This window comes from Modestobacter sp. VKM Ac-2984 (assembly GCF_026967985.1).
Taxonomy (GTDB): Bacteria; Actinomycetota; Actinomycetes; order Mycobacteriales; family Geodermatophilaceae; genus Modestobacter.
Genome location: NZ_JAPVBJ010000009.1, coordinates 1 through 57,671, shown reverse-complemented (window position 1 = coordinate 57,671; position 57,671 = coordinate 1). Strand labels below are relative to the sequence as shown.

General features: G+C 72.1%; 46 protein-coding genes and 2 pseudogenes (1 of these 48 running past the window's edge). 23 read left to right on the top strand and 25 right to left on the bottom strand.

Features of this window, described 5'->3' with window-relative positions:
- On the top strand, positions 1-1,386 hold the 3' end of the coding sequence (locus O2W16_RS17525) for a DEAD/DEAH box helicase (RefSeq protein WP_269160103.1). Its footprint begins 1,746 nt before the window's first position; the window shows 1,386 of its 3,132 coding nt (coding positions 1,747-3,132); its start codon lies beyond the left edge, outside the window; it ends in the stop codon at positions 1,384-1,386.
- Positions 1,383-3,395, top strand: a complete 2,013-nt coding sequence (locus tag O2W16_RS17520; protein WP_269160102.1) for a UvrD-helicase domain-containing protein — start codon at positions 1,383-1,385, stop codon at positions 3,393-3,395. Before O2W16_RS17525 ends, O2W16_RS17520 begins: the two co-directional genes overlap by 4 nt.
- Before the next feature lie 149 nt (positions 3,396-3,544).
- On the opposite strand, the gene O2W16_RS17515 is transcribed toward O2W16_RS17520, so the two are convergent.
- Positions 3,545-6,685, bottom strand: a complete 3,141-nt coding sequence (locus tag O2W16_RS17515) for a DUF3427 domain-containing protein (protein ID WP_269160101.1) — start codon at positions 6,683-6,685, stop codon at positions 3,545-3,547.
- Positions 6,686-6,946: 261 nt separating this feature from the next.
- Between O2W16_RS17515 and O2W16_RS17510 the strand changes: the two genes are divergently transcribed.
- Positions 6,947-7,618: an EcsC family protein gene (locus O2W16_RS17510; RefSeq protein ID WP_269160100.1), complete on the top strand. Its 672-nt coding sequence runs from the start codon at positions 6,947-6,949 to the stop codon at positions 7,616-7,618.
- Positions 7,615-8,470: pseudogene (locus O2W16_RS17505) on the top strand (IS5 family transposase). Before O2W16_RS17510 ends, O2W16_RS17505 begins: the two are co-directional and overlap by 4 nt.
- 37 nt (positions 8,471-8,507) lie before the next feature.
- On the opposite strand, the gene O2W16_RS17500 reads toward O2W16_RS17505, so the two are convergent.
- Together O2W16_RS17500 and O2W16_RS17495 are read right to left on the bottom strand one after the other, a co-directional pair.
- Complete coding sequence (locus tag O2W16_RS17500; RefSeq protein ID WP_269160099.1) at positions 8,508-9,686, bottom strand: McrC family protein; 1,179 nt, start codon at positions 9,684-9,686, stop codon at positions 8,508-8,510.
- Positions 9,683-11,854: an McrB family protein gene (locus O2W16_RS17495; RefSeq protein WP_269160098.1), complete on the bottom strand. Its 2,172-nt coding sequence runs from the start codon at positions 11,852-11,854 to the stop codon at positions 9,683-9,685. Before O2W16_RS17495 ends, O2W16_RS17500 begins: the two co-directional genes overlap by 4 nt.
- A 624-nt stretch (positions 11,855-12,478) precedes the next feature.
- On the opposite strand from O2W16_RS17495, the gene O2W16_RS17490 reads away from it, so the two are divergent.
- On the top strand, positions 12,479-12,706 hold the full coding sequence (locus O2W16_RS17490; protein ID WP_269160097.1) for a hypothetical protein: 228 nt from the start codon (positions 12,479-12,481) through the stop codon (positions 12,704-12,706).
- A gap of 90 nt (positions 12,707-12,796) precedes the next feature.
- Here the strand turns inward: O2W16_RS17490 and O2W16_RS17485 are convergent, their stop codons facing one another.
- The 3 genes from O2W16_RS17485 to O2W16_RS17475 form a co-directional block, all read right to left on the bottom strand.
- Complete coding sequence (locus tag O2W16_RS17485) at positions 12,797-18,628, bottom strand: DUF4011 domain-containing protein (RefSeq protein ID WP_269160096.1); 5,832 nt, start codon at positions 18,626-18,628, stop codon at positions 12,797-12,799.
- Positions 18,629-18,769: 141 nt separating this feature from the next.
- A complete protein-coding gene (locus tag O2W16_RS17480) occupies positions 18,770-18,934 on the bottom strand; it encodes a hypothetical protein (RefSeq protein WP_269160095.1) in 165 nt (54 codons plus the stop codon).
- A gap of 28 nt (positions 18,935-18,962) precedes the next feature.
- The gene (locus O2W16_RS17475; protein WP_269160094.1) at positions 18,963-19,199 is read right to left on the bottom strand and encodes a hypothetical protein; all 237 of its coding nucleotides are present in this window, start codon (positions 19,197-19,199) and stop codon (positions 18,963-18,965) included.
- Positions 19,200-19,227: 28 nt separating this feature from the next.
- On the opposite strand from O2W16_RS17475, the gene O2W16_RS17470 reads away from it, so the two are divergent.
- Both O2W16_RS17470 and O2W16_RS17465 read left to right on the top strand, forming a co-directional pair.
- A complete protein-coding gene (locus O2W16_RS17470) occupies positions 19,228-19,434 on the top strand; it encodes a CopG family transcriptional regulator (RefSeq protein ID WP_036337326.1) in 207 nt (68 codons plus the stop codon).
- Positions 19,431-19,802, top strand: coding sequence for a type II toxin-antitoxin system death-on-curing family toxin (locus O2W16_RS17465; RefSeq protein WP_269160093.1), 372 nt, complete (start codon positions 19,431-19,433; stop codon positions 19,800-19,802). Before O2W16_RS17470 ends, O2W16_RS17465 begins: the two co-directional genes overlap by 4 nt.
- 92 nt (positions 19,803-19,894) lie before the next feature.
- Here O2W16_RS17465 and O2W16_RS17460 read toward each other — a convergent pair whose 3' ends face one another.
- Complete coding sequence (locus tag O2W16_RS17460) at positions 19,895-21,310, bottom strand: ADP-ribosylglycohydrolase family protein (protein ID WP_269160092.1); 1,416 nt, start codon at positions 21,308-21,310, stop codon at positions 19,895-19,897.
- 72 nt (positions 21,311-21,382) lie between these two features.
- Between O2W16_RS17460 and O2W16_RS17455 the strand changes: the two genes are divergently transcribed.
- On the top strand, positions 21,383-22,510 hold the full coding sequence (locus tag O2W16_RS17455) for an NUDIX hydrolase (RefSeq protein ID WP_269160091.1): 1,128 nt from the start codon (positions 21,383-21,385) through the stop codon (positions 22,508-22,510).
- A gap of 23 nt (positions 22,511-22,533) precedes the next feature.
- Here O2W16_RS17455 and O2W16_RS17450 read toward each other — a convergent pair whose 3' ends face one another.
- Entirely contained in the window at positions 22,534-27,099 is a 4,566-nt protein-coding gene (locus tag O2W16_RS17450) for a cation-translocating P-type ATPase (RefSeq protein ID WP_269160090.1), read from the bottom strand.
- Here O2W16_RS17450 and O2W16_RS17445 point away from each other — a divergent pair.
- On the top strand, positions 27,098-27,292 hold the full coding sequence (locus tag O2W16_RS17445) for a hypothetical protein (RefSeq protein WP_269160089.1): 195 nt from the start codon (positions 27,098-27,100) through the stop codon (positions 27,290-27,292). The two genes, O2W16_RS17450 and O2W16_RS17445, sit on opposite strands and share 2 nt — an antisense overlap.
- Before the next feature lie 50 nt (positions 27,293-27,342).
- Here the strand turns inward: O2W16_RS17445 and O2W16_RS17440 are convergent, their stop codons facing one another.
- Positions 27,343-27,891 (bottom strand): DUF6328 family protein, encoded by a 549-nt coding sequence (locus O2W16_RS17440; RefSeq protein WP_269160088.1) that lies wholly within the window; start codon positions 27,889-27,891, stop codon positions 27,343-27,345.
- A gap of 107 nt (positions 27,892-27,998) precedes the next feature.
- Between O2W16_RS17440 and O2W16_RS21615 the strand changes: the two genes are divergently transcribed.
- The 6 genes from O2W16_RS21615 to O2W16_RS17410 all read left to right on the top strand — a co-directional run bounded on the left by O2W16_RS21615 (position 27,999) and on the right by O2W16_RS17410 (position 33,290).
- Positions 27,999-28,514, top strand: a complete 516-nt coding sequence (locus O2W16_RS21615) for a type II toxin-antitoxin system Phd/YefM family antitoxin (protein WP_331253767.1) — start codon at positions 27,999-28,001, stop codon at positions 28,512-28,514.
- Entirely contained in the window at positions 28,514-28,945 is a 432-nt protein-coding gene (locus tag O2W16_RS17430) for a type II toxin-antitoxin system VapC family toxin (protein WP_269160087.1), read from the top strand. Before O2W16_RS21615 ends, O2W16_RS17430 begins: the two co-directional genes overlap by 1 nt.
- 165 nt (positions 28,946-29,110) lie before the next feature.
- Positions 29,111-29,650 (top strand): hypothetical protein, encoded by a 540-nt coding sequence (locus O2W16_RS17425; RefSeq protein ID WP_269160086.1) that lies wholly within the window; start codon positions 29,111-29,113, stop codon positions 29,648-29,650.
- Positions 29,647-30,942 carry an exonuclease domain-containing protein gene (locus tag O2W16_RS17420; protein WP_269160085.1) on the top strand — a complete coding sequence of 432 codons (1,296 nt, stop codon included), beginning with the start codon at positions 29,647-29,649 and terminating at the stop codon, positions 30,940-30,942. Before O2W16_RS17425 ends, O2W16_RS17420 begins: the two co-directional genes overlap by 4 nt.
- A gap of 13 nt (positions 30,943-30,955) precedes the next feature.
- Positions 30,956-32,602, top strand: a complete 1,647-nt coding sequence (locus O2W16_RS17415) for an NERD domain-containing protein (protein WP_269160084.1) — start codon at positions 30,956-30,958, stop codon at positions 32,600-32,602.
- A gap of 196 nt (positions 32,603-32,798) precedes the next feature.
- Positions 32,799-33,290, top strand: coding sequence for a hypothetical protein (locus O2W16_RS17410; protein WP_269160083.1), 492 nt, complete (start codon positions 32,799-32,801; stop codon positions 33,288-33,290).
- 259 nt (positions 33,291-33,549) lie between these two features.
- Here the strand turns inward: O2W16_RS17410 and O2W16_RS17405 are convergent, their stop codons facing one another.
- Positions 33,550-34,260 (bottom strand): endonuclease/exonuclease/phosphatase family protein, encoded by a 711-nt coding sequence (locus O2W16_RS17405; protein ID WP_269160082.1) that lies wholly within the window; start codon positions 34,258-34,260, stop codon positions 33,550-33,552.
- Positions 34,261-34,406: 146 nt separating this feature from the next.
- Between O2W16_RS17405 and O2W16_RS17400 the strand changes: the two genes are divergently transcribed.
- Positions 34,407-34,961: a hypothetical protein gene (locus tag O2W16_RS17400; RefSeq protein WP_269160081.1), complete on the top strand. Its 555-nt coding sequence runs from the start codon at positions 34,407-34,409 to the stop codon at positions 34,959-34,961.
- Positions 34,962-35,048: 87 nt separating this feature from the next.
- Here O2W16_RS17400 and O2W16_RS17395 read toward each other — a convergent pair whose 3' ends face one another.
- A complete protein-coding gene (locus O2W16_RS17395) occupies positions 35,049-36,143 on the bottom strand; it encodes a DUF5925 domain-containing protein (RefSeq protein ID WP_269160080.1) in 1,095 nt (364 codons plus the stop codon).
- 267 nt (positions 36,144-36,410) lie between these two features.
- On the opposite strand from O2W16_RS17395, the gene O2W16_RS17390 reads away from it, so the two are divergent.
- Complete coding sequence (locus O2W16_RS17390) at positions 36,411-36,551, top strand: hypothetical protein (RefSeq protein WP_269160079.1); 141 nt, start codon at positions 36,411-36,413, stop codon at positions 36,549-36,551.
- A 69-nt stretch (positions 36,552-36,620) separates the two neighbouring features.
- Entirely contained in the window at positions 36,621-37,166 is a 546-nt protein-coding gene (locus O2W16_RS17385; protein ID WP_269160078.1) for a DinB family protein, read from the top strand.
- Positions 37,167-37,181: 15 nt separating this feature from the next.
- Here O2W16_RS17385 and O2W16_RS17380 read toward each other — a convergent pair whose 3' ends face one another.
- The 4 genes from O2W16_RS17380 to O2W16_RS17365 all read right to left on the bottom strand — a co-directional run bounded on the left by O2W16_RS17380 (position 37,182) and on the right by O2W16_RS17365 (position 40,069).
- Positions 37,182-38,813: a DUF6398 domain-containing protein gene (locus tag O2W16_RS17380; RefSeq protein ID WP_269160077.1), complete on the bottom strand. Its 1,632-nt coding sequence runs from the start codon at positions 38,811-38,813 to the stop codon at positions 37,182-37,184.
- A gap of 184 nt (positions 38,814-38,997) precedes the next feature.
- Complete coding sequence (locus O2W16_RS17375) at positions 38,998-39,423, bottom strand: type II toxin-antitoxin system VapC family toxin (RefSeq protein WP_269160076.1); 426 nt, start codon at positions 39,421-39,423, stop codon at positions 38,998-39,000.
- Entirely contained in the window at positions 39,420-39,677 is a 258-nt protein-coding gene (locus tag O2W16_RS17370) for a type II toxin-antitoxin system Phd/YefM family antitoxin (RefSeq protein WP_269160075.1), read from the bottom strand. The genes O2W16_RS17375 and O2W16_RS17370 overlap by 4 nt, the downstream gene beginning before the upstream one ends.
- A 212-nt stretch (positions 39,678-39,889) precedes the next feature.
- Positions 39,890-40,069, bottom strand: a complete 180-nt coding sequence (locus O2W16_RS17365) for a hypothetical protein (RefSeq protein ID WP_269160074.1) — start codon at positions 40,067-40,069, stop codon at positions 39,890-39,892.
- A gap of 522 nt (positions 40,070-40,591) precedes the next feature.
- Here O2W16_RS17365 and O2W16_RS17360 point away from each other — a divergent pair.
- On the top strand, positions 40,592-41,341 hold the full coding sequence (locus O2W16_RS17360) for a matrixin family metalloprotease (protein WP_269160073.1): 750 nt from the start codon (positions 40,592-40,594) through the stop codon (positions 41,339-41,341).
- 206 nt (positions 41,342-41,547) lie between these two features.
- On the opposite strand, the gene O2W16_RS17355 is transcribed toward O2W16_RS17360, so the two are convergent.
- Genes O2W16_RS17355 through O2W16_RS17340 form a run of 4 tightly spaced genes read right to left on the bottom strand, consistent with a single transcriptional unit; the run spans position 41,548 to position 45,668 of the window.
- Positions 41,548-43,227 carry a GAP1-N2 domain-containing protein gene (locus O2W16_RS17355; RefSeq protein ID WP_269160072.1) on the bottom strand — a complete coding sequence of 560 codons (1,680 nt, stop codon included), beginning with the start codon at positions 43,225-43,227 and terminating at the stop codon, positions 41,548-41,550.
- Complete coding sequence (locus O2W16_RS17350; RefSeq protein WP_269160071.1) at positions 43,224-44,408, bottom strand: TRAFAC clade GTPase domain-containing protein; 1,185 nt, start codon at positions 44,406-44,408, stop codon at positions 43,224-43,226. The genes O2W16_RS17355 and O2W16_RS17350 overlap by 4 nt, the downstream gene beginning before the upstream one ends.
- 1 nt (position 44,409) lies before the next feature.
- Positions 44,410-44,547: a hypothetical protein gene (locus tag O2W16_RS17345; RefSeq protein ID WP_269160070.1), complete on the bottom strand. Its 138-nt coding sequence runs from the start codon at positions 44,545-44,547 to the stop codon at positions 44,410-44,412.
- 17 nt (positions 44,548-44,564) lie between these two features.
- The gene (locus O2W16_RS17340; protein ID WP_269160069.1) at positions 44,565-45,668 is read right to left on the bottom strand and encodes a serine/threonine-protein kinase; all 1,104 of its coding nucleotides are present in this window, start codon (positions 45,666-45,668) and stop codon (positions 44,565-44,567) included.
- Between the two features lie 206 nt (positions 45,669-45,874).
- On the opposite strand from O2W16_RS17340, the gene O2W16_RS17335 reads away from it, so the two are divergent.
- Together O2W16_RS17335 and O2W16_RS17330 are read left to right on the top strand one after the other, a co-directional pair.
- Positions 45,875-47,617: a putative bifunctional diguanylate cyclase/phosphodiesterase gene (locus O2W16_RS17335; RefSeq protein WP_269160068.1), complete on the top strand. Its 1,743-nt coding sequence runs from the start codon at positions 45,875-45,877 to the stop codon at positions 47,615-47,617.
- Between the two features lie 43 nt (positions 47,618-47,660).
- On the top strand, positions 47,661-49,427 hold the full coding sequence (locus O2W16_RS17330) for a putative bifunctional diguanylate cyclase/phosphodiesterase (RefSeq protein ID WP_269160067.1): 1,767 nt from the start codon (positions 47,661-47,663) through the stop codon (positions 49,425-49,427).
- Positions 49,428-49,453: 26 nt separating this feature from the next.
- On the opposite strand, the gene O2W16_RS17325 is transcribed toward O2W16_RS17330, so the two are convergent.
- Both O2W16_RS17325 and O2W16_RS21720 read right to left on the bottom strand, forming a co-directional pair.
- Positions 49,454-50,245, bottom strand: a complete 792-nt coding sequence (locus O2W16_RS17325; RefSeq protein ID WP_269160066.1) for a zinc-binding dehydrogenase — start codon at positions 50,243-50,245, stop codon at positions 49,454-49,456.
- Positions 50,246-50,318: 73 nt separating this feature from the next.
- Positions 50,319-50,489: pseudogene (locus O2W16_RS21720) on the bottom strand (NAD(P)-dependent alcohol dehydrogenase); the annotation flags it as partial.
- Positions 50,490-50,750: 261 nt separating this feature from the next.
- Here O2W16_RS21720 and O2W16_RS17320 point away from each other — a divergent pair.
- Complete coding sequence (locus O2W16_RS17320; RefSeq protein WP_269160065.1) at positions 50,751-50,897, top strand: hypothetical protein; 147 nt, start codon at positions 50,751-50,753, stop codon at positions 50,895-50,897.
- 82 nt (positions 50,898-50,979) lie between these two features.
- Here the strand turns inward: O2W16_RS17320 and O2W16_RS17315 are convergent, their stop codons facing one another.
- Complete coding sequence (locus O2W16_RS17315; protein ID WP_269160064.1) at positions 50,980-51,390, bottom strand: hypothetical protein; 411 nt, start codon at positions 51,388-51,390, stop codon at positions 50,980-50,982.
- 387 nt (positions 51,391-51,777) lie between these two features.
- Here O2W16_RS17315 and O2W16_RS17310 point away from each other — a divergent pair, with 387 nt between their 5' ends.
- Entirely contained in the window at positions 51,778-54,378 is a 2,601-nt protein-coding gene (locus O2W16_RS17310) for an MGH1-like glycoside hydrolase domain-containing protein (protein ID WP_269160063.1), read from the top strand.
- Positions 54,379-54,435: 57 nt separating this feature from the next.
- On the opposite strand, the gene O2W16_RS17305 is transcribed toward O2W16_RS17310, so the two are convergent.
- The 3 genes from O2W16_RS17305 to O2W16_RS17295 all read right to left on the bottom strand — a co-directional run bounded on the left by O2W16_RS17305 (position 54,436) and on the right by O2W16_RS17295 (position 57,369).
- Positions 54,436-55,068 carry a response regulator gene (locus O2W16_RS17305; protein ID WP_269160062.1) on the bottom strand — a complete coding sequence of 211 codons (633 nt, stop codon included), beginning with the start codon at positions 55,066-55,068 and terminating at the stop codon, positions 54,436-54,438.
- Positions 55,069-55,213: 145 nt separating this feature from the next.
- On the bottom strand, positions 55,214-56,314 hold the full coding sequence (locus tag O2W16_RS17300) for a hypothetical protein (protein ID WP_269160061.1): 1,101 nt from the start codon (positions 56,312-56,314) through the stop codon (positions 55,214-55,216).
- Between the two features lie 455 nt (positions 56,315-56,769).
- Positions 56,770-57,369, bottom strand: a complete 600-nt coding sequence (locus O2W16_RS17295) for an endonuclease/exonuclease/phosphatase family protein (RefSeq protein WP_269160060.1) — start codon at positions 57,367-57,369, stop codon at positions 56,770-56,772.
- Positions 57,370-57,671: the final 302 nt, after the last annotated feature.

The window sequence follows — 57,671 nt, the reverse complement described above, 5'->3', positions numbered from 1 at the left end:
CGCAGAAACGAGGTCATGGCCGACTTCCGGGCGGGACGGTATGAGCTCGTCCTGGCCAACAAGGTCGCAAGCGAGGGGCTGGACTTCGAGTTCTGCTCAGTGATCGTGAACTACGACCTGCCGTGGAACCCCATGGAGGTCGAGCAGCGCATCGGGCGCATCGATCGGATCGGCCAGGCAGAGGAGGTCATCTCCATCCTCAACGTCTGGTGCCCTGCGGCCCTGGACGATCGAATCAAGCAGCGGCTGCTCTCCCGGATCGGCGTCTTCGAAGGCAGCATCGGGGCGCTTGAGCCGATCGTGACGAATCACCTGCGCGCACTCCAGGACGTCGTCTTCGACTTCGATCTGAGCGATAAGCAACGAGCGACCAAAGCCGATCATGCTCTGTCTGCCATGGAGGAGCAGCGGAGCAGTCTGGAGGATCTGGCTACTGCCACGCCCTTCTTGCTCGGAGCATCGACGACCGACGTTGCTGGGCTGGAACGTGACTTGGTGGCTTCTGGTCGCTACGTCGGTGCCGCCGAGCTCCAGCACGTACTCGAAGACTGGGCGGCTCTCTGCCAGGCGCCCGCTCCCGCGTTGGCCGACGGGGGAGTGGCTCTACGTCTCAGAGGCAACCGGGACATGGCCGACCGCCTTCACCGCCTGGTCGTCGAGGAACGGTTGAGCCGTGAAGAAGCAGCCCCATACGAACGGGCGCTTCGTAATGAGGAGGAGCTGCACCTCGTCCTCGACCAGGAGACCGCCCGCACGAGCCAGACGATGGACCTGCTCTCGGCGCGGCACCCACTCGTGCTGGCTGCGGCCAATCTGCCCGAGCATCGGCGTGCTCGCTTTGCGGTGGTTCGCGTAACGGACCAGGGGCAACTGGAGCCCGGGACCTACGTCATTCAGCTGGCTGTGGCGCGGTGGGAAGCGCCGCGGGCTGGCCAGGAGATCTGGGGAACTGCAGTGGGAGCGGACGGTCGGCCTGCCGGTGACCAGTACGTGGATGTCCTCCTCGCGCGGCTGGCCACCGGTGAGCTGCAGGAGGGGAGGCGGCCTGTCCCGGCGTTGCTTGAACGGTGCGTTGACCTTCTGCAGGAGCTCATGGACGACCGGATGCTTCGCGAGAACCAGCGGCGGCGAAGCGAGATCTCCTCGCTGATCGAGTCGCGGCGTGTCCTGCTCGAGGACCAGCACGAGCGGGCGCGTGCGTCGATCCAGGCTCGACGACGCACCGCCTTCGAGCGCGGGAAGAGCCGCGGCGTCAAGCTCTTCGACAGTCAGCTTGCTCGTCGCGAGGAGGCTCACAGGCAGACATTGAGTGAGCTGGACCAGACAGGTGCACCGGACGTGTCACTCTCGCCGTTGGCTGTGTGCGTTCTGGAGGTCGGCGAGTGAGCGCGCCCGATCCGGCGGTCCTGGCCGATGAGCGGGCGCGCAACAAGCGGTACGTGCAAACGCTGGCCGACAAGGCGGCTCGAGTGGTCCCAATCGCCAAGCCTCGAGGGTCTGGACGAGCGAACGGCAGGAAGCGGGACAGTGAGCTCGAGCGCCCCATACCCCAACCGTTCGTCGGGCGGATCGGGTTGGCTGCACCGCACGAGCTTCTTCAGACGAACAGCGTCTACATCGGGCAGTGGTACGCCCGCGAGCGCGACTTTGTGGTCATCAGTTGGGCTGCGCCCGCGGCAGACGCCTTCTACGGACATGGCCCCGGTGCGGATCTCCTCGGCGACGTGCAGATCACGCGCGTGTTCACGCCCCGCGGTGACGAGATCGTGGGCTACGACGATGAGCGGCGGGACTCGGGAAGTGGCGCAACGGCCTTCGATCACAGGGCCGCGCTGCAGGTGCCACGGCCGCCAGCGATTCGGCAGGCTCCAAGGAATTCGGCTGGCACTGCGCGTCCGCCGGCGCCCTCCCCGGCGCCGGCCGCGGAGAAGTCGACTCAACCAAGAGTCCCAGCCGCGAGCGTGGCCGAATTGGTCCCACAGGCGAATGGGCGCACCAGCGGAGCTCCGGTCCCAGACGCGACGGCTTTGCGCCACAAGGATGCGCTGTTGCGGGCTTTGACGCGGCCTCGGCAAGCAGGGCTCCAGCAGGTGTTGGCGACGCTGCAACCGCAGCAGCATGCCCTGGTCAAGTGGGAGGCAACGGTTCCGCTTGTAGTTCAAGGTCACCCCGGCGCCGGAAAGACGATTGTTGCGGTCCACCGTGCGGCCTTCCTGGTGCATCCCGCCCGGGAGGGCACTGCTGTCGAGGGCGTAGTGCTGCTGGTCGGACCGACCGAGAACTATGTCAAGCACACGACCACGGCCGTCCGGGACCTGACACAAGGTGCCCGCGTTGTCGTGCGGAGTCTGGACGCACTCTTTCGGAAGCTGATTCCCACCCTCGACGCGGGAGCTGGCTCGGATGATGGACATGTTGAGACGTACCGGGACTTCGATCGGGGTCTCTGCACACTCGTCGATGACGCGGTACGGATGCTGGAGCGTCGGGGTCACCTTGCTGATACCGAGTCGAGGACTGAGGCCGCTCAGGTGATCTACGAAGAGCTGAGGTTGAAAGCGGGGGCCGCCCCTGATGAGTGGATGAGTTACCTGCGCAAACTGCCCGACTGGGACTCGGCTCTCCGAATAAGGCGTTTAGCACCCCTTCTGGCGTATTGTGCTCTCGCGTCCGGACGGCACCGGATCGAGCCGCCTGGGCACGTCATCGTGGACGAAGCGCAGGACGTACGGCCGATTGAGTGGCGCATCCTCCGGTTGTTGGCGCGTCCGGATGCCGGTTGGACTCTTGTCGGCGACATGAACCAGCGCCGCTCGGATCACAGCAGCATGTCGTGGCAACAGAGCCTCGAGCTCCTGGACCTGAGTGTGGACACGCAGATCGAGGACTATCGGAGTGTCTTCCGATCGACGACTGCAATCCTCAAATTCGCCGGGTATCTGCTCCCAAGAGAGCAGCGGCACGGCCTGGCGGTGCAGACGGAAGGCGCTCGCCCGACCACTCTCAAGGTGCGTCCTGCTGAACTGGCCTTGGCCATCGTCACCGCTACACGAAAGCTAGGGGCTGAGTGCCGAGGCGGCACCGTGGCCGTTATCGGAGCGGAGGCGGCTTCGCCCCGTACCGCGTTGGCCATGCACGGTTGGGCGGCTCGCGCGGCTGGCAGCGATGAATACTTCGACGGACAGGTGACCGCACGGGTGCTCTCAGCGGACGATGCTCGAGGTTTGGAATTTGATGCTGTCGTCGTGGTAGAGCCAGCCGACTTTCCGCAGAACCTAGGTCGGCATGGGCTCTTGTACACGAGTTTGACAAGGGCCAATCGCTCGCTTGTGGTGGTCCACTCGAAGCCCCTACCGGATGAGTTGAGGAAGGCCCCTGCCGACCGACTGGAGTGATTTTGCAGTCGCTGACCTGCGCCCCTGCGGTTGCTGAGCATGGCGTCCTGCGTGCGCTCGTCTCAGGTCCTCGATCTTGACCACCGGCAGGTAGCCGCACTCGCCCCTATGCGGCATGTGGGCAGGATCAGCTGATCAGTCAGGCAGCTTCATGCGACCCTGGCGGCGTGGAAGATGTCGCCGGGCAACGCGTGATCCAACTCCCAGAGGATGCGCATCGGCCGGTTCCCGGTGTGCGACTGGTAGGTCATCGGCCCGGCATACAGGTACGGCGGCACCCCGAGCGCGCCGTCCGCTGTCTTCGTCTCCCGCACGAACAGGTGCACCGAGCTGCCCCACTCCCGGTGGTGCACGTACCGCTGGCCGACGGGTGACGCCTCGGTCGTCGTGTTCTGCGACTCCCACTGGAACAGCGTTGGGGTGATGGCGGAGTCGGCGTACATGGTGGTGGGGGAGAAGTGCCCCGCGGCCTTGGTCAGCGTCACGAAGAACAGATCCGCCCGCTCGTCAGGTACCCAGCGCACCCCAGAGCCGAAAGTGCCGGCCAGATCGGTCATCCCGAACGCCGCCAGCGCCTCCTCGCGGCTGTACCGCGCGTGTACGTGCAGCGGCCGCGGCCCGTCATCCAGCGCCGGTGCCACTCGGTGAATGCCCTCCCGCAATACACCGATCAGTTGAGCCAGCTCCTTTGATCGGGCGCGGTCGGCGAGCAGTCGCGCTAGTGACTCCTCGACGGATGAGAAGGGTGTCCGCGAAGTCCAGAGTGAGAAGTGCAGCATCGCGGCCAGTCGCCGGTCTCGGTCGCTCGACCCGAAGGCCGAGCCGTTGAGCACCTCGTCCAGCCGGTCGAGTCGCTCGATGTCGTCCAGGTGCAGCATCCGCGCGAAGGCGCCGCGCAGCCGGGCGTCGTCCGGCCCCGGTTCGGCGGTGACCACGCCGGCCGCGCGCTGCAGATCCAGCCAGCTCCGGCTGGTGCCGCGGTAGAGATCCTCGACGTCCAGCCCTGTCTCGTCCAGGAAATTGGGCAGGTCGGCCTCGGGGGAGGCAGCGAGCTCGTTGGCCAACTGAGGCCAGGGCAGCCGCAGCGACTGGCGGACGTTGTCCAGGACCACTCGCTGTGCAACCCGGTCCAACTGGATCGAGCAGCCCGCTGGGAGCGTCGGGAAGCCCAAGTCGATCTCCCGTTCCAGCCCACGTCGGGACGTCCCGGTGAGCGCCCGAAAGCGCAGGTCGAAGCGGAAGCTCCGGTGCTGGGAGCCGATGAAGTCCAACACCGTCAGACACGGCTTGTCCTCAGCCAGCCGCAGTCCGCGGCCGAGCTGCTGCAGGAACACGGTTGCGCTCTCCGTCGGGCGGAGGAAGAGCACAGTGTCGATCTCCGGCAGGTCGAACCCCTCGTTGAACAGGTCGACGGTGAACAGCACGTTCACCTCGCCATTCCGCAGTGCCGTCAGCGCTGCCGCACGGGCGTCTGCGCCGTCCCGCGACGTCACTGCGCGGCTCGGGATGCCGGCGGCGTCAAAACGAGCTGCCATGAAGACGGCGTGGTCGATGCTCACGCAGAAGCCCAGCGCCCGCATGCGCGTCGGCTCGGCCACCGTGTCGACCACGGCTTGCAGGATCAGTCGCACCCGGGCGTCGCTGCCGGTGTAGAGGTTGGTCAGCTCGGCGACGTCGTAGCCTGAGCCCCGCCGCCAGCGGACCGTGTCCAGCGGGACGTCGTCGTGCTTGCCGAAGTACTGGAACGGCGCCAGCAGCCGCTGCTCCAGTGCCTCCCACAGCCGCAGCTCGACCGCGAAGCGCCCACCAAATCGGGCGATCACGTCACGACCGTCGGCCCGCTCGGGCGTTGCCGTCAGCCCAACGAGCACCTTCGGACGTAGGTAGTCCAGCAGCCGCCGGTAGGTGTCTGCCTCGGCGTGGTGGAACTCGTCGACCACCACCAGGTCGAACAGATTCGGCCGCAGCGTGGCGAGGTCGAGCTGGGCCAACGACTGGACCGAGGCGAACACGTGCTGCCACTGCGTGGGCTTGGCGCCGTCGACCAGGAGTTCACCGAAGTCTCCGCGGCGGAGCACCTGGCGGAATGTCGACCGGCTCTGGGTCAGGATCTCCTTGCGGTGGGCGACGAACAGCACCGTCTCGACGTGCCCCTGGGCGCGCAGCCGCCGATAGTCCAGCGCGGAGACCACTGTCTTGCCGGTGCCGGTCGCCATCACCACGAGGTTCTGCCACCGGTCGTGCACCAGTCGCTCGGCGTCCAACGCCTCGAGGATCTCTTGCTGGTAGCCGAACGGACGGACGTCCAGCGAGGTGATCTCGGTGGTCGCATCCCCCCGACCGCCTCGCTCGACAGCGATCGCGGCCGTGAAGCGCTCGGCGTCGTAGGGCTCGAACGCCGGGTCGTGCCAGTAAGAGTCGAACGTCTCGGCGAACGTGTGCAGCAGGTGAGACTGCTCGACGGACGACAGTCGGACGTTCCACTCCAGCCCGTCGATCATCGCCGCTCGGGAGAGGTTCGACGATCCGACGTAGCCGGTGGAGAAGCCGGAGCTGCGGTGGAAGAGCCAGGCCTTGGCGTGTAGCCGCGTCGTCCGGGTCTCGTAGGAGATGCGGACGTCTGCGCCCGCAGCGATCAGCCGTTCGACGGCACGTGGTTCGGTCGCGCCGAGGTAGGTGGTGGTGATGACCCGCAGACGCACGCCGCGCTGCTGAAGGTCCTGCAGGGCCTGCTCCAGCACCCGGACGCCGTGCCAGGTGATGAAGGCGCACAGCAGGTCCACGCTGTCCGCGGACGCCAGCTCGCGCTCCACCTCATAGCCGATCCGCGGCTGGCCGCGGCCGTTGACCAGCAGCGCGCTAGTGCTGAGCGGCACCTCCGGCCGCGCTGGGAAGGTCACCGGTGCCGGGGTGGGGGAGGGCGTCGCCACGGCCAGCAGCTGTCGAGCGACGTCAGCCACCCGATCGCCGGTGAGCACGGCATCCGGCGTACTGAGCTCGCCGACGGCGGTTGCGATCCGGTTGGTCAGTTCGACCTGCGCAGCGACCTTGCTCTCGTCGCTGCCGGAGACGGACTGCAGAGAACGGCTGATCAACTCCGCCAGGTGCCGGGTGAGGAGAAGATGTGAATCGGCAGGGTCAAGAGACTCGAACCGCACCAGCTCGGCGGGTGTTCGAGACAGTGATCCGGCCAACTCGTCGGTGACCAGGGCCTCGTATATCCCCGGCTTGAGCGAGCGCACGGCCGTGCGTCGATCAACGGGGCCGGCGCTCGCTTCGGCGTGGTCCATGCAGGCTGTCTACCTGTTGCCGGCGAGCTACCGGGTACGCCGGGTGGCCGCTGTGGCAGGTGAGACGTAAGCGGACGACTTTCAGTCGAATGTGCTCCGGTGGTCGACCTCATGTGGCAGCGTGCCGCTTCACTGTTAGCGGGGGAGCGGTATGCGCGGCCTTCGCTGACAGCAGCTTTGACCGGACACCCGGTACGCACTGTATGGGCGAGTTTGACCGTGATGCGCATACCGATTTGCTATGCACGATCGACTGAAGAGGTGGACAACGTAGTGGCGAATGATGGTGACGGGGCCTCGGAGCACGGCGACACCAAGGTCGAGAAGTTCGTGGACACTGTTCTCTCGGTGGGGTTGGAAGGGAAGGGCCCGTTCAAGAGTGCGCGGGAGATTGCAGATGAGCACCTGACCAGACCTGGCGATGCGGAGAAGGCGATCCAGCGGCTCATCGCTACGCACGCTCGTGTAGTTGGTGCGTCCGGGTTTGCGACCGGGCTAGGGGGCTTCGTGACGTTGCCCGTGACTGTTCCCACCGATGTGGGGGTCTTCTACGTGCAGGCATCACGGTGCGCCGGCTCTGTAGCGCACCTGCGGGGCTACGAGCTGGAGTCTGATGAGGTGCGCAGCGTCGTTCTCATGTCGCTGCTCGGGGCCGGTGGCGTCGCCATGGCTGCCGAGTTCGGCGTCAACCTCGGCACAAGAGCGGCACTCGCTGCGCTCAAGAAGGTCCCCGGCCGAGTGCTCATGGACATCAACAAGAAGGTCGGCTTCCGGTTGGTCACCAAGGCTGGCACCACCGGGGTCGTCAACTTGAGCAAGCTCGTGCCGTTCGTGGGCGGCGGCGTCGGCGCGTCTGTCAACGTGGTGGGGATGCGGTCGATCGGTGGCTACGCAAAAGGCAACTTCCCGGCGGACGATGACGTTTCGGCCTGAGAACTGGTCTATCCCCAGCGGGTGACGCCGAGTCGGTGCTGGTCGAGCCGTTGCAGCCGGTCCATGACCCGCATGCCGGTGGCTGGCCGCTCCAGCACGACCGTCGGCTGGTTCTGGATTCGATCCTTTACGTGCTGGTCAGCTGCTGTGCGTGGCGGCTGCTGCCGCATGACCTGGTCCCCTGGGACTCGGCCTACCGGTGGTTTCGCACCTGGACCGCGATGGCACCTGGGACCGGGTGCCCGACGTGCTGCGGGACCGGGTGCGTGCCGCCGAGGGCCGGAATCCCCAGCCGACGGCGGCGGTGCTGGATGCCCAGTCGATCAAGACTTCTGAGGGTGGAGAAGCGATCGGCTACGACGCCGGTAAGCGGCTCCGGGGCCGCAAACGGCACCTGCTGGTCGATACTTGTGGGCTGCTGCTGGCAGCCATGGTCACCACCGCCTCGCTGCAGGACCGGCCAGGTGGGCGGCGGCTGCTCACCCGCGCTACCCGCGACTGGGCAAGGTGCGGGCTGAGGCGGCTACGCCAACGTGGTGGACACCTCGCTGATCACCCACGCCGGAAGGAGCTCGGCTGGAGTTGGAGGTCGTGCGTCGCTGCGATGACGTGCGAGCCTTCCAGGTGCTGCCCCGCCGGTGGGGTGGTCGAACGCAGCTTCGGGTGGTTGACGAGGAGCAGGCGGTGGCACGGGACTACGAGCGCAATACCAAGCACGCCGAGGCGATGATCAAGGTCACCAGGATCCGGCTGATGGCCGCCCACCTCACCGGCCGGCACATCGAACTCCACGGACCGATCGAGACCGAGGCCGCCCGCCGGCTGGTCGAAGACCTCGACTCCAACAAGTAGCCGATCAGTTTCCCAACACTCCCAAGGCGCCCAGCCCTTACGCGCTCTCGTGCTCCAGCGCTTGCGCGATCGAGTCGACGCTGCCGAGGAGATCTGGCACGGGGCTACTCAGATCGAGTGACCAAACATTGATGGTCACGCCCGACGCACGGACGACATGGGAACTCCGGGTGGCCGTCCCTTCTGCGTACACGAGGTGGCCCGTCGGCAAAGCGAGAGCCGTGCAGTAGGCGAGCATTTGGTAAAGGTCGGTGTCCGGCTGTCCCTTCGTCGACAGGCTCTTGTACTTGGCGTCCAGGACGGCCGCCGGTCTCTCGTCGCGCTCCCAGACCATGTCGGGCCTCATGGGAATCCGGCCGGCCTGGTCTAGGTGCACGGCGTACTGCGCGCGAAGGGCGCCGCCTCGAGGAGCCAGCGCCGTCCGGACTGCCGCGGTCAACCAGTCCTCGTAGACCGTGTTGAGGTTGAACAGAAAGCCACTGGCCGAGACGGCTCCTGCCGGTTGGTCGAAGCTATGCCCAGCCAGTGCCAGTCGCGCCAGCCGGAGCGTCGGCTGGTAGCGGCGGGTGAGTCGGTTGACGCTCGTCGCCGGGAACTGGTGTCCTCGAGGGAGTCGGGTGACGTCCGCGAGCATGACGAGGAGTCGGCGCAGTCCGGCGCGGGTGGCGGCGGGGATGCCGGGCAGGCGAGCGAGGCGCTCTGCAGCGGCGACCAGGATCTGGTTCTCCGGGATGTCGATCGTGTAGTCGTCGAACCGGACCTCGAGCAGTGCCGCACTCCCCAGCCGGCGTCGCAGTTGGTCAACCTCCCGGATGCGACCGCGCAGCACCGGCCGCGCCTCTTCCCGGACCCGGTAGCCCTGCATGATCCCTTGGGCCAGGGCGCGATTCGCGGCGGCTAGGAACGAGACGGCGAGCGCGGTTTCCAGCTCTGGCGACTCGGCCAGGTCGACGGCTCCCTCATCTCGCCAGCCGGAGGGGTTTTGTGCGTGGCCGATCAGCCAGAGCAGTCGGCGGACGCCCAGCTTCGGGGTGATCCGAAGCTGGACGTCGCCGACTCGAACGGCTCCGACGAACGACGAGCTGCTGAGGACAGTGCGCCCCTGGAGGTCGACGCTCACGCGCACGGCCCCGGTTGCCTCCAGGGCGGCGGCGGTGACGGGCGGAACCCTCTCGACGGCTTTGGTCGACCATTCGGGCAGGGTTAGCGAGATCATTCGGGCGGCTGCTCAGAGGTCGTCGGGGCCGTCGCCTCCCGCAGGGCTTGGATGCCGTACCTCTTCGGGACGTCGATGCCCTCGCCGACATGCCGCTCCTCGAGGAGCGGGAGGATCTGGTGCTTCCAGATCCGGGACAGTCCGGCGTCGGTACCGACCGTCCGAGACATCAGGTACGACGGCCCGACCATGGCGTCCCGATCTCCGATCCGGTGGTTGAGGGCATCAAGCAGGTCTGCGCGATCTTCGGGCAGGCCCTCCCGCCGCAGCCACGCGCGTAGCAGCCCGGAGACGGGGGAATCGGAGGGGAACAACCCCTGCCAGGCGAACCGGCGGCGCATCGCAGCGTCCACCAGGGCGATCGACCTGTCGGCGGTGTTCATAGTGCCGATGACGAAGACGTTCGGCGGGAGGGAGAACTCTTCTTGCGGGGAGTACTGGAGGCTGATGCTCCGGTCGCGGTACTCGAGTAGGAAGTAGAGCTCACCGAATACCTTCGCGAGGTTCGCTCGGTTGATCTCGTCGATGACGAGGACGTAGCCGTGGGACAGATTGTCTCGAGCCTCGTCCACCAGGAGCTTGAACGGCCCCGGCTCCAGCTCGAACGAGATGGTGCCGGCTGTCGCGCCTGGTTGGGGGCGGAACCCCTCGAAAAAGTCCTCGTACGCGTAGGACGGGTGCAACTGCACGAGCCGAAAGCCCCCGCCGGTCTGCTCGGCGATGAACTCGGCGATCTCCTGAGCGAGGTAGGTCTTCCCGGTCCCTGGAGGGCCGTAGAGGACGATCTGGTTCTTCTCGCGCAGGAGCTCGAGGGTCTCCTCCAGCCATGCGAGGTCGACGAGCAGTTGCTCGGCGAGCTGCTTCGTCGGGCCGGGCAGTGAGACAGGTGTGGTGAGCTCCGGAGCGGTCGCCTCGCCGGATTCCTCCGTCGCTGGCTCGCTGTCGTCCAGCCCGGCCAGCCGTGCGTACTCGGCGGCGAAGGGACGCAGGTCGCTGACGGTCATCTGTCCCGACAGCTTGTCGCGTGCGGCGTCGGACAGCTGGCTTCGCTGCAGCACCGGTTCGGCGGCGACCCAGTCGACGGCGCGGCGATGGCTAGACAGCGTATCGGTGCCATTCTGCCATTCCGCCGGCCCCGTCACCGTTCCGACGTAGAGCCGGGGGCCGTCCACCGTGGCCACCACATCCCCGGGGTGCATCTGGTTGAGAAATCGGTCGAGGATGCCGACGTGAACGGCCCGCTGTCTTGCGCTCAGCTCGGGGATGGCGTCAGCCAGGGCACTGTCCAGCTGCGAGCGGGTCCGGCCGCTCGGCGGCTCGGAAAACTCGGTGTATGCGATGGAGCAGTAGCCACCTGCAAGCCAGTCGGGGACCACGTTGTGGCCGTTCACGTTCGCGCCGCGAACGAGCCAGCCCCGCACGTCGGCCCCTTCGCCCACCGGGCTTTGACCCCGCCACCGCTGAGCGATGGTAGGGGACTCGTAGAAGCTGATCGGCCCCCCGTGCTCGGCTTCGAGGATGCCGCGGAGCATGTGTAAGTCGCGGTCCTCGTTGTCGGTGCGCTCCGGAAGCTCGTCGGCGAACGCCGCAAGGATCTTGGCCTTGTGCTGACGAGAGACGATGGGTTCGAACGTGTCGGGGAAGCCCAGGTGCAGCAGCGCGTTGCGCTGGCTGTAGGCGCTGTTGATGGGCACAGAGTTGACGACCTCATGGAACGCCCAGGGATCGGCCAGGGCCTCAGTCCGCGCGTCGTCGGGCAGCTGCTTCCAGGCGCGCGCGAAGCGGACCAGGAACGACAGTTGTCGGTCCCGCTGCGTGAGGTAGGCCGTGCCGACTCGGGCGAAGCCCCGGTCGAGAGCCGTCGAGAGATCTGCCGGGATCGTCACGGATTCAGCGCCGATCGCGAGGGTGCCGGTCAGGAGATTCCGCTTGGCGACCCCGCCCATGTCTGCAGGCGCTAGCAGGTGTAGGTAGAGCAGTTCGGCAGTGAGTTGGACCGTTGCGGCGGGCGCCCCTTTGAGCTGGTCCTCGAGCTTCTCCAGGAAACGTCGGCCACCGGTGTCCGGGGCTAACACGAAGCGCTCGTAGAGGTCCTCCAGTGATTCGGCCGTCCAGATCGCTGCGCCGGGTGTGAAGGTGGAGTCGTCCGCCCCCAAGCCGGAGTCCATCACTCGTCGTGCAGCTACGTACAACGGCTCACTCGATGACATCCATGAACTCCGAATCGTTCGTGCTGGTGACCTGGTCGCGTTCTATCACCCGTCCGTCGCTGGCGCCGTTTGGCGGCGTACCGGCAGCCCGGTGTTTCGGTTCGAGGGTTCCGCCTCGGCGGTGAGCGGACCGCTCCGATGGCTGATCGAGGAGCCGTCTCACCGTGCGTGAGCTGCGCCAGCTACGCGAGGGGCGCCGTCCTCGGCTGGTCCGTTCCGCAGAGCGATGCTCGTGCCCCTGTTCGAGGCGCTGGGACATGCGTGCAACGGGACAAGCCGGAAAGCAGCGCAGCACTACCGCACGTGGCGGCGAGGGACCTCTTCGGCGCGGGTGGTCGCCGACACGCCCGCCCAGCATGACAGGGGGCTTGCGCTCGATCGGCGCATGACCACGGGGGCTCACCATGTCGTGTTCACGCTGGCCGCCGGGCGCCGACGTTCGCCGCAGCGACGGGCGGCTCGTCTTTAGCCCCACCGACCTGACCCGCTACCAGGAGTGCTACTACCCCACGGCGCTCAACGCCGTAACGCTGACCGAGCTGCTGCGGCGGGGGGGGTCATCAAAACGCGAGGTCACCGGCAGTGATCGTCCTCTTCGACGAGGCGACCTACAAGATCGTGCAGGCGGTCGAGCTGCCTGTTGCAGCGATCGAGGCGGTCGCGAAGCCGGTGCCCTGGGTGAACGGGCACCGGGTGAGCGCCACGCCGGCGCTGTTCAGTCGCCTGGACGCCAGCGATGTCACCGCGAGGCTGCGTGATGCCCTCGATGCGCTGGATGGGTCCCGGTCTCCGGAAGAGACCGATACCTGACACAGCTGGATCTGGCGGTCACTACCTGCCCCGTGATTGCCCCAGCGAGGGCAACCTGCCGGGTGACCTCGTCTTGTCCGACCACCGGGGTCATCGGGAGCCGGAGATCACCAGACCGGAAGCCGCCTCCGTCAGCTGACCGGCGTCCACCGCAGCCGACAATGCCGCCTCCAGGACGGCGACCTGGGCTGGCGTGCGGCGGCGGTAGCCGAACACCTCCAGCGTCTGCGCGAAGAGCTCGTCCTTCGTCATCCCAGCACTGGCCCGGCAAAGCGCGACCATCGCGTTGCCGGTCTCCTCCGGCGCCACCTGCTCCATCGGCCTGGTCGCCTCCGGGTCACGGCGGAAACCGATCCACGACGACCGGTCCAGCCCGGCGGGCCACACGAAGTCACCGACCCGAACCGACGCGGGGACCAGCGCCGTCAGGGCGTCCTTACGTGCCTGCGCCACCCGGCCCAGACCGAACGCGCCGGCCGCGAGCCGGGTCAGCCGGTCGAGGTGAATCGGCCCCTCGGCGTCAGCGCCGGCCTGCAGCACCCGCCCCACCCGCTCGGCCATCCGCCGGTTGCCCAGCTGGTCGAGCAGGCTGCGCTCACCTGCTGGCTCCGGCGTCCACGGCGTGAACGGCTCCTCGCCGTCCAGCACCGTCCCCGGCGACTCGACCGGCTCCGGCGCAGCCGCTGACGTGGGCGCCGGCTCGGGCGCCACTGCCTGAACGGGAAGCGGCTCTACCGGGGGCGGAGGAGCGGCGGGGGCCTGGGCAGCGGCGACCAGCCGGTCGACCACGGCGGCAGAGTCGGCGAGCCAGGCCGGGAGCCACACCCGCTCCACCGCCGGCCAGCGCAGCATGCCGCCGAGCACCTCCACCGGCAGCCCGTCGCGGTCGCCGACCGTCCGCCGCCGCGCCCACGCCGGGCCGTCGAGCAGCACCGCCAGCACCGGCACGTCGGGCGCCGAGGCCAGCGACACGGCCAGGTCCACCTTGAACTCCGACAGCCCCACGTCGGTCCGCACGACCAGTCCACGAGCACGCAGCGCGGCGGCGACGGAGTCCCGGTGCCGGTCGGGCAGCGAGGCGAACCGCGCGTCCCGCGGCAACGCGTCGGTGCCGTGCGCCGCCAGGTCCAGGTACGCACGCAGGTGCTTGATCCCCACCGACGACGTCTGCTCCGCCCGCAGGTCGGCCGGGTCGAAGGAGGAGAACACCACCACCTGCCGCCGGGCGCGGGTGATCGCCACGTTCAGCCGTCGCTCACCCCCCACCTTGTTCAGCGGCCCGAAGTTCAGCGGCAGCTGGCCCCGGTCGTTGGCGCTGAACGCGGTCGAGAACAGCACGACGTCCCGTTCGTCGCCCTGTACGTTCTCCAGGTTCTTGACGAACAGGCCCTCACCGTCGGTGCGGTCCAGCGCCTCGACCAGCCGCTCGTCACAGGCGTCCCGCAGCAGTGCATCGATCAGCGCCCGCTGCTGGGCGTTGAACGTCACCACGCCGATCGAGGGCGGCTCGTCGGCGGAGAGCGCGAACCGCCGGCGGATCTCCGCCACGATCGCCTCCGCCTCGACCGGGTTGGTGCGCAGCAGCTTGCCCGCCCCCGAGCGGTGGAACGTGCCGTCCACCCGCACCAGCGAGACACCCCGGCCGTCCGGGGCCGAGGAGGCCGGCCCGTGCACCGGCGCCGGGAACGAGGACAGCCGGTTCTCGTAGTACTGGCCGTTGCTGAAGGCGATCAGCGACTCGTCCTGGCTGCGGTAGTGCCACGACAGCCACTGCCGCGGCACCCGCGCCTGCACGCACTCCGAGAGGATCGACTCCTCGTCCTCCACCGCGGTGGCCAGGTCCTCGGGCAGCGCATCGTGGTCCATCGTCGGCTCGGCGAAGGACGTCGGCGGCATCTGCTTGCTGTCCCCGACGACGACCGCAGCGTTCGCCCGGCCCAACGCGCCGACCGCGTCGGCGACCCGGATCTGCGACGCCTCGTCGAACACCACCAGGTCGAACAGGCCGGCCCGGGCCGGGAAGAAGCGGGCCACCGAGTCGGGGCTGACCAGCACGCACGGCATGACGGCGGTGACCAGCTCGCCGTACTCGGCGATCAGCCCGCGCACGCCGAGCCCGCCGCGCTGCCGGTTCAGCTCCCGCTGCAGCGCACCCACCCGGCCACCGCGCGCGGTGACGTCGAACGACCGGGCCGCGACCACCGAGGCGGGCAGCGCCGCGGTCAGGTGCCGGCGCACCGCCCGGGACGCCGCCGTGAATCGAGTGATCGCCCGCTCGTGCACCGGCGCGTCGAAGACGGCCAGCCCGGTGGCCTCCTCCCGTTCGGTCATCGCGGCGCCGGCCAGCCCGAGCTCGAAAGAGCGGACGGCGTCGTCGGCCGGCACGTCACCGATGAGCAACGCAGCTCGGGCCTCAGCCAGCCCGGCTGAGCGCAGCGGCTCCACGGCGGCGACCAGGTCCAGCCACCGGCGCAGCGACGGCACCCCGGGCGCCGTGACCGCCCGCTCGGCGCGAGTCGCCTGCCACCGGGCGAACAACCCGTCGCTGCCCGCCCACGCCGCGAGCTGCTCGGGCGTCGACCGGCAGGCGGTCAGCAGCTGCTGCACCGCCTCCTCCGCGCGACCGACCGCCGCCGCGGCGGCCGGGTTGGTCGCCGGCCCCTGCGCCAGCAGCGCCCGCAGCGCCCCGGGAAAGCCGTCGCTGCCCTCGACCACCGCGCCGGCCAGCCGCAGCCAGTCGGCCTCCCGGTCGACCAGGCCGGGATCGGTCAATGGGTTCCACGTCGCCGGGACCTGCAGCCCGGGGATCGCCGCGGCACGGGCGGCCAGCGCCCGCGCCGTCGTCTGCGCGGCGAGCAGCGCCGCCGCCAGCGCCGGCACCGCCTTCGGGGTCACCTCGGCGGTCAGCACCGGAGCCAGCTGGTCGCGGACGGCGATCAGCCGCTTCTTGCGGCCGAAGAAGCCCGACTGCGCAGCGGCCTGCCCGGCGGCGGAGATCTCCGCCAGCGGCAGGTCCAGTGCCGCCGGCGTCGCCACGTCCAGGCCCGGGTGCTGCGCCGTGCGGAAGGCGGCGACGTCGGCCGACAATGCGGCCGTCTCGCTGCGCCAGCGTGCCGACCGGGTCTCGTCCAGCACCGCCAGGTCGACCGGCGGACCATCCAGCACCCGGGCCAGTCCGGCCAGATCAGCAGGCGTGCGCACCGCGGCCAGCACCGGCGTCAGCCGTGCGGACCCAAGCAACTCGGCGACGGCGGCATCGACCGCAGCAGCGGCGGACGCGGCGGCCGGCACGTCGACGTCGGCGACGTCCACGAAGCCCCACGGGTGGCCCGGCCGCGGCCGGGCCAGGTCGGCGACGTCCGGGAGCCCGGCCAGTGCGCGCCGCACCGCCGCCACGTCGTCGGCGATCAGCCCACCGACCGCAGCCGGCGAGACCGGCAGCGGCGGCACGGATTCACCCACGCTGAGCGCGCCGGTGTGCGCGCTGTACAGCGACAGGCCGGCGGCGTTCGGCTCGTGCAGCCGGGTGGCGTAGCGGGCCAGCGAGCGCCGGGCCGAGCGGAGGTCCTCGCCGTCGGCGGCCAGACCCTGCTCGTCGACCTGCACCGCGTGCTCCAGCGCCGCGCGGATCTGCGCTCGCACCACGGCCGGGCGGCTGCCCTTGTCGTGCAGGTCGAGCGCGAACGGGCCCATCCCGACCGCGTCCAGCCGTCGGGCGACGACGTCCAGCGCGGCGCGCTTCTCGGCGACGAACAGCACCCGCTTGCCGTCGGCGACCGCCCGGGCGAGCAGGTTGGTGATGGTCTGCGACTTGCCGGTCCCGGGCGGGCCTTCGAGCACGAACGTCCGGCCGGCGGCGGCCTCGGCGACCGCGGTCAGCTGCGAGGCGTCCGCCGGCACCGGCACGGCGGCCGCGAGCTCGTCGAGGTCGACCGAGCCGTCTTCGGCGACCGGGTCGTCGAACGGGTCGGTGGGGGAGTGCACCAGGTGGGCGACCAGCGGGTTCTCGCTCAGCGTCGCCCAGTGCTCGTCGAGGTCCTTCCACAGCCGGAACTTCGCGAACGCCAGGATCGCGAGGTCGGCGGTCGGCTCCACCCGGTACGGCAGCCCCTGCTCGACCAGCGCGACCCGCATCGCCTGCAGCGCCGCATCGAGGTCGATCCCGGCGCCGTCCTCGGTCGGCTCGGCCAGACCGGGCACGCTCAGCCCGTGCAGCTGGCGCAGCTTCTCCAGCAGGCAGTAGTTGGGCGTGCTGGTGCCGGACTCGTCCACGGTCAGCCGGTAGGCCCCCGACCGGGAATGGGCCTTCAGCACGACCGGCACCAGGATCAGCGGGGAGCGCAGCGGCCGGCCGTCCAGCTCCCAGGCCAGGCTGCCCAGCGCCAGGTACAGGTTGTTGGCGCCGGTCTCCTCCAGCACCGTCTTCGCCTTGTAGGCCAGCGCCCGCATCCGGGTCAGGTACGAGCTCTCCGGGACGTCGACGTACAGCCCCCGGCGGTCCAGCAGCAGCTCGGCCAGCAGCTCCGGGGGCAGCTCCCGGGCCGACCGCAGCCCCCGCTCGCGCTGCACGGCGGCCAGCTGGTCGCTGGGCAGCAGGGTCAGCGCCGTCCCGCCGTTGATCAGGTCCTCCAACGCACCCAGGTGCGCGTCGGGCACGGTCAGCGCGATCCCGGCGCGCGGTGTGTAGTTGATCAGCCGGTTGCGGAGGCTGAGGTCCAGCAGCGCGTTCTTCCACTGCGCGATCCGCGGCGGGGCGGTCTCCCGGGCCTCCTGCTCCGCCGCCGTCCCGGTGTCGGCCGGGCGGGCCGGGGTGCTGTGCACGGCCGGTCGGTACTCGACCACCTGCACGGTGCCGTCGGCGTCCCGGGTGCGGGCCGGCAGCGGGAGGACGCCGTCGCGCCGGGCGCGGTAGACGTCGACGACGCCGATCACCCGGTCGAGGTCGCCGGTGAGCCACGCGGCGTACGGCGGGCGGTGCAGCTCGTCGAAGCCGACCGGCTCGCTGCGGGTGGTGAGCATCGTCGTCTCCACCAGCCGGATCAGCCCCAGGTCGATCAGGTTCACCAGGCTGGCGACGTCGGTGGTCGCCGAGCTCTGCGCCGACAGCTCCTCACGCCAGTAGCCGAGGAAGGCGTGCCCCTCGACCAGCCACAGCAGCGGCCGGATGCCGGCCTGCTCCAGCGCGGCAGCCAGGACGACGACCAGGTCCAGGCAGGTGCCGACCCGCTCGTCGAGCACCTCGCCGGGCGTGCGCACCTTCTGCCCGACGTCGGCCCAGCTGGCCGGGGGTTCGCTGTACCGGACGGCGCGGGCCTGCACGGCGGTGCAGATCGCGGCGGCGATCGCGTCCACCCGTTGGGCGCCCGACTGGTAGCCCTGGATCGACGGGCTGCCGGTCTCCGTGCCCAGCACCTCGGCGGCCTCCGCGACCAGTGCCGGGATCGTGGGGTGGTTGGGCAGGACGTGGGCGGCGAGCATCTCCATCGCCAGCTCCAGGGGAGTGGCCAGCCACTGCGCGGCGGCCAGGAGCTGCACCGGCACGCGGGCCCGGCCGAGCACCTCGCCGTCCTTCTCCACCAGGACCGACAGCCAGCCGGGACGGCGCTCCTCGACCTGCAGCATCGCCGCCGGGTCCAGCCGCAGCCCCACGTCGGTGAGCACCGTGGTGTGCCCCGGGTCGATGTCGGCGAACAGCTCGACGGCCGCGCCGATCGGGCCCTCGGCGTCCCGGACGGCCACGTGCACGCTGGCGTGCCGTACCGGCTCGTCGTGCCCGGTCAGCACCAGCTGGGAGACGACGGCGATGCCGTTGTGCGCGAGCGCGTAGCTCAGGACGGGCACCGCCGTCACGTCGACGGTGACCCGCGGCCCCGGTGCCGCCCCGTCGATGGACGTCGGCTGGAGGTCCGCGGGGTCAGTCATGCGCCCTGTCTACCGGCCGGCGACGACGACTCCGGGTCAGGCTGTGGCGGCTGTGGCAGCTGGGGCGTCAGCGGACGAAGTCGATACGTCACACTGCGGCGGTGACGGCCACGGCGTGCTCACCTCGCGGCCGGCGCCGCGCTACTGCAGGACGGTGAGCACGAACGGGATGAGGAGCGCTGACAAGGCCACCATGAACAGGCTTCCGGCGACCGACAGGGCGATGTAGTTGTCGGGGGCACGCCAGGCGACCAGTCCGCCCGCGATGGAGGAGACGAGCAGCACTCCGAGCAGGAACCAGATCATCGGTACGTCTCTTCTCCAGGGTCTGCGGTCACGGGGCGTCGACGGGCGTGGCCAGCGGCGCCCGAGTGTGGGTCATCAGCTCGATGAGCTCCCGCACGGCTGCCCGCGTGCCGGCGATGTCGTCGGCGACCGGGCTGAGCCCGGCGCGCTCGCCCAGCCGCTCGGCGGCCGCGTCCAGCGCCCTCCACCGTGGTGGCCCCGGGGTCGACGTCCACGTGGACCTCGACGCCTCGTCGATTGGTCCGGCGGCGTCTCGCACGGCCATGGTGGTATCACTTCGGTACCATCGAGGGATGGCCATGACCCTGCGGACCGACGACGAACTCGAGCGCGCACTCACCGCGCTCGCGGAGGCGGAGGGCACCTCGCGCCAGGAGATCGTCCGGCGCGCCGTCCTGGAGCGGTACGAGCGAAGCGGCCACGCCGCGCGCGTTCAGGCGAGCTCGGGCCGCCTGATCGAGAAGTGGGGCGACGTGCTCGACCGGCTGGGCACGGTGTGAGCCAGGTCGAGCACCTCGAGCTCGACGACCTCCTGGCTCTCGTCCGGGCGCTGGGCACCGGCCCGGTGCGGGATGTGGGCCTGCTGGACTCCGCGGCTGCGCGGCCCCAGGCGACGGCTTTCGGAGAGCCGGCCTACCCGACGTTGTCGCTGCAGGCCGCCGCGCTCCTCCACTCACTGGTGGGCAACCATGCGCTCGTCGACGGGAACAAGCGACTGGGGTGGTTGGCCACAGTCGTCTTCCTCGACCTCAACGCCCACGAACCGGAGCTGAGCGACGACGCGGCCTTCCAGCTGGTCATGGACGTGGCGGCCGGCTCGGCCGAGGTCGAGGAGATCGCCGAGCGACTTCGGGTCAGGTCGCGCTGACCCGCCGCGGATGCCGGGCATGACGAGCGGGTCACCAGAGGGGCAGTTCCCACCTCGACCTTCGCCGCTCGTAGCCAGGCCGGTCGGCTGGCTCAGCCACTCGCTGCGCCGGTCGACCGGGGCAGGCGGTCCAGCGCGGCGGTGAAGCTGTCGTTCCAGAGGCCGAGGTGCGGCCACGCGTCCCGCACCCTGGCCGTCGCCTCCGCGGCCGACAGGCCCTCCGTCCGGCGCAGCCACGCCCGCAGCGCCAGCCCAGTGCGGGACGCCCCGCCGTGACAGTGCACGAGCAGCGGCCGCCCCTCGGCGCGCAGCGCTGCCATGTCGTCGAGGACGTCGGCCAGCACCGCGTCCACCTCGCTGTTCGCATCGTCGTCGGTCAGATACGCGAACCGCTGGACCTCGTGCCCGAACGGCTCCCCGGTGCGGCACAGCGAGACCACGGCGAAGTCAGGCGAGCTGTTCCGCGCGCCGTCCAGGTCAGCGGCCCACACACCCGGCAGCACCTCGCGCGGCTCGATCCGCGGGCTGCGAGCCGCGACGTGCCGGTTGGTCGGGCTGCCGTCCAGGGTCATGGCGAGGGCGTGCAGGTCGGCCAGGTCCCAGCGCTTGTCGGCGTGGCCCGGCACGCGGCCGTGGACGACGGAGGTCCACCGCATCGGGATGCCGGCGATGCCGAGCACAGCACCGGCCAGCCCGCCGGCGACGGCGGCCACCGTGTCGGTGTCACCACCGAGGTCGATCACCCGGCGCAGCACCGTGGCGAAGTCGCTCGCGCCACGCAGCGCCCACACCGCCGAGCCGAGCGTCGGCCACACCGCGCCGTTGCTCTCGGTCGCCTGGTCCGGAGTCCAGTCCGGTGCCAGCACGGTCGCCCAACGGCCGCGGTGCTCCGGCGTCACGAGCTCCAGCGTTGCGGGTATCGCGGCCAGCGGGTCGCCGCCGTCCAGCGCCACGCGCAGCAGCTCGTGGAAGACCGCGCAGCCCTCACCGGCCGACGGGTCGCCGTGGGTGAGGGCGGAGATCCGCCGGGCGGCGTCCATGGTGGCCCCGGTGCCGGACCCGGCGAACCAGATCGCGGCCGGCGTCGTCCGCATCAGCGAGCCGTTGCCGGCCGCGTGCCCGGAGCGGGCGACGTGCTCCGCCGCGGCGACGTCCCACGGCCGGCCGGAACCCAGGACGGCGCGGGTCTGGTTCCCGGCGTCCGGCGGGTCGGCGCGCAGCCAGGTGCGGAACCGGTCGAAGAGGTCGGCCTCGTCCAGACCGCCCCGCTCGACCAGGGACGCCGCCACGAGCAGCGCCATCTGGGTGTCGTCGGTGAACTCGCCCGGCTCCCGGTCCAGCGTTCCGCCGCCGCACATCTCGGTGGCGACCCCGCGCGCGTCGGTGGGGAAGCGGGCGGAGAACCGGCCGGCCGGGCCGAACTCGAACGGGGCACCGAGCGCATCGCCGACGGCGGAACCGATCAGCGCACCCGCGACGCGGTGGTCACGCGGCATGGGTCCGGACATCAGGCCTCCCTCCCGGTGGCACGGCGTGCAACCGCGTACGAGTCAGCCGCACACACGCCCTACGGTCAACGGGTGAGTGACCAGGGAGAGCAGGACCGTTCGTCGGCGCGCCACCGACGCCCGTCCGTCGCGGTGGACACCGCCGTCCTGACGGTGGACGTGGGGAGCGGAGCTCTCGGGGTCGTCCAGCACCGAGGCCCCGACGGCGGGGAGTGGGCGCTCCCCGGGACCTTTCTGCGCGAGGGCGAGACGCTGGCCGGCGCCGTCCTCCGCTCGCTGGCGGCGGAGGTGGGCCTCCGCGGGTCGCGCCCGCAGCAGCTGCACGTCTTCGAGGACCCCGAGCGCGACGACCGGGGCTGGGTCCTCTCCGTGGCGCACGTCGTCCTGCTGCTCGCCGAGGACGTCGATCCGGTGGTGGCCAGCCGGGACGACGTCCGGGTGGTGCCCGTGCACGACGCCGTCGGACAGCCGTTCGACCACGACGCGATCGTGCGCTTGGCCGTCGACCGGGTGCGGCAGGACTACGCGCTGCAGCCCGACCCCGCCGGCCTGCTCGGCGAGGCGTTCCCGCTCAAGAGCCTGCAGGCGCTGCACGACGCGGTGGCACCGCAGCCCGGGCCGGGGGAGAGCCGGCCGTCCATCGACACGTTCCGGCGGTACATGGTCGGCAAGGGGCTCATCCAGCCCACCGGGGAGTTCGCCCGCAAGGAACGTCCGGGCGCCATGGGCAAGCCGGCCGAGCTCTACCGCCGCGCGGGAGAGAGCCGGGACGGACTCGGCATCCGCCCGGTGCGGCAGGAACGGAACCGGGCCGAGCGGCCGGTGGACGACGCGGGTCCGGCCCGGGCCTTCGGGGAACTGGGCGCGCACAACGTGGCGCCGGCGATCCAGCGACTCGTGGAGGAGGTCGGCGCCCAGGTGCCGCTGACGCTCACGGTGATGCCGCACTACGTGGCCGTGCGGCGGGTGGGGGAGGAGCGGGTCGCTGCCTACGCCCGGCCGCAGACGCTCTCCGTCGGACTCGACCCGGACGACGCCGTGACGGTCACCGCCGACCACCCGGACTTCCGGCTCGAACGCACGTCAGCGGCGACGCATCATGTGCACGTGCCCGCTGCTGCCCTGCACGAGCCGGCGCACCGGCAGGCGGCCCGCGCGGCGCTGGAGCAGGCACTGGCCCGCATCACCGGCGCGCACTGAGCCTCGGGAAGCCGCCGGGCGACTCACGACGGGTGGCTGCGCCACCGGGCGATGACGCCCGGGACCAGTTCGGCGCCCGCGGCCCCGACGGCGGCCGACCCGAGCACCACCGACCACGAGACCGGGTCCAGCGGCGTGCAGCCGAAGAACCGGCTCACCCCAGGGGTCTGCACGATCCCCACGAGGACGCCGAGCGAGCCGGCCACGGTGACCAGGACCAGCGGGCTGCGCCGGCCCGACCACGCGGTCTGCGCCAGCTGGGTGGTGATCAGCGCGGCCAGACCCATCGTGCTGGCCCGGCCGGGCAGCGGCCAGGTCAACCGGCCGACGACCCAGGCGCCGGTGGCGCCGGCCGTCGTCGCCGCTCCACGGACCAGCACCATGTGCCGGACCGCGTCGGTGAACCCGCGGTGGGGACCGGCCCGCAGCACGGCGGCGAGCGGGTGCCCGGCGAGCGGGCCGTCGTCGTCCCCGGCCGGGACGTGCCGCGGCGCGGCGACCGCGACGGCCAGCGCCGGGAACATGTCGGTGAGCAGGTTGACGAGCAGCAGCTGGCGAGTGCCCAGCGGCGCCCGCCCCCCGACGGCGGTGCCGAGCACGGTGAACGCCACCTCGCCGGCGTTGCCGCCGACGAGGATCGACACCGCGTCGCGGACGCGGGACCACATCGCCCGGCCCTCGGCGATCGCGTCGACCAGCCGGGTGAGGTCCAGGTCGGTGAGCACCAGATCGGCAGCGGCCCGGGCGGCCGGCGACTCCGCGCCCTCGACCCCGACGCCAACGTCGGCCAGCCGGATCGCCGCGGCGTCGTTCACCCCGTCGCCGGTCATCGCGAGTGTCGCCCCGGCCCGGCGCAGCGCGGCCACCAGGGTGACCTTCTGCTCGGGCGAGAGCCGGGCGAACACGGCCGTCTCGCGGACGATCCGGGCCCGCTCGGTGTCCGACGCCCGGGCCAGCTGAGCGCCGGTGACCACTCGGTCGGCGTCGGGGACGCCGGCCTCGGCGGCGATGGCGCTGGCGGTCCCCGGGTGGTCACCGGTGGCGACCACCACCCGGACGCCGGCGGCCCGTAGCTGCTCCACGGCGCGCACCGAGGACTCGCGCAGTGTGTCGGCCAGCCCGATGAACCCGCGCAAGGTCAGCCGGTCGGCCGCCTCGTCGAGGTCCTCGGGCAGGCCGTCGACCCCGCGGTCGGCGACGGCGAGCACCCGCAGCCCGTCGCCGGCCAGCTGCCGGACGCGGTCGCGCACCTGCGGGTCGTCGGCGCAGCGGCGGAGCACCACCTCGGGGGCGCCCTTGACCACCAGCCGGCCGTCCCGGACGGCGGCGGAGAAGCCACGGCTCGCGGTGAAGGCCAGCGCCTCGTCCGGCGCGCCGTCGTGGCCCAGACCGCGCTCGGTGGCGGCCGCCACGACCGCGCGGTCGGTCTCGTGCGCCTGGTCGTCGCCGTTGCCCATGCCCGCGGCGGCCAGCCGGAGCAGCTTCGGTTCGGCGGCCTCGTCGTCGGAACCGTCGGTACCGCCGTCCGGACCGACGGGGACGAGCCGCGCGACGCGCAGGCGGTTCTCCGTCAGCGTGCCGGTCTTGTCGAAGCAGACGGTGTCGACGCGGCCGAGCGCCTCCAGCACTCGGGCGCTGCGCACCACCGCACCACGCCGGGACAGCCGCCGGGCCGCGGCCTGCTGGGCGACCGTGGCGACCAGCGGCAGCCCTTCGGGGACCGCGGCCACCGCAATGGCCACCCCTGCGGCCACCGACTCGCGGAGCGGGCGGCGCCACAGCAGGCCCAGCGCGGTGACGGCCGCGCCACCGGCGAGGGTGAGCGGCAGGACGGCGCGGGTGAGCTCGGCCAGCCTGGCCTGCACGCCGGCCGGCGGGGCCGCGCCCCCGGCGGCGCGCGCGGCCCGGCCGGCCTGCGTGGCCTGACCGACGGCGACGACGACGGCCCTGCCGCGGCCGGCCACCACCGTGGTCCCGTCGAAGAGCATGCAGCTGCGGTCGGCGACCTCGGCCCCCGGAGTCGGGGCCACCGACTTGGCGACCGACAGCGACTCGCCGGTGAGCCCGGATTCGTCGACCTCCAGGTCCTCGACCTCGAGCAGCCGGGCGTCGGCGGCGACGACGTCGCCGGGTTCGACGAGGACGACGTCGCCGACGCGCAACGCGGTCGCGGGCACCTCCTCGCTCCCGCCGTCGATCTCCCGGCGTGCGCAGTGGCCCTGGTCGAGCAGCAGCGCTTCCAGGGCGGTCTCGGCGCGCAGCCGCTGCAGGCCGCTGACGACGGCGTTGATCCCGGTGACGCTGCCGACCAGGAACGCGTCGGTGGCCTCACCGAGGACCGCGGTCGCCGCCGCGCCGGTGGCCAGCACCGGAGTCAGCGGATCGGCGAGCTCGGCGGAGACCGTGCGGGCGAACCGGGCCGGTGTCCGGACCGCGGGCACCTCGGCCACCCGGCGGGCTGCGGCGGGCACGCGGCCGGGCCGGTGCTCGGGCTCCCTGGGCAGGTCGGCCAGGCGGCGCAGGACCTCTCCGGGTTCCAGCGCGTGCCAGGGGGTGTGCGCGGTCGGTGCCGGGACGGGGCGGCCGGCGGCACGCACGGCGACCCAGCTCCCGGTGGTCATCGTCGTGACGGTCGCCCACTTGCCCGGCGTCGTGGCCCGGCGCTGGCCGTAGCGGGCGCTGCCGACAGCGGCGAGCAGGCCGCCGAGGACGTTGCCGGTCAGCGCGGTGCCGGCCGCGCGCCGGCTGACCGCCTTCGCATCGGGAACGGCGGCGACGATGCGGCAGGCGTCGGCCAGCCCGGGAGCGGTGACCAGGTCGGCGCCCCAGGCCGGGCCCCGGCCCTCGAGAACCGGGGCGACCGCGATGTCGGAGGCCAGCAGTGCCGGGCCGTCCGCCGCGGACACCAGCAGGACGCCGCGCCCGTCGGACTGCAGCCGCCGGACCGTGTCGACCAGGCCCTCCTCGGCGGAGGTCACGTCGTCGGCCAGGCCGGCGATCTCCCGCGTGCCGACGTGCCGGGAGAGGACGAGCCGGAGGCCGGCGTCGGCGGCGGTGGTGAGCAGCGACTCGGCGTGCGGGTCGAGCTCGGGGGCGACCATGGCGGTGCCGACCCGGCGGCGGCCCTTCAGGAGCGAGCGGACCTCGCCGCCCGGTGCGTCGGATGGCGTACGTGGTGGGCCGAGTCGGAGCCGGCCGGTGCCGTTCCCAGCAGCAGCGTCGGCATCGTCGTCGGCGAGCAGGCGGGCGGCGGCCGACCAGACGTCGGCGTCCTCCCATCCATCGGCCTCGGCAGTGGCCTCCACGACCGTCGGCGGTCCGGTGCACAGCGTCCGGCCGTCGACGACGACGGTGTCGATGCGGTCGAGCCGGCGGTAGGCCGAGCCGTCCATCGGAAGGATGCCGCGGCGGGACAGCAGGAGGTCCAGGACGGCGGCGAAGGACTCCCGGCCCTGGACGGCGGCCTTCGGCGTGAGGGCCTTGAGCAGGTCGGCGGAACGGCCGGGGCGGCGGGTGAGCGCGACCAGACCGAGCGCCGAAGCGAGTTCGGTGGGCGCCAGTCGTTCGCGGTAGGTCTCGATCGGGCCGGTCGGCAAGGATCCCGGTCGCGGGCCGGGCGGCTGCTCCGGCGCGGCGTCGTCGGGCTCGGGTCGGCAGAGCTCCCGCTCGCGGCGCCGCCAGACCTGGCGGCGCGCGCGCATCTCCAGGGCCCGCTGGATCGCGGCGGCGGCATTGAGCGCCGGCACGGTGGGGCTCTGGGTGAGGGCGTGCAGCAGCGCGCCGGTGCCTTCGAAGACCAGGTCGGTGCCGACCGGTCCGACGCGGTCGGAGACCGCCCGCTTGAGCCACTGCTGGGTGTCCAGCAGCGCCATGAGCAGGGTGGCGTGCCGGTGCACCGCGGGGATCGGCAGCACCTTGGCGGCGGCGGCCACGCCGACGGCAGCGGTGTCGACGGCCGCGGCGAGGACGGCGGCCAGCAGCGGCTCGAGGTCGGCCGGGTGGTCCGGGCGCTGCGGGAAGACCCCCGTGGCGCCGCGGGCCTGCTCGATCTCGGTGACCACGCCGACCACGTCGTCGACGGTGACCCGGCGGGCGTCGACGGCGACCAGCACCCGGCCGACGACGTCGTTGACCGTGGCCCACTCGACGCCCTCGAGCCGCTCCAGCTGGCGGCGCAGGGCGGTGCGGGCCTCGGGAGCCTCGTCGTCGGCGGGCGCCTCGACCTCGATCTGGAGGCGGTCGCGGTCACCCCAGACCCGTCGCGTGCGGCGGGCGAGCGGCGGCTCGACCATGCCCTTCGCCGCGTCGACCAGGTCGTGCAGGTGGCCGCCGGGGAAGGGGTCGGCCCCGGTGACCAGGGTGCCGACCGCCCGGGTGCCGGAGACGGCGGCGTCCCTCGCGAGGTGGATGGAGCCGGTGGCCACGGTGGCCCCTGCTCTGGCGACCCGGGAGGTGACCGAGGCCGTCTCGCCCAGCAGGCCGGCACCGACGACCACCGGCACGGCGGCCAGCGCCGCGGCGCCGGTGGCGAGGCGCGTGGCCTCGCGCGCGGCGCTGCCGGCCCACGCGATCGGGCGGAGCAGCGCCATGGGAACCCCCGGTGTGACGACAGTCACCAAACGGTACGTCGTCGGCCGGCCCTTCGTGTCGGTGTGGTTCGGTCGGCCGATCCCGACAGTCGCGTCAGCGGGGTCCGCTACCGCGCTGGACGAGCCGGCCGCGCAGCCTGCGGTGATCGACGCGCTTGAGCGCGCGCTGGTCCGCGCCGCCGGGGCCGGCTGAGGCCCGGCCCGGGTGCGGACCCGGTCGCTGCAGCGATCCCAACAGGCAGGTCAGGTGGCGCTGTCCTCGTTCCCGGTGGCGTTGTCCAGCGAGTTCTGCGGGTTGCGCATCCGCGTCCAGACGGGAACCACGATCCACCACAAGAGCAGCAGCGCAGCGACGACTCCAGTGATCCACCAGGCCCGCGTCCGGCCGAAGAGCAGGTCGATCACCAGGAGGATCGCGGAGGCGATCGCGACTGCGAGGACGGCCAGCCCGGCCAACGCCGACCAGTTGCTGCGCCGCAGCAAGGACTCCTTGTCCTGCTGGCGGAACAACAGCCGGTGTTGCGCGGCCGGGGCGATGAGCAGCCCGGTGGCGACCGCAGCCGCCACGAGGGTCGTGAAGTAGACCTCCTGCTGGAACTCCGACATCTGGGTCGCCCGCGCTTGGAACGGGACGATCAGCAGGAAGGCGAAGAGGAACTGGACGCCGGGAAGGGCCACCCGGAGTTCCTGGAGCAGCTCCATCAACTCGCGGTCGACCCGTTCTTTGCGGGTCTCCCCGCCGGTGGCATCGTGCCGGCGGCGCAACCGGCGCTCGGCCCCTTCCTCGGTCATCCTGCGGCTCCCTTCCGCTCGTTGTTCGCTTCTCCCGGGGTCGTGCCCGGACCGATCGGAGGGACGACTGGCCGATCGTCAGTGGATCATCATCCCGGCCGCGAACTGTGACAGCCGGGTGGCGTCACGCGCCGGTCGGACACCGCGCCGCGTCGCACAGCTGCCGAGGTCGGCTGCGTCCCTGCGGCGGGCTGCTGGGCGTCCGCCGAGGCGCTGTGCCAGTCCCCGAGCGCCGGGTCGGAGTTGGGGGCGGCCTCCAGGCGGCCCGCATCTGCAAAGGCAGGGCCCCCGCTTGCCCCGCGAACGCTCCCGACCTACCTTCTGTACATGTCAGCTGTACATCCGAGGTCGTCGTGACCGAGCCGGGCGACCCGGACCTGCGCTCCGTGAGTGTCGCCGAGGCTCGTGCGCGCTTCAGCGAACTGCTCGATGCCGCCGAGGCGGGGGAGACTGTGGTGATCACGCGGCGCGGCGAGCCGGTGGCCGAGCTCCGGGGGCGCGCCCGGTCGCCCCGGACGGGTGCGCGTGACCTCAGCTGGCTGGCCGAGGAGGCCGCGAAGATCTCCTACAGCCCCGTCGACTCCGGCGAACTGGTCCGCGGGATGCGCGACGAGCGCTACTGATGTTCTACCTGGACACCAGCGTGCTCATCGCCCTGGTCACGGCGGAGCCGCGCAGTGCGGCGCTGCGCGGCTGGGCAGAAGCCGTGGACGACGTCTTCGTGACGTCCGACTGGTCGCTGACCGAGGTGGCATCGGGCCTGTCGATCAAGCAACGCACCGGTGCGCTGACCGCGGGGGAGCGGGCGGTCGTCGAGCGGGCGCTGGCCCGTTTCCTGGCGGAGAACGTCGAGGTCGTCGGGGTGCACCGCGTCGACTACCGCACCGCCGCCCGGCTGTCGGCTCAGCCCACACCCCCGCTGCGCGCCGGGGATGCCCTGCACCTCGCCGTGGCGGCCCGGCACGGCGCCGTGCTGCACACGCTGGACGACCAGCAGGCAGCCGGGGCACGGGCGCACGACATCGGCGCGGTGGTCCCGGTGCCGCGGATCTAGCGGCCGGCGGGCCGACCGGCGGGGGTGGGATGTCGACCGCGACGCCGGTCAGCCAGTGACCGCTGGGACTGGTGAGCCCGGTGGGACGACGTCGTTCCGTGGACACCGTCTCCTGTCGTTGCGCCGTGCCATGGTCCGCCTCGTTGCACCGAGAGCGGGGGACGCATGAGCGGGATCATCGTGGTCGATCAGCCGACCGACGAGCGAGTGGCCATCTGGCAGGTGAGCGTCGGTGACGGCCTCGAGTCGACGATGGCGGGCGCCTGGGTCCTCCCGGCAGACGACGAGCGGATCGACGGGCTGGTGCGCGGACGCCTCCTGGTGACCACCGAGCCGGCCGCCGGGCGGTTCGGCGCCGGAGCCGACCCCGCGGCTCTGGCGACGGCGATCCGCCAGGAGATCGCCGACCTGGACCGGGCCTTCGCCGGGCACCTGGCGTCGCTCCCGTCGGCCCGCCGGAGCCTCGTCCGTCCGCGGTGGCCCTCCGTCCCCGATGCGGCGACCCCCGAGGCCGCCGGCGATCCGCTGGCCTCGCGGGCGCTCACCCTGGCCCGCTGGGTCTCCGACCTGCTGACCGCGTGGGACGAGGTGGAGAGCCAGCGGCTCACCCGGCCGTTCCTGCTGTCCTCCGGCGGTGAGACCGCCCGCGAGCACCCGCCCGGCTGGCCGGCCGCGCCGGGGACGACGCAGGAGGAGGCAGCGTGAGCGTCGCCGTCCTGGACCTGGAGACCACCGGCTTGCGCCCCGGCGTCGACCGGGTGGTCGAGGTGGGCGTCGTCCTGCTCGACGACCGCGGTGAGGTGGAGGGCGAGTTCTGCACCCTGGTCAACCCCGGCCGCGACGTCGGGCCCACCTCGGTGCACGGCATCTCCGCCCGCGACGTCGCCGACGCCCCGGCCTTCGCCGACATCGCCGGCTACCTCAGCCACCTGCTGGCCGGCCGGCTCCTCGTCGCGCACAACGCCCTGTTCGACCTGCGGTTCCTGGGCCGTGAGTTCGGCCGCGCCGGCCTGCCGATCGCGCTGTCGCCGTCGCTGTGCACCATGCGCCTGGCGCCGCTGTTCTTTGGCGCGGGCACCCGCTCCCTGCAGGCGCTGTGCGACTACATGTCCATCCCGTTGGAGGCACACGCCGCGCTGAACGACGCCCGCGCGACCGCCGAGCTGCTGATCCGGATGCTCGCCTCCGACCTGGGCACCGAACCGCTGATCGGCGCCGGCCTGGCCGTCCGGTTCGCCGCCGACGGCGGCTACGAGGGCTTCGAGCCGCTCGACGCCGTCTGGGCCGATCTCGTCGCCCGGGCGGTCGAACCCGGCCCGTGCGCGCCCTGCGATCCCTGCCCCTCGGTGCCCCGGGACGCGGCCACCGCGCGGTCCCGCCGACGGGACGGCTACCTCGGCGGGCTCGTCGCGGCGCTGCCCGCGCTGGACGGGGCACCGCCGAGCATGGCGCCGTACCTGACCGTGCTGGACGAGGCGCTCGAGGACCGGCTGGTCAGCATCACCGAGGCCGACCAGCTGTTCTCCCTCGCCGCCGAGCTCGGCTGCGGGGCGGACCACGTGCGGGCCGCGCACCGCCTCTACCTCGACGCGCTGGCCACCACGGCGCTGGCCGACGACATCGTCACCGACGCCGAGCTGGCCGACCTGCGGCGCGTCGCCGAGCTGCTGGGCATGGAGAGCCGGGACGTCGACGTCGCGCTGACCATGGTCCGCTCCGGCGCGAAGGTCTCCCTGCCGCGCCGGCCCGGGCTGTTCTCCCCGGGCGACAAGATCGTGTTCACCGGCGAGATGTCCCGCAGCCGCGCCGACCTCGAGCAGGCCGCCCGGGACGCCGGCCTGCAGCCGATGTCCTCGGTGTCGGGCAAGACCAGCCTGCTGGTGTGCGCCGACCCGGACTCCCAGTCGGGCAAGGCCCGGAAGGCCCGCAGCCTCGGGGTGCGGGTGATCGGGGAGGCGGTCTTCTGGGAGTCGCTGTCCCTGGCGGGCACCCGGTGAGCAGCAGGCCTGCGTGACCGCGCGCGTGTTCCCGGCGGAGCCGACCTTCGAGTCAGCCGCCGAGCAGTCGTTCGTCCAGGCGCTGCGCGACCAGTTGCCCGACGACGCCGTCCTGTTCTGCAACCTGCGCTTCACCGACCGGTCCGGGGACCGCGAGGCCGACGTCGTCGTCGCGTGGCCAGGCGTCGGCGTCGCGGTGATCGAGGTCAAGGGCGGCAGCGTCTCGCTGCGCGAGGGCCAGTGGTGGCAGACCGGCGGGAAGAGCAAGGCGATCCACCCGGTCGAGCAGGCGCTCAAGTGCAAGTACGCCTTGCGTGACTTCCTGTACCGGCACCCGCGGTGGTCCCGGGGCAACCCGCGGTCCAACCACTTCGTCGCGCTGCCGACGACCGTGCTGCCCGCCGACTTCGCGGCTCCGGACGCGCCACGCTGGCTGGTCATCGACAGCACGGAGACCGCCCACGCGGCCGGCCGGATCTCCTCGGCGCTGCGCCGCACGGAGGAGGTGCACGACGCGCCGACGCCGGACGACGTCGAGCTGCTGGTCGACTGCCTGGCCGGGACGGCGATCCCGCAGGCCGACCTGGTCGCCGACCTGGCCGAGCGGGAGGCCGCCTGCGACCTGCTCACCCACGCGCAGGCGAAGGTGCTCGACTACCTGAGCAGCAACCCGAGGGTGGAGATCCGTGGCGGCGCCGGCTCGGGCAAGACCTGGCTGGCGATCGAGAAGGCCCGGCGGCTCACCGCGGACGGCCAGCGGGTCGCGTTGATGTGCTACTCCCGCGGCCTCGCCGAGTACCTGCGGCGGCGCGTGCTGACCCTCCCGGCGCGGCAGCGACCGGCGTACGTGGGCACGTTCCACAACCTCGGGATCAGCTGGGGCGTGGCACCCGGCTCCGATGACGACAGCTCGTACTGGGAGCAGCAGCTGCCCGAGACGATGGCCTCACTGGCGGAGGGGCTGCCGGCGGAGGAACGGTTCGACGCCATCGTGATCGACGAGGCGCAGGACTTCGCCGAGTCGTGGTGGCCCGCCGTCCTGGCGGCGCTGCGGCGCCCGGACGACGGCTGCCTGTACGTGTTCTCCGACGAGGGGCAGCGGGTGTTCGCCCGGCAGGGCCGGCCGACGGTGCCGCTGGTGCCGATCGAGCTGCCGGAGAACCTGCGCAACACCAAGCAGATCGCCGGCACCTTCTCCAGCCTCGCGCCGGCGCAGATGCGGATCCGGGGCGGCAGCGGCGTCCCGGTGCGGTTCCTCCCGTGCGCGGCGGAGGACGCGATCAGCGTCGCCGACGACGCAGCCGACGCGCTGCTCGACGAGGGCTGGCCGCCGGACTCGCTGGCGCTGCTGACGACGTACAGCCGGCATCCGGTCCAGGTCGAGCGGCAGGCCGCCGGTCAGGACGCGTACTGGGCGACCTACTGGGACGACGACGACCTCTTCTACGGGCACGTGCTCGGCTTCAAGGGGCTGGAGCGGCCGGCCGTCGTCCTTGCGGTGAACGGCTTCCGGAGCGAGGAGCGGGCACGGGAGATGTTGTACGTCGGGCTCTCCCGGGCCCGTGACCTGCTCGTCGTCTGCGGTGACCTCGAGCTGATCGGTCGGGTCGGCGGTGAGGCCGTCGTCCGTCGGCTGACCGCGGGGAACGAGAGACGGTGATCCGTCGCCTTCGCGACCCAGGGGCGGTTGCCGGGACGCCGAGCCGTGGGTGCGGATCCACCGTCGGACTCCGGTGCCGGGGCCTCCGCAGGCAGGCACTTCGATCGGGTGACGCACCGCGATAGACGCCGCTGCGCGCCAGGAATGTCAGACCTCTCCGGATGATCAACCTGAATCCACGACCGGGAGTGATCGCATGAGCACGGAGAACGTCCCGCTGTACCGGACCGAGACCGGCGGACGTCGGCACATCAGGGAATGCCCGCATCTCCTCGGCAAGACGGTCGTCGAGGCGCGCGATGCCGACGGCGAGGTGTGCACGATGTCTGCCCGTGAGCTCCGTGGGGAGGGGCGGCGCTACTTCGGCTCGCTCGACGAGGCGTTGCACGAGTTCGGTGCGGCGCGGGCCAACTGGCCGTTGATCGGCCAACATCTGGCGGACGTCGTGCACGACCAGGTCTGGATCGTGGCCAGCGGCTCCTACATCGCGCTGGGTCGTTCCGGCCGAGCCGTCGCCTGGGCCGGCAAGACCTACGTGAACCCGTCGGCCGAGCAGCTCATCGAGTTGCCCGACTACCGCCCCGGAGGCGGCGGTGGTCCCGAGGTCCACGACAGCTGGGGCGACACGTGCTCGGTGCACCACGTGCTGCGGTCCCGCAGCGGAGCCTGCGGTATGTGCTACGACTGACCGAGAGCTGGATTACGCGGCCGAGGCCACCGCGGCGCGCACGAGATCGGTGGTTCCTGGGGCGAGCTGGAGATCGACGGCACGTGGGGTGGTGCTCGATGTCGGGAGCCGCGCTCGGCGGTTCCGCGACAGGAGAGCGGGGGTCCACCACATCGAGTCGCCGGGCACTGGCTCGTGTGGCTCCGCTGGCCGAGGCCAGCATCGAGACCGACGCGTCGACTCTCGTGTGCGTCGGTCGAGCGGCCACTGCCGAGCGCGGCTACGCCGAGGGTTCGAAGGTGGCCGTCACAGGGACGTGGTCACTCCGACCGCTGCCCACCCATCCCGCGAATTCGCCCACCTCGACCTTCGCCGCGTCCGCCCATGCCACGGGCAGGAAGACGTGGTCGATGTGGAACGGCTGGTCCTGACGACGCTGGTGGAAGTACGTCGCCTCGACCGGCTCCTCGCCTAGCTCGAGCCCGCGGGCAACCCGGTAGGCGTCGACCAACCCCAGCTCGTGCAGGCGCCCTTCGATCCGGTCGTACCGGGACCGCGACGACGGGATGGGAGCGTTGAAGTCACCGGCCAGCACCGTCGGCTCGTCGGCGCTGAACTGCTCGATCCAGTCGACGGTGGCGTCGATCTGGGCGACATAGCCCGGCATCGCCCCCAGTTTCACCGGCCAGACGCCGACGAGCGTGAACGACGTCGGTCCGCTGACCCGCACCGGCAGCGCCCAGGCCGGCGACGACCCCGCCTCCTCGTGAACCGCCACCGTCCATGGCTCTCGGGCGAGGACGGCCAGCTCCTTCCAGCTCTCCGCCCACACCCGCCGACCCAGCCCGGTCACCGACCGGCCATCCGCCGTCCTCGGCCAGGCCTCCGGCGTCCGCGCCTCGCAGACGACGGCCACGTCGACGTCCAGGTCGAGCAGGTGCGGCAGGTTGGCGTCGAACCGCCCGCAGCAGTTCCAGGTACCGAGCTTCACTTGGTGATGAGAGCAGCCCTTTCGCTCGAACCGAAGGGAAGTCACCCGATCTCGTCCCGCTGTGTCGCCCGTCCGCGGCCGCCCGGCGACGGCATGCTGGCCCCGTCCGCGGCGACCGGCGCCGCGATGCCGTCCAGGATCGAGGGGTGTGCGTGGGTACCGAGGCGACGTCGCTCTTCGGCAGCGAGCTCGGACGCGCACCGGTCAGCGCCCGCCCCGTCCAGCCGCGACTCGAGCGGTGGACCAGCCTGTCCGCCTGCGTGCTCGATGCCGTGTGGAGCGTGGGAGCGGACCACGACCGGGTCGTCGTCCCGCTGGTGCACCGCGTGCTCATCCCCACCGCGACCGGCCCGTTGCTCGCGGACACCCCGGCGAGCGCAGACACCCACCCGCTTCCTCGGCTGCTCACCCGCTTCCCGGACGAGCAAACACTGGAGACCGCCGCACAGAACCGGCAGCGGACGTCGACGCGCGGCGGCGTGACCAAGTCGGACGCCGCGCTCCGCTACGCGCGGATCCTGGTCGACCACGGGGTCCTGGGCGTCGAGGACCTACCGCGGTTGCTGGCTGACCCGGCATCGTGGTCACGCCTCGACCGTGCGCTGAGCCGGGTCCCCGGAGAGGGGCAGCAGGGGGCGCGGCGCAGCCACTTCTGGTCGCTCTGCGGCGTCGACGAGCGGGGCCGGATCGCCCGACCCTGAGGTGCCGGCCCGTGGGGTCCTGCGATCAGCTGCTGCCGGGCGGTCGGCGACCACCACGGTTCCGCGGAACCGCCGGCCGGTGCGCGGTCAGAGGTAGCCGCCGACCTCGCGCAGCGTGCGGCCGGCGGGCAGGGCCCGCTCCTCGCGGATGGCGAACAGCTCGGCGAGGGTCACCTGTCCGCTCGGCGCGGGGCTGTCCGGGCCGAGCCACGCCTGAGCCTCCGGCGGGCTCAGCGGCGCGAACTCCACCGCGCTCAGGCACCGGCCGGGCCGGGTGATCGCCGGGTGCAGGCCGCCGAGGTCCTCGTTGGTGGTCAGCAGCACCACCACGCGCAGCCCGTGGCCGAGGATGCCGTCGCACAGGTTGAGCAGCCGGCCCAGGGAGGCACCCGCCCGCTGCGCCGCGTCCGTGCGCAGGTACTCGTCGCAGTCCTCGGCCACGATCAGCCGCCACTTCCCGGCGGGCTCGTCGTCGTCATCGTCGCCGCCGGCCACCTCGAGCAGGTACTGCGGGTTGCTGAACAGCTGCTCCGGGTCGGTGACGTAATGGGTGTCGCACCACGGCGCCCACGCCCGGCTCAGCGCTCGTACCGCCGTCGTCTTGCCCGTGCCCGGCGCGCCGTGCCACAACACCAGCCGGCCGCTGCGGTCCGCCAGTCCGGTCATCGACGTCAGCGTGGTCACCGCGACGCCGGTGGCGCGGGCGTAGTTCGGCACCACCTCGTCCCAGGACGGCGAGGTGACCGTGCGTGCCGAGCTCTTAGGCTCCTGGAGGCCGCTGGACCAGAAACGCATCCGCACCGTCCCGTCAGGCAGTGCGACCACCGCCCGCGCTGCGACCGCGAGCTGGTTCACCAGCGCCTCGACCGGCGCCCGCTCCGCACCGACGACGGAGACGTGGGTGATGCCCCACCGCACCCGCAGGTGCACGATCGCGCCCTCGACGTCGGCCAGGACCGCGCGCCAGTTGTCCGCCCGCTGGTCCAGCCGCACTCGGGCGTCCGGCGGCAGCAGGCCGGCCGGGTCCTCCACGGTGCCCGGCACCTCGACCGCACGGTGCACGGGCATGGCGCCGCTCCACTGCGCCTGCAGCAGTACGGCGTCGCTGATGTCCTCGACGTCCTGCAGGGCGACGCCGGGTACGACAGCGCCCGGCAGCGCGCCGAGAGGGTCGGGCAGCACGTCGTCCTCCAGGGGGCGTCGGGTGTCGAGCCCGGCGGACGGTACGGGACGGATCCGACGTTCTCGACCGGTTTCCCGGTGGGGGTACGACGGCGACAGCCGGTCCCGTGACGCTCGTGCTCTGGTGCGCCAGTACAGCCAGAGCACGAGCGTGCGCCGACCAGGTGTCGCTGGCCGGCGCCGGCCGGCTGCGGTCGTCGGGCGCCGGACGCCGGACACCGGACGCGAGGTCTACCGGCGGCGCCGAGGCCAGATCCCGGTCCTGCGGTGCGCCTCGGCCACCTCTCCGGCGGTGGCCGCGCCGAGGGCGCCGGCGGCGAGCCGGGCGACCTCACCGGGCCAGCCGTGCTGCGCGCCTTGCTCGACGCGCTGGACGGCGCGGGCGCTCAGGGGAGTGCGGGGAAGTGAGTCACGGACGCCAGCGATGAGCGGGCGAGAGCACCACCCCGTCGGCGATCGACCGGCGAGGATGACGGTGTGTCAGTCGACCACCGTCCGGCGTTGCCGCCGCTCGCCGGTGAGGAGCACGTCTGCCCGTCGTGCCCGTTCTCCTACGCCGAGCACGACGTCGACCGCGCGTCAGCGGTCATCGTGGCCATCCCTACCCGAGCCCGGGCGCTGTTCGACTCGCTCGACGATGCAAGGTGCCGGCAGCCCGGCCCGGACGGCGCGTGGTCCGCGGTGGAGTACCTGTGCCACCTGCGCGACGTCTATGCCACCTCCACCATCCGGCTGCACTGGGCGCGCACCGAGGACGACCCGGCCGTCGAGCCGATGCTCAACGACCTGCGGGCCCGCCGCTTCGGCTACTGCGACTCCGCCGTCGAGCCTGCGCTGGACCAGCTGCAGGCCCACGTCAGCGGCTTCCTGGCCGAGATCGCGCGGGTCCGCCCCGAGGACTGGGGCCGACCGGTGCACCGCCTCCCGGACGAGCACCGCAGCGCGCGGTGGCTGGTCCGGCAGGCAGCGCACGAAGGCGTCCACCACCTCCGCGACATCGCCGAGGTCTCGCGGCGGCACTGACGATCGCGCACGGTGTCAGCGGTGCAGCTCGGAGAACCTGTCCCGTGCGGCGATCAGCTCCCGCCGCCGCTCGGACGTGAGGTAGCGCGGCGATCCCAGCTGCGGTCCGGCCGGGTGGTACGCCGCAGCGCCGATCGCCTTCAGGAGGGCGGTGCCGCGCTGCGACGGCGAACCGGTCAAACCGAAGTGGGCCATCAGCTCCTTCGTCATGAGGCCGCCCCCGCCGGCCTGCTGGTTCGACCGGAGCACCAGCCAGCACGCCGCTGCGGCGAGGGTGTCGGAACGACCGCGACGGCGGAACACCTCCGGGTCACCCTCGGCGGCCGCGGCCACCAGGCGACGGGTCGCGGTGCGGTGTTCGACGTCCAGCAGTGCATCGCAGCAGCGGTCGACCAGCTCCACGACCTCGGCCACCCGGCTACGCACGTCGTCCGGCACCCGCTCCCAGGCGAACGGCTCATCGGGCAGCGGTTCGGCGTCCAGTTCCTCCAGAGCTGCGGGCCCGCCGACGACACGAGCCAGCTCCTCCTGCGCCTGCTCGGCCAGGTGCTCGTCCGGGTCCAGCACGCCCAGGGCGGCAAGGAGCGCCTCGGGTCCCTGCAGTCGTGGAGAGCGGATCGCCTCCTGGTACTCCGGCTCGAACTCGTCGACCGCGGCCAGCGTCTCCGCGGTCAGTTCCGGCCGGATGCCGCGCTCGGCGTGACTGAACCGGATCAGGGCCCGCAGGACGTCCGGCGCCTTCGACAGCAGGCGAGCGTCGGCGACGATCTTCCGCGGGATCCAGTCGACCAGCAGCATCTCCACGGCCACCGGGCTCCAGCGCAGCGGATCGCCCGGCCCGTAGTCGGTGCCGAACCACACGATGTCGCCGAGCAGCTCGCGCTGGCCAGCATCGGTCAGGCCGGTCGAGAACGGTGAGCCGAGCACTCGCACGGCCAGGGCCTCCCGGTCCGCGGTGCTCCACTCGGGCCGCTGGTAACCCTGCCCACCGGCGGGCAGCAGGCCGACGGCCCACTCGACCAGCGGTCGGTTCGCCGGCCACGTGTCGGTCTCCAGGGGCGGGAACAGTCGGGCCCCGTGCTCGATCGCCTCGGTTGCTCGGGCACGCGCGTCGGCGGGGGCGAGCTCGGTGACACCCAGGTCAGGGTCGTCGGTGGTGTCCTGCATGAGCACGATCAGGTCCGGCAAGGCGCCGGGGACCACGAAGGCGTCCTTCGCCACCGTCCCGAGGTTGTGGTCGACGTAGACGGAGACCGCCAGCTCCGACCCGTCGGCGAGCGTGACGCCCAGGAGCAGGCTCTCCCCGTCGCCGAGCACGTGCCCGAACTCGGCTGCGCGATCGGACGCCCGGGCCCGGTCCAGCTCGGTCAGCCAGCGGGGGAGGACGTGTCCGCGCAGGGCGATCTCGCGGTGGACGCGGGCGCGCAGGACCCGGTCGCCGGTCAGCCCGGCGACCGCCGCCACCAGGGCCGAGGACTCCAGGCGCGGCACGTGGAGGAACGCCTGGACGAGTTCCTCCCGGGGCGGCAGGGGCTCGGCATCGTCCGACCGGAAGGGGGAGTCCCGGCGGGGGTCCGTGGCGGAGAGGAAGGCGCTGGCCACGTCGAGCAGGCCCAGTGGCTCCCCGGTGGCGAGCGCTTCCGCCACCTGGTCGAACAGGTCGGGAGTCCGCCGACCCCCGCCGGCTCGACCGCTCCGGCGGCTCGCGCTGCTTCCGTGCTTCCGTCGGCGTGAACGCTTCGGCACGGGACGACGCTAACCGGTGCGGCGGTGTCTGGCCGACGTCCCAGCAGGGACGGCGACCCGCCGGTCGTCGCACGGAGCCGCTCCTTCAGGCGTTCGTGTCCACGACGGCGAGGCCGTCGTCCCGCCAGGCGCTGAGCAGCTCCCGATCGCCGCTGGCCGCGACGAGGTCGTCATCGGCGACGGCGAGCGCGGCCGCGCAGTGGACGGCGTCGTAGCCGCGCAGCCCGTGCCGGAGTGCGGCTGCGGAAGCCGCCCGCAACCGCGGTCCGTCGGCAGGCACGACGGCTACGTCGCTCCACAGCTGGTCCAGCAGAAGCAGAGCGGCATCGCGGGCAGAGCGGTGCAGACGTCCAGTGCGTTCCGTGCGGGCGAGCGCCGCTGACGCCTCGACGTGTCCGACGGCTGAGCACAGCACCACGTCAGCGGCGTCCCACAACCGCCGGCAGCGGGGGGAAGATGCCTCGCTGACGAGCAGCGGGACGAGCGCCGACGTGTCCAGGTACAGGATCACCGCCGGTCGGCGAGCACGGTCTCCGAGAGCGAGATGTCCGCGACGATCGGGTCGGGTGCCGGCCGCTTGGGGTGAGTTGGGGGCTGCACCACGCCCTCGGCGATCAGCTGATCGAGTGCGGTGGGAGCGCCGATCGGGGTGATGCGAGCGACCGGGGTGCCGTGGTCGGTCACCGTGATCGTGGCGCCACCTCGAACGTCGGCGATGTGCTTGCTGAGCCCGTCCCTGAGGTCGCGGATGCCGATGTTCGTCATGCCCACTCCTATGTAGCCACGATTCCTCAATCGAATATAGCCACATGCGTCTGCTCCGACCAGAGCGCCCGCAACCGAGATGCGTGTCGCCAGTGGAGCGCCGGGCCGGGTCGGGCAGGCCGCTGGCCGGCGACCGGGGTCAGCAGGGGCCACGTGTCAGCAGACCGACCGCGCCACCGGTGGGTCGACGGGCGCCCGAACGAGAGCCAGGGTTACGGCTCGTTCCCCACCCCGTTGTCGTGCTCGCCGGACGGCCATCCCGGGTCGACCGGCGCAAGCAGCACCATGGTCGGTGGCGCGAGGGCCGGCTGGCCGATGGCCGCTGCGATCCTCTCGTCGTGCCGCTGGAGCTGCGTCTCGTGCAGCAGGTCGTCCAGATCGATGTAGATCACGGACTGAGGCGCTCGAGAGCTCCGGCGTAACGGGGGAGCTCGGTGTCGATCACCCGGTCGAGGAGCTCCCGCTTGCTGGTGCGCTCGATGTAGTCGCGCACCGCCTGGCGGCGACCTCCTGCATCGATCGGCCCTCGAGTTCGGCCCTGCGGCGTAGCGCGTCGGTCTCCTGGTCGTCGAGCCGCAGGGCCATGGCCATGCACCCATGATGCCGCCGGTGGCGCCGCGTCCGTGCTCACCCGTGCGGGCGACGAGGGCTCTACGCGGGGCCGTCGGTCGGCTATGAACAGCATCGGAACACGATCGGCCGACGGTGGGGGAGCAGTGCGCCAGCACGACGACCGGGCGAACGCACCCACCGAGCTGCGCACCTCACCGACGGGTCGGGTCCCGCAGTGGGTCCTCGACGAGTCCGTCGGTCGGAGCAGCCCGTCCGAGCCGTGGCGGGCTTGGACGCCCACGCAGCCACCGGCGCGCCGCACATGGAAGCGGCGCACGTGGACGGGCATCGGGGGAGCGCTGGTGGTGCTCGCCATCGTGGCGTTCGCCGCCGTCGCCGTCGAACTGCTGCCCGGCCTCGAGGCGACGGCCACCGATCGCACCGCGCCGACGGCCGGCACCGAGGCTGTCGACGGGCCGCTGGGCACGCCTCTCGCCCCTCCTGCGGACGGCGGGACCCACCAGTTCGCGCAGCTGCAGGACGACGGGATCACGCCGGTCGCCTACGACCCGTGCCGGCCGGTGCACTACGTGGTCCGGCCGGACAACGAGCCAGTCGGCGGCGACGTGCTCCTCTCCGACGCCGTCGCGCAGATCTCGGCGGTGACCGGGCTGCAGTTCGTCGACGACGGCGGCACCGACGAGACTCCGAGTGACCAGCGCGATCCCTTCCAACCCGACCGCTACGGCGACCGCTGGGCGCCCGTGCTCGTCACCTGGGACACGGTCGCCGAACAGCCCGACTTCGCCGCCGACGTGGCCGGACTGGCAGGCAGCCTCGCCGTCTCGTCCGGTGAGGGGCCGGGCGTCTACGTCACCGGCCTGGTCGAGCTCGACGCCGCCCAGTTCACCGAGATCCTCAGCCGACCGGGCGGTCAGGCGGTCGCCCGCGCGATCGTGCTGCACGAGTTCGCACACCTGGTGGGCCTGGACCACGTCGACGACCCGGCGCAGCTCATGTACCCGACGACCTCCGCCGTCCTCGACTTCGCCGCCGGCGACCTCACCGGCCTGAGCCGGCTGGGTGCGGGAGCCTGCGTCCCTGCGGTCTGACGGTCGACGGCCCGGCGCCCGGAAACGGAACGTAGTCACAAGGGGAGCGACCCCCAACGCATGACCGCACGAGTGCCCACCGACACCCTGTCCTCCGACGCTCGTGGTCTGGTGCGCCAGTACAGCCAGAGCACGAGCATGCGCCGACCTCGTGTCGCTGACCAGGGCCGGCGAGCTGCGGTGGTCGGGTGCCGGACGCGCGCGGTCTACCGGCGGCGTCGCGGCCAGATCCCGGTCTTCCGGCGCCCCTCGGCCGCCTCCCCACCGCTCCCCGCGCCGAGCGCACCAGCGGCCAGCCGGGCAACCTCACCCGGCCAGCCGTCGTCCCCGGCCAGCAGCAGGAAGTTGCGGGCCACGATCGCGGCGACCTCCTCCTCGGGCAGCCCTGATCGGAACAGCACGTCCCGCAGCGCCCAGCCCTGCCCCGCCAGCTCGCTGGCGGCGACGGTGACCGCCAGCCGTTCCACCATCGACGTCGCCAGCCGCTCCGCCGCCCAGGGCAGTGCCGCCCGCACCACGGACGACGGAGCCGAGCCGCCCAGGGTCAGGAACCACTCGGGGTCCTCCAGTAGCAGGTGCCCGAGCAGCGAGGAGGAGCTCGCCGGCCACTCGTCGACCCCCGCCCACTCCCGCACCAGCGCCTCCCGCACCACCGGCCGGCTGGTGGCCAACCGGGCCAGCCCGGCGAGGTCGTCGGTCAGCTCCAGTAGCGCCACCGGGTGGGGGAGGGCCATCGACTCCTCGACAAGCGCGGCCGCGGCCCCGCCGACCTCGGGCAGCCGGCGGCCTCGCGCCAGCTCCGCGGTGAACGCCTCGCACAGCTCCGTCCGGGTCAACCCGGTGAAACCGCTCGGCACGTCCGCCTTCCCGGCGCCGCTGAAGACGGCGGTCAGCGCGGCGTCGAGCTCCCGGTCGCGCAGCCGGTCCCAGGCGTCGGGGTGCCGTTCCAGCGCCGTCCGCAGCGCCGCCTCCACCTGCGGGGCCGACGCGGCCACCGCGCAGGCGACGTCCACGGCGTCCGGGGAGGACAGCCACCACCCGGCCTTCTCCGACTCCAGCACCCCGAGCAGCTGCGTCGGGGTCAGCGACGCGGGGTCCAGCCCGGTCCAGGTGTCGGTGAACAGCCACCGGTCGAGGGTCTCCAGCTTGCGCACGTTGTCCGAGCACAGCTCCTTCTTCGCTGCCGCCTCCAGCAGCGCCCGCGCCCGCGCGGTGTCCTGCCCGTCGGGCACGACGTCGTTGGGCGCGTCTGACCCCACGTGCACCCGAACCGGAGCAGCGTCACCCGTGGCGGACGCCGTCCCCACGTGCAGGGCGACAGCCGACGCGAGTGCCCTCGGCAGCACGTCGAAGACCGCCTCGGCGACGTCGCGCCCCGCCGCCGTCCGAGCCGGCAACCCGACCACCCCTGCACCGGCGGCCACCGCAGCGAGCACCAGAGCCACGCAGGGCACGAGGGCGTCGACGTCGTCGGCGGTCAGGGCCGACAGCGACCGGCGGGCCGCCGGCACCTCCACTACCGGCATCTCCCGCGACGGCTCGGCCTCGGCCGGGAGCCCGTCGAGGAACCCGCCGCCGCTGCGGAACGCCAGCACGTCCCGGGGCGTGAGCCGGCCGCCGCCGTCCCAGAGCAGGTGCACCAGGTGGTTGCCCGGCCGGCCGAACGCGTCGGTCCCGGCCGGTACCGCGCGGTAGGCGATCCGCCCGCCGGCGGCGTGCCGCAGGCCGAAGGACTCCCCGGTGCCGAGGGAGATCAGCGGGCCGAGCGTTGCGCGGCTGTCACCGACCTCCGCGGGCCAGTCCGGCGAGAGCTGGACGACGCCGAAGCCCGGTCCCTCCAGCGTCCGGCTCGCCGACGTGTAGACCAGCTGCGCGCAGGTGGTCATCGGCGCAGCCGATCAGCGGCGGCGACGTAGGAGCCGTCCAAGTCCAGCCCCTCGCTGGGCAGGAAGCCGTGTCGCGCCAGCAGCACCAGCAGCGGCTCCAGGCACCCCACCGGGGCGATCGAGGGGTAGGCGCCGTCGCTCGCCTCCGACCCGGTCGCCGAGACGGCGTGCACGGTGGGGTCCGGCAACCGGGTCAGCAGCGTGGTCAGCAGGTTGCTGCCGCCGTTGACCTCCAGGAAGTCGACCAGGCGGGCGCTGTTGTCGCGCACGTCCTCGAACAGGCGCGGCAGGGCGGCGACGCTGATCTCCGGGTTGCGCAGCGTGTCGGCCGGGAACTCCGGCCGGGTGAGCAGCTTGTCGGCCTTGCTCAGGATCACCCCGGTCGACACCCCCTGCAGGAAGCCGTCCCGGCGCAGTCCACGGGCCGAACGCAGCAGGTCGGCCAGGTTGACCAGCATCTGCGTCGGCCGGGCCATGCCCAGTGCCGCCTCGCCGGGGTCGGCCACCGCCTGCAGCCCCGGGAACATCCCCGGCGACAGGACGACGAGCACCGCGCTCGCCTGGTACAGGAACTTGCTGAACCGCCCCAGGTCCTCCTTGCGGTAGAGCTGCTCCCCGGAGGCGTCGAACAGGACGACGTTCAGGGACCGCTCCGGCCCGCCCTGCGTCGCGCGCCGCAGCACCAGCGTCAGCGGCTCCGGCGACTGGCCCTGCTCCAGCAGCGGCGGGGTCAGCGGCAGCTGCCGGTGGTCGACCAGCAGCGGCTGGTGGTACTGCTGCTCGAACCGGTTGGCGCTGTGCTCCTCCAGCTCGACGGAGATGCCCAACGGGGCGAGCGCCCCGGCGTGCAGCGCGTCGATCAGCACCGTCAGGTAGGTGCTCTTGGAGGCGCCGGTGAGGCCGACGACGCCGACGACGATGGTCGGCCTGGTGGCGTAGTCCGGCGGCAGGCGGTGGCCGTTCGGGCAGACCGGCACCGCGTCGACCGCGTCGGAGGCGGCCGCCCTCGCCTGGGACGACGGGCCGGGTGCCGGCTGGCCACCCCACCGCCCCTCGCTGAAGCGCTGCCAGGCGCTGCGCCGCTGGACCGGCGTCGGCTGGGGCCCGCCGACGGGGCTGCGCAGCAGCGGCACGGGGAAGGACTCCAGGCAGCGCGGGCAGACCAGGTCCTTCTTCGCCACCTCAGGCCACCAGCAGGAGGTAGCCGAACACCGTGGTGATCGCGAAGACCAGCAGCAGCACCCGCTGTCGCTGCAGGTACCGGTGCCGGCGGGCCTCCAGCGCCTGCTGGGCCATCGCTCGCTGGTACAGACCGGACACGACGCCTCCTCGGGGGATCAGAAGATGAGGTACGTGACGAAGCCGAGCACCACGGCGGCCACCAGACCGAGCAGCACGGCGACGGCGATCGCCGCCGCGTAGCCGGTGGGGGTGTCGGCGATCGCCCGCTCCAGCCGGGAGAGCTGGTAGCGGACCGCCTCGCGGACGGCGACGGCCGACCGCAGGTCCTGCAGCGCCGTCCGGGGGGAGGGGATCTCCGACGGCTGCTCCAGCCAGCGGGTCTGCTGCTCGACGTCACGGGCCAGCTCCGCGACCGTCGGTCGCCGCTCCGGCGCGACCCGCAGCGCGTGCGACACCGGGTCGAGCAGGTTCGGCGGCACGGCGGCGAGGTCCGGCCGGCCGGCCTGCAGCTCCAGCCAGTAGTCGGCCGGGGCCAGCTCGTCGTCCGGGTCGACCGGGTGGCGGGCCCCGGCCGCGTAGGCGATCACCATGCCCCAGCTGTAGACGTCGCTGGCCTGGGTCAGCGGCAGCCCCTGCAGCTGCTCCGGGCTGGCGAACAGCTTCGACCCGAGACCGGCCAGGGCGGTGGTGACCGTGCCGGCAGGCCGCTCGGCGCCGAGGTAGCGGCTGATGCCGAAGTCGACGAGGACGACGTCCCGGTCGGTGATGATGATGTTGGCGGGCTTCACGTCGCGGTGCACCACCTCGGCCGCGTGCACGTCCCGCAGCGCCCGCAGCAGGCCGATGGCGATCCGGCGCAGCTCCTCGGCGTTGAGCCCGCCCTCCCGGGAGGCGAGGAACTCGTCCAGCGGGGTGCCGGCGACGTACTCCTGCGCGTAGTAGGGGTTGGCCGCGGTGAGGTCCTGGTCGACGATCTGGGCCACCCGGGGACTGCGGATGCGGGCGGCGTTCTCCACCTCACGGGCGAACCGCCGCCGGACCAGCTCCCCGGCGCCGTCCGGCAGGCTCTTCACGACCACCAGCGGGTCCGCGGCGTCGTCCCGGCCGACGAAGACGTCGGCGCCCTGACCGCCGCGCGGCAGCCGGCACAGCAGCCGGTAGGGCCCGATCTGCGACGGGTCGCCGGCTTCCAACGGGTGCAGGCGGCGGGAACCGAGCCCGTCGGCCAGGCCCTCGGTGGGGGAAGAGGCGTCTGACACCGTGCCGCGCCCCTCCCGTCGCCGGATCGACCGGGGCCCACGGTAGAGCCCGGACCTGTGCCGGCACCATGAGGTCCGGGGACATCCGACGGGACAGCGGGGCTCACCCCCGCGAGGTAGCGAGACCGGCCAGTCCTGCCCGCACCGTCAACTCCGTGGACGACCCGACCGACCACTGAGAGGTGACCTGGTCGACGGCGCCTGCGGTGGCGACACCCCGCATGATGGCGCGCATCCTCGGGACGTTCTACGTCGCGGCCGGGGTCGCAGGCCTGTTCGGCGTGCTCGGGCCCGGCGCCGGTGCGCAGGGCCGCTGGGAGATCCTCGGCATGTCGGTGGTCGTGCTGGTCTGTGCCGCCGTCTCGCTCCGTTGGGGTGCCCGCTGGCCGCGGCACGCCTTCCACGTGCCCGTCGGCTCGGCCTCCGTCCTGGTCGCCGTCGTGGTGTGGGTCAGCCCCGACCCGGCCACCGCGATGACCGCGGCTGCGCTGCTGGCGTTCGTCGCCGTCGACGCCTGCTTCTTCTTCAGCCTGCCGCTGGCCTGGCTGCACATGGCCTTCGGCATCGGCGTGGTCACCGCCGCGCTGCTGGCCCAGGGCCACGTCCCGCTGTCCATCGCGCTCGCGCTCGACTCGATCGTCGTCGCGATGGGGACCGTCGTGCGCGGCCTGGTCCTCCGCGCCTCCAGCGCCAGCCGCGATCCGCTCACCGGGCTGGCCAACCGCCGCGGGTTCGACGACGCCCTGCAGGAGCTGCTCGCCACCGCCGGCCGCACCGGCGATCGGTTGTCGGCCGCCCTGCTCGACCTCGACCACTTCAAGCAGATCAACGACACCTCTGGCCACGAGGCCGGCGACCTCGTGCTCTGCCGGATCGCCGACGTCTGGCGCCGGGAGCTGCCCGCCGACGCGGTGCTCAGCCGGCACGGCGGGGACGAGTTCGCCCTGCTGCTGCCGGGGACGTCCGGGCAGGCCGCGCTGGACCTGGTGCGCCGGGTCGCCGCGCGCCACCCCGAGATCGGCCTGTCCTGCGGCGTCGCCGAACACCACCGCGACCAGAGCGCCGCCGACCTGATGCGGCGGGCCGACCGGGCCCTCTACGACGCCAAGGCCGCCGGCCGCGGCCGGGCCGAGCTCGAGGGCGGCCCGGGCTCCGAGCTGGCCCGTGACCTCGCCGCCGCGCTGGCCGCCGGCGACGTGCTGGTGCAGTACCAGCCCATCGTCTCGCTGCCGGACGGCGCGACGGTCGGCGTCGAGGCGCTGGCCCGCTGGACCCATCCCGAGCACGGGCCGGTGCCGCCGACGGACTTCGTCGCCGTCGCCGAGCAGACCGGGCTGGTGATCACCCTGGGCAACCACGTGCTGCGCACCGCCTGCAGCCAGCTGGCCGGCGTCCGCACCCCCGCCGGTGACCACGTCACCCTCGGCGTCAACGTCTCCGGCCGCGAGCTCAGCGACCCCGACTACCCGCAGCGGGTGTACGCCGTGCTCGCCGAGACCTCCTTCCCGGCCGCACACCTGGTGCTCGAGGTGACCGAGAACGTGATCGAGGGGGAGTCGCCGACCGCCGTCGCCGCCCTGCACGAGCTGCGCGCCGCCGGCCTGAAGGTGTCGATCGACGACTTCGGCACCGGCTACTCCTCGCTCAGCCGGCTGGACATGCTGCCGGCCGACGTGCTGAAGCTCGACCGCTCGTTCATCGAGACCGTCAGCTCCTCGGCGCGCCGGGCGCAGATGCTGCAGAGCCTCGTGGCGATGTGCCGTGCGCTGGGCCTCGACGTGGTCGCCGAGGGAGTGGAGACCGCCGAGCAGGAGGCCACGGTCCGCGCGATGGGGTGCACGTTCGCGCAGGGCTGGCGCTACGGCCGGGCCGTCTCCCTGCCCGAGCTGCTCACCGGCCTCCGCGCCGGTGCGCACGCCGTCCCGCAGGAAGCCGCCTACCGTGGCTGACCCAGCCGCGGGTGGCGGACCGGGACGGGTGGGGGGTGGCCTGGTGCAGCACGCCCGGTCCGGCACGCCGGAGGTGGCGACACCGCGGATGACGGCGCGCGTCCTCGCCGTCTTCTACGCCTTCGGTGGCGTCACCGGGCTGCTCGCGGTGCTGGGCTCGGCCCCGGGCACCGGACGCCGCTGGGCCATCACCGCGCTCGGCATCAGCGCGCTGCTCGGCGCCGTCGTCCTCGTCCGCTGGGGGCCGCACTGGCCGCGTGCTGCGTTCCACGTCCCGGTCGCCGGGGCCACCGGCCTGGTCGGGGCGGCTGCGGCGCTGGCCACCGACCCGCTGACCGCGCTGGTGCTCGCCTCGATCATCGCCTTCGTCGCGGTCGATGCGTTCTTCTTCTTCCGACCCGTGGTGGGGCTGGCCCACCTCAGCGTGGCGGTGCTCGGCGTCAGCACCGTGCTCGTGCTGCGCGGCGACGTGCCGGTGCCCACCGTCCTGGCACTGGACACCGTGGTCATCGCGCTGGGCACGGTCACCCGTGACCTGGCCTGGCGGGCGTCCAGGGCCAGCCGCGACCCGCTCACCGGGCTGGCCAACCGGCGCGGCTTCGACGACGCGTTGCAGGAGCTGCTCGCCGCCGCGGAGCGCCGCGCGGAACCGCTGTCGGCGGCGCTGCTGGACCTCGACCACTTCAAGCAGATCAACGACACCGACGGGCACGAGGCCGGCGACCGGGTGCTGGTCCGGGTCGCCGACGCCTGGGGCGCCGAGCTCCCGCCCGCCGCCGTGCTCGCCCGCCACGGCGGCGACGAGTTCGCGCTGCTGCTCCCCGGCCTGACCGGGCCGGTCGCGTTGGCGGAGGTCGAGCGGCTGACCGCGCTGCACCCGGGCATCGGCGTCTCCTGCGGGGTCGCCCAGCACATCCCCGGCGAGACCAAGGCGCAGCTGATGCGCCGTGCCGACGCCGCCCTCTACGTCGCCAAGGACGGTGGCCGGGACCGCTGCGCCCTCGACGGCGCCGCCGGTGACCCGCTGGCCACCGAGCTGGCGGCGGCCGTCGCCGCGGGGCAGCTCGGGGTGGCCTTCCAGCCGGTGGTCGAGCTCGCCGGCAACCGGGTGATCGGCGTCGAGGCGCTGGCCCGCTGGGACCACCCCGGACGCGGCGCCGTCCCGCCGGACGAGTTCATCGCCCTCGCCGAGCAGCACGACCTGATCACCCCGCTCGGTGAGCTGGTGCTGCGCACGTCGCTGGTGCAGCTCACCGCGCTCCGCGAGACGACCGGCGTGCAGCTGGTCCTCGGCATCAACGTGTCGGTGCACGAGCTGGCCGACCCCGACTACCCGCAGCGGGTCGCCGCACTGCTCGCCGAGTTCGGCTGGCCGGCCGACCACGTCGTCGTCGAGGTCACCGAGACCCAGCTGGAGTCCGACGCCGCCGTCGTCCGGCAGAACCTCGAGACGCTGATGCGGCTGGGCCTGATCGTCGCCGCCGACGACTTCGGCACCGGGTACTCGTCGCTGAGCCGGCTCGACGTGCTGCCCGTCCAGCACCTCAAGCTCGACACGTCGTTCATCGCGTCGGTCACCACCTCGCCGCGCCGCGCGCAGCTGCTGGCCAGCATCGTCGCGCTGGCCGACAACCTCGGCATGGGGCTGGTCGCGGAGGGCGTCGAGACCGTCGAGCAGGACGCCGAGCTGCGCCGGCTCGGCGTCCTGCTCGCGCAGGGCTGGCTCTACGGCCGGCCGATGGCGGTGACCGAGCTGGCGGTGTGGCTGGCCGACCGGTCGGTGGACGGGGCGTTCTCCGTCGCGGGCTGAGCGAGCGGGGCGGTGGTGGACCCCGGTCAGTCCCCGGGGACGACGACGGCGCGGCCGCGGAGCGTGCCGTCGTGCAGCTTCCGGTAGGCCTCCGGGGCCTGGTCCATCGAGTACCGCTCGACCTCGACGTGGATCGCGCCGCTCCGGGCGAGGTCGAGGACCTCCATCAGCTCCGTGCGGGTGCCCCAGTACGGCGCGCGGACCGAGACGCCGAACGGCGTGGAGAAGAAGCCGGTGGGCAGCACCCCGCCGCCGATCCCGACGATCTGCACGACGCCGTCGATGGCCACCGTCTGCCGGGCGATCTCGAGCGTGGCCGGCGCGCCGACGATGTCGAACACCGCCTGGGCGCCCACCCCGCCGGTCAGCGCGCGGATCGCCTCGACGGCCGAGTCGTCGGAGGGGATCGCGTGGTGTGCGCCCACCTGCCGGGCCAGCATCAGCTTCTCCTCGTTGACGTCCAGGGCGATCACGGTCGCGCCGGTGATCGCCCGCAGGATCTGGATGGCCACGTGCCCCAGCCCGCCGGCGCCGATCACCACCGCGGTGCTCCCGGCGGGCAGCGCGGCCAGGCTGGACACGATCGCGTGGTACGGCGTGAGGCCCGCGTCGGTCAGCGAGACCGACGCCACCGGGTCCAGGTCGCCCAGCGGCACCAGGTGCCGGACGTCGTCCACGATCAGGTACTCGGCCAGCGCGCCGGGCGCACCCAGGCCGGGCGGTGCGATGCCCAGCGCGGCTGCCCGGGTGCAGTAGTTCTCCGCGCCGCGGGCGCAGGCGTGGCACTGCCCACAGCCCCACGGGCCGTAGACCGCCATCGACGACCTCCACCCCGGTGACCCCGTCACCGAGCGCATCGACGACGCCGGCGCCCTCGTGCCCGAGGGTGAGCGGCAGGCCGTAGCTGTACTGCTCGGCGGGCAGGCTCATGAGGAAGGAGTCGGAGTGGCAGAGCCCCGCAGCGGTCACCCGCAGCCGCACCTGGCCGGGGCCCGGTTCCGGGGTCGGGATCTCGACCACCTCGGGGCTGCCGCCGATCGTCCGGTACTGCACTGCACGCATGCGCCTGCCCGCCCTCTCGTGGACGCCGACCGTCGGCGTCCACGGCCGACGCTAGGAGGTCGGCGCCGTGCCCGCTGCGGTCGCTGGGCACCACGGAAGGGGCCCGACGACCCTGGCCGGCCACCGCACCACCGCGCCCGGGTCGGAGAGCCGGCCGGCACGTACCGCGGCCTGCCGGGCGTGGACTCCGACGTCCTGGGGCACTCTCGACAGGCGCGGCCGACACCGGCCACATCGACAGAGGGAGACACCATGGCAGGCATGATCCGCAAGCTCCTGATCTCGGGCGTCGCGTCCAAGGTCATCCAGGAGGCCCGCAAGCCGCAGAACCAGGCGAAGATCAAGAAGGCGTTCGCCGACTTCCAGGCCAAGCGCAGCGGCGGCAAGGGCGGCACCGGCCGCCACTGAGACGACTGCCGCAGCGGCGCCCTGTCGTCCGCTGCCGCAGAGCGCCGGACCGGCGCTCTGCGGCAGGGCGACCGCGAGGTCGTCAGTCCGTGGTGGCCACGACCTCGTCGGACTCGACCGCGAGCTCGGTCTCGTAGTCGACGTACAGGTCGTCGGTGAGGTCGAAGTCGTACTCCTCCTCGACGTCGGCGATGGTGAAGACGGCGACGTCCCCGGTCACCGTCACCTCGTCGCCCTCCTCGACCGTGAAGGCCTCGGCGCCGTAGACCAGCGTCTCGTCCTCGCCGACGGTGAACGCGTACGGGTCGAGGACCTCCTGCACCTCGCCCTCGATGGTGACCTGCTCCCCCTCGACCAGCTGGATGCCCGGCGCCTCTTCGGCTTCCTCGACGACGGTCTCGTCGTCGCCGCAGGCGGCCGCGGTCATGGCCAGCGCCAGGGCCGCGGGGACGGCCAGCAGTCGGGTCCGGTTCGTCGTGTTGATGGTCGGCATCGGATGTTCTCCTCCGAGTCGGTCGTGCTCGTCCCACCGGGTGGCCGGTCCTCGGCGACCCGGTGCACCGAGGCCGTAGCCGTGCTGGGCGCGGGCGAACGACTCTCGGGCGGGTCGTGACCGAACGGTTACGTGACGGGAGGGGCGGCTCCGCCGGTGCGCACGGCCGCGGGTGGGGACAGGAGCGACGGGCGGGACGTCCGGCGGTGAGCCTGGTCTCGGACGGCCGCGCGTGACACGAGGACGCAACCTCGTCGTGGCACTGTGGAGGGCGTGTCTGCCGCAGAACCCGGCGCCCCGCTCCGCGATCCGGACCCGGCGCCCGCTCCCCGAGACACTGACCGACCCTGCAGCGCCGAGCACGCGCGCCTGGCCGAGTCGGCCGACATGGCCGCTCCCTGGCGGATGTGGGGGCCGTACCTGGCCGGCCGGCAGTGGGGGACCGTCCGCGAGGACTACTCCGCCGACGGCGACGCCTGGGCGTCCTTCACCTTCGACCACGCCGTCGCCCGCACCTACCGCTGGGGCGAGGACGGCCTGGGCGGCATCTGCGACCGCTACGGCTTCCTGAACTTCTCCGTGGCGATGTGGAACGGCGAGGACCCGGTCCTCAAGGAGCGGCTGTTCGGCCTGACCAACGGCGAGGGCAACCACGGTGAGGACGCCAAGGAGCACTGGTGGCCCACCGACGGCACGCCCACGCACTCCTGGATGCAGTGGCTCTACCGCTACCCGCAGGCCGAGTTCCCGTACGCACAGCTGCGTGAGGAGAACGCGAAGCGCACCCGGCTGGAGCGGGAGTACGAGCTCGCCGACACCGGGGTGCTGGACGAGGACCGGTTCTTCGACGTCCAGATGACCTACGCCAAGGCCGGCCCGGACGACGTCTGCATCACCGTCACCGCCACCAACCACGGCCCCGAGGCGGCGCCGCTGCACCTGCTCCCGCAGGTCTGGTTCCGCAACACCTGGTCCTGGGGCCTCGACGACCGCAAGCCCACGCTCACCGCCCAGGACGAGGAGGTCGCGGCGGTCGTCGCCGAGCACGGCTACCTCGGTCGCTGGGTGCTCGCCGCCGACGGCAGCCCCGACGTCCTGACCTGCGACAACGAGACCAACGCCGTCGCCCTGTTCGGCGCCGAGAGCAACGCCAGCGAGTACACCAAGGACGGCATCGACCGCCGCGTCGTCCACGAGGACAAGTCCGCGGTGAACCCCGACCGGACCGGCACGAAGGCCGCGTTCTGGTACCAGTGGGACGCCGTGGAGCCCGGTGAGACCGTCACCGTGAAGCTCCGGCTGACCCAGGGCGAGCCCGAGCAGCAGATGTTCGGTGCGCAGTTCGACGAGGTCCTCAGTCTCCGGAAGGCCGAGGCCGACGAGTTCTACGCCGGCGTCATCCACCCCGGGCTCTCCGACGACGACCGGCACGTGGCCCGCCGCGCCTATGCCGGTCTGCTCTGGACCAAGCAGCTGTACCGCTTCGACGTCGCCCGTTGGCTGGACGGCGACCCCGACGTCCCCGCACCAGCGGAACGCCGGGCCAAGGGACAGCGGAACACCAGCTGGCGGCACGTCGCGCTCGCCGACGTGATCTCCATGCCCGACGAGTGGGAGTACCCGTGGTTCGCCGCGTGGGACACCGCCTTCCACACCCTCCCGCTGGCGCACGTCGACCCCGACTTCGCCAAGGAACAACTCGTGCTCATGTGCCGCGAGTGGGCGATGCACCCCAACGGGCAGCTGCCGGCCTACGAGTGGGCGTTCGGTGACGTCAACCCGCCGGTGCACGCCTGGGCGGCCTGGCACGTCTACCGGCTCGACGGCTACCGCGACCAGCAGTTCCTCATCCGGGTGTTCACCAAGCTGCTGATGAACTTCTCCTGGTGGGTCAACCGCAAGGACGCCGACGGGTCGAACGTCTTCGAGGGCGGGTTCCTCGGGATGGACAACATCGCGCTGTTCGACCGGTCCGCACCGCTGCCGCCCGGCTACCGGCTGGAGCAGTCCGACGCGACCAGCTGGATGGCGTTCTACTGCCAGCAGATGCTGAAGATCGCCCTCGAGCTGTCGCAGTTCGACCGGGCGTGGGACGGCGTCGTCACCAAGTTCTTCGAGCACTTCCTCGCCATCTCCGAGGCGATGAACGCCTTCGGTTCGCACGAGGTGTCGCTGTGGCACGAGGACGACGGCTTCTTCTACGACGTCCTGGTCGCACCGGACGGGACGACGGAGTCGCTGCGGGTGCGCTCGATGGTCGGGCTGCTGCCGATCCTGGGCGCCACCGAGATCCCGGCCTGGGTCGCCGAGCGGTTGCCGGACGTCGCCGAGCGGGTGCGCTGGCTGCAGAAGCGCCGGCCGGAGCTGATGGGCCCGCTGCGCAGCCGGCGGGCACCGGAGGGCCGCAGGTTGCTGCTCTCCCTCGTCGGCAAGGAGCGGTTGCAGCGGATCCTGCAGCGGATGTTCGACACCGAGGAGTTCCTCTCCCCGTTCGGCATCCGGTCGCTGTCGAAGTCGACCGGCCAGGTGTTCGCCAACGTCGGTGGCCGGGACGTCTCGATCGAGTACGAGCCGGGGGAGTCGCGCACCGGCTTGTTCGGCGGCAACTCCAACTGGCGCGGGCCGGTCTGGTTCCCGGTGAACGTGCTGCTGGCCGACAAGCTGCGCACGCTGGGCCGGCACTACGGCGACTCGTTCACCATCGAGATCCCCACCGGCTCGGGCACTCAGTGCACCCTGGTGGAGGCCGCGGACCTGATCGACAACAGCCTCACCCGACTGTTCCGCCCGGTGGACGGCAAGCGCCCGGCCGACGGCGACCGGATCGAGTCCAGCGACTCACCGCTGTGGCGCGAACACCCGACGTTCAGCGAGTTCTTCGACGGCGACACCGGCGAGGGCCTCGGCGCCACCCACCAGACCGGCTGGACGGCGCTGGTCGCCCACCTCCTCAACCCGCGCCTCCCCGCCGACCCCCGCTGGGCCTGACGCCCGCTGAGGGGCCGAAGTCGCGACTTTGGCCCCTCAACGAGTTCTCCGCGCCGGTCAGCTGGACGGTTCGGGTGGCTGTTCGACCGTGCGTCGGGGGTCGGCGTAACGGGCGGCGGTGTTGCGGATGCAGCGCCGGACGAGCCGGATCAGCTCCGTCGGTTCTTTCGCGCTGCCGACGGCGCCGTGGCGGACCGCTTCGTCGAAGTGCTCGGGCTCCGTCGAGCCTGCGTAGATCACGTACGGGGTGACGTCGCCCGCCTGACGGAGCGAGTCCAGCAGCGTGTACCCGGCCCGGGGATCTGGTGAGCGACCCACGTTCGAGACGACCGCGTCGAACGGGCCCTGCAGTGCCAGCCGGGTGACGGCGTCGGTCGTGGACGTCGCGAGGTCGACGGTGCACCCGAGGGCTTCGAACGCAGCCATCTCGTGGCGGTTGCCGCTCGGGTGGTCGTCGACCCAGAGCAATCTTGGGCTTCGGCGGAGCCCGACCAGGTCCTCGGTCGCCGCCTCGACCTCCCGTTGGGCCAGTGCCTTGTCGACCTGCATGCCCTTGCTCGCCGAGGCGTCCACAACTGCGTCGGTCGCGGCGCCCGGGTCGCGTGCGATGAGACTGACCCCGCCGGGCAGCGTCGCCTTGACCTTGTCGCGGTTCAACAGACCGATCAACGAACGGCGGAAGACCAGCACGAGGATCAACACGACCACGGGCCAGGCGAGTGCATCGACCAAGCCCGTGACCTCGCCGAACTCGACTGCCGTCGGGGTCATCCCGACAGGATGGCAGGCGGGCCGCTCATTGCTCGGCCGGCGTCGGGCTCCATGCCCGGCGCCGTCACGTACGACTCGGCGAGGTCTCCGGCGATGCCTCGGTCAGCCGCCTGGCCGCCGCGACGACGGCGGCGCGGGTGGCGGGGTCCAAGAGGATCGACAGGGGAGTGCCCGGGCGCTTCCGGAAGTCAGCGGCCGTGATGACGTCCGCACGCAACTTCGCCCCGGCTTTCAGCAGGTCGCTGAGAAAGCGCTCCTGCGCCGGACGGCTGGCGCGCGCCGTCCACTCGAAGTTGCAGGACAGTGAACGGTCGCTGCAATAGACGCTGAAAGGAACGATCTCGACCCCGTCGGAGGTCGACCCCCAGATGGAGTAGCTGGGAGCTTGCCCCTCGCCGCCACCCTTCCTACGAAACCCCGCGTCGGCCATCTCCGACTCGAAGGCCGCCAGGGCGTCGGCCAATGAGTCCTCTCCCCGCTCGCGCAGATACCTGTCGACGTCGGCAGGCGTCCACCGCACGCTCGAACCATTGGACCGACGTGCGTCCTTCTCGTCCGCGGACTCCGCGCCGTACACGGTCGGGATGAGGATGTCGGTATTCCCGTACACCGCTCTGCGGAGCTCGATGGCGAGGAGACGCATGCCAGCAGACGTGTGGGTGTTGAGATACCGGACGATGCGGCGTAGGTCCTCGTTGATGGAGTCCACGGCCAGCACGAGCGTGAAGACCCCGGCCGAGAGATTGGCCTCCAGCGCCTGACGAGCCTCGTCGGGTCGCCCGTCGAACAGCGCATCGAGCGACGGGCCGTCCTGCAGCTGCCACTGGTTCACGAAGGCGGCCGGCGTCATCTCGGCCAGCCGAGAGGCGTAGTCGAGGACCTGGCCGATGATCGTCCGGCGGATGTCGGCGTTGGTAGCCAACTTGCACTCGACGACCGTGATCGAGCCGTCGGCATCGACGATCACCAGGTCGGCCGGGCCCGCGCCGGTGCTGAACTCCCTGACCGCCACAGCGGTCTTGCTGACGCCTTCGATCAAGCTGGGCTGGAGTGAGAGCAACTCCTGCAGCTCAGTTTCCTTTGCGTAGCCGAAGCTGGTCGGCTCGGACCAGGCACCGCCTTCGTGGCGGACAAGGACATCGATGTTCCCCCGTGGCGATGACACGTTCGGACTGTGACACAGCGGCTTGACACTCCTGCTCCCGACGCGTCAGTCAGGGGACGCCGATGTTGTCTCTCGTATCGCCAAGGCGGTTCTGTCAGCGGCAGCTGCTGTACTCCGCCCCTGGTCGCCGCCCGGTGACCTGAGGTGCGGAGGATCGTTGAGCGAATCGGTTGGTGTCCAGGCGGGGCAGGTGTGTCCGTCCTGTGGGCAAGAGGAGTCCATCCCGCTGATCTGGGGGCTTCCTGATCACGAGGGCATGCTGCTGGTCGAACGTGGTCTCGTGGCGCTGGGCGGTTGCCTGGTCGGGCCTGACGAACCGACGCTCTCCTGTCGTGCCTGCGGGCTGGAGTGGGGCGCAAGCCACGTGGACGGTGAGAGAGGCAGGCCGCGCCGGTGACGGCCGAGCAAGCGCCGTCGCGGCTCCGCCGTCTCAGCCGTTCGGTCGATCGAGAGCATCAGTCGGGATGTCGACGATCAGCGGCACGTGATCGCTCTTCCTCGACCCGACCCGACCCGACCCAAGTGTCGAAGTCGCCCACCCGTACGGAGGCGTCCGTCATCCACGCGCGCGGCCCCACCACGTGGTCGATGTGGAAGGGGTTCTCGCGGCGCCAGCGGTGGTAGTACGTCGGCTCCTCAGGTGCCTGATCGCGCGCCAAATCCCGGGACGTCGAGTAGGCATCCACCAGACCCAGTGCCTCGAGTCGACTGGCAACGGTGTCGTAGTGCCCCTGGCTGGAGCTGATCGGAGCGTTGAAGTCGCCGGCCAGCACCACAGGTCCGTCGGTGCACCGCTCAATCCAGTCGGCGGCCTGGTCCAACTGCCGCACGTACGTCGGATACCCCGCCACTGTCACGGACCACAACCCGACCAGCGTGAACGGCGAAGGCCCCTCTACGCGGACCGGCAGCGTCCACGCGGCAGCCGAATCGATCCGGTCGTGTGCCACCACGAACCAGGGTGCGCAGGCGATGACGGCCAGTTCCTTCCAGCTCTCTTCCCAGACCCGCCGCTGAGCCCGGTCACCACGCGGCTTCCTGGTGCCATCGGCCACTGGGGAAGGGGGGACGCTTCGCACAGGACGGCGACGTCAACGCCCTCCTCGAGCAGATGCTCGAGATTGGTGCCGAACTTGCCGCAGCAGTTCCATGTGGCCAGCTTCACTCGCACATCAGATCAGGTAGGCATTGACTGACAGCAGATCAGAGCAGGCGTGTCAGACCAGCACGATGGGCCCGCGATGGCCTCTGGTCACACCGACGAGTCAGCTCGCAAGTGGTGAAGTGACCCCCGTCAGGCGGACACCTCGTTCTGTGTCAGGTGCATGGTCTCGTAGTCGGTGGGGCTGAGGTTGCC

Bases quoted from the DNA above. Each gene is read 5' to 3' on its own strand.
- O2W16_RS17430 (WP_269160087.1), top strand. From the start codon at position 28,514: ATGTTCTACCTGGACACCAGCGTGCTCATCGCCCTGGTCACGGCGGAG.
- O2W16_RS17325 (WP_269160066.1), bottom strand. From the start codon at position 50,245: ATGGCGGTCTACGGCCCGTGGGGCTGTGGGCAGTGCCACGCCTGCGCC.
- O2W16_RS17320 (WP_269160065.1), top strand. From the start codon at position 50,751: ATGATCCGCAAGCTCCTGATCTCGGGCGTCGCGTCCAAGGTCATCCAG.
- O2W16_RS17410 (WP_269160083.1), top strand. From the start codon at position 32,799: ATGAGCACGGAGAACGTCCCGCTGTACCGGACCGAGACCGGCGGACGT.
- O2W16_RS17425 (WP_269160086.1), top strand. From the start codon at position 29,111: ATGAGCGGGATCATCGTGGTCGATCAGCCGACCGACGAGCGAGTGGCC.
- O2W16_RS17310 (WP_269160063.1), top strand. From the start codon at position 51,778: ATGGCCGCTCCCTGGCGGATGTGGGGGCCGTACCTGGCCGGCCGGCAG.
- O2W16_RS17515 (WP_269160101.1), bottom strand. From the start codon at position 6,685: ATGGACCACGCCGAAGCGAGCGCCGGCCCCGTTGATCGACGCACGGCC.
- O2W16_RS17440 (WP_269160088.1), bottom strand. From the start codon at position 27,891: ATGACCGAGGAAGGGGCCGAGCGCCGGTTGCGCCGCCGGCACGATGCC.
- O2W16_RS17470 (WP_036337326.1), top strand. From the start codon at position 19,228: ATGGCCATGACCCTGCGGACCGACGACGAACTCGAGCGCGCACTCACC.
- O2W16_RS17480 (WP_269160095.1), bottom strand. From the start codon at position 18,934: ATGATCTGGTTCCTGCTCGGAGTGCTGCTCGTCTCCTCCATCGCGGGC.
- O2W16_RS17500 (WP_269160099.1), bottom strand. From the start codon at position 9,686: ATGATCTCGCTAACCCTGCCCGAATGGTCGACCAAAGCCGTCGAGAGG.
- O2W16_RS17315 (WP_269160064.1), bottom strand. From the start codon at position 51,390: ATGCCGACCATCAACACGACGAACCGGACCCGACTGCTGGCCGTCCCC.
- O2W16_RS17445 (WP_269160089.1), top strand. From the start codon at position 27,098: ATGGGAACCCCCGGTGTGACGACAGTCACCAAACGGTACGTCGTCGGC.
- O2W16_RS17355 (WP_269160072.1), bottom strand. From the start codon at position 43,227: ATGACCACCTGCGCGCAGCTGGTCTACACGTCGGCGAGCCGGACGCTG.
- O2W16_RS17460 (WP_269160092.1), bottom strand. From the start codon at position 21,310: ATGTCCGGACCCATGCCGCGTGACCACCGCGTCGCGGGTGCGCTGATC.
- O2W16_RS17450 (WP_269160090.1), bottom strand. From the start codon at position 27,099: ATGGCGCTGCTCCGCCCGATCGCGTGGGCCGGCAGCGCCGCGCGCGAG.
- O2W16_RS17485 (WP_269160096.1), bottom strand. From the start codon at position 18,628: ATGACTGACCCCGCGGACCTCCAGCCGACGTCCATCGACGGGGCGGCA.
- O2W16_RS17370 (WP_269160075.1), bottom strand. From the start codon at position 39,677: ATGACGAACATCGGCATCCGCGACCTCAGGGACGGGCTCAGCAAGCAC.
- O2W16_RS17495 (WP_269160098.1), bottom strand. From the start codon at position 11,854: ATGGACTCCGGCTTGGGGGCGGACGACTCCACCTTCACACCCGGCGCA.
- O2W16_RS17475 (WP_269160094.1), bottom strand. From the start codon at position 19,199: ATGGCCGTGCGAGACGCCGCCGGACCAATCGACGAGGCGTCGAGGTCC.